The sequence below is a fragment of the Nocardia sp. FBN12 genome (assembly GCF_054031145.1).
Map to the genome: position 1 here is coordinate 447,610 of NZ_CM132926.1, position 55,354 is coordinate 502,963.

General features: G+C 65.5%; 59 protein-coding genes and 2 pseudogenes (2 of these 61 running past the window's edge). 35 read left to right on the forward strand and 26 right to left on the reverse strand.

Annotated elements, in window-relative coordinates; genetic code table 11:
* The 3 genes in view from ACWZHB_RS02370 to ACWZHB_RS02380 are tightly spaced (at most 19 nt apart) and all read left to right on the forward strand, a layout consistent with a single transcriptional unit that may run on beyond the window.
* Window positions 1-996, forward strand: the 3' portion of a protein-coding gene (locus ACWZHB_RS02370) for a serine/threonine-protein kinase (protein WP_427906292.1). It extends 630 nt beyond the left edge of the window; the window shows 996 of its 1,626 coding nt (coding positions 631-1,626); its start codon lies beyond the left edge, outside the window; the stop codon is at window positions 994-996.
* A 19-nt stretch (window positions 997-1,015) separates the two neighbouring features.
* Window positions 1,016-2,179, forward strand: coding sequence for a DUF7373 family lipoprotein (locus ACWZHB_RS02375; RefSeq protein WP_427906293.1), 1,164 nt, complete (start codon window positions 1,016-1,018; stop codon window positions 2,177-2,179).
* Window positions 2,176-3,813 (forward strand): serine/threonine-protein kinase, encoded by a 1,638-nt coding sequence (locus ACWZHB_RS02380; protein WP_427906294.1) that lies wholly within the window; start codon window positions 2,176-2,178, stop codon window positions 3,811-3,813. Before ACWZHB_RS02375 ends, ACWZHB_RS02380 begins: the two co-directional genes overlap by 4 nt.
* Before the next feature lies 1 nt (window position 3,814).
* On the opposite strand, the gene ACWZHB_RS02385 is transcribed toward ACWZHB_RS02380, so the two are convergent.
* Window positions 3,815-5,242, reverse strand: a complete 1,428-nt coding sequence (locus ACWZHB_RS02385; protein WP_427906295.1) for an amidase — start codon at window positions 5,240-5,242, stop codon at window positions 3,815-3,817.
* Between the two features lie 142 nt (window positions 5,243-5,384).
* On the opposite strand from ACWZHB_RS02385, the gene ACWZHB_RS02390 reads away from it, so the two are divergent.
* The 5 genes from ACWZHB_RS02390 to ACWZHB_RS02410 all read left to right on the forward strand — a co-directional run bounded on the left by ACWZHB_RS02390 (window position 5,385) and on the right by ACWZHB_RS02410 (window position 9,063).
* On the forward strand, window positions 5,385-6,251 hold the full coding sequence (locus tag ACWZHB_RS02390) for an alpha/beta fold hydrolase (protein WP_427906296.1): 867 nt from the start codon (window positions 5,385-5,387) through the stop codon (window positions 6,249-6,251).
* On the forward strand, window positions 6,238-6,837 hold the full coding sequence (locus ACWZHB_RS02395; RefSeq protein WP_427906297.1) for a TetR/AcrR family transcriptional regulator: 600 nt from the start codon (window positions 6,238-6,240) through the stop codon (window positions 6,835-6,837). The genes ACWZHB_RS02390 and ACWZHB_RS02395 overlap by 14 nt, the downstream gene beginning before the upstream one ends.
* A 47-nt stretch (window positions 6,838-6,884) precedes the next feature.
* Entirely contained in the window at window positions 6,885-7,664 is a 780-nt protein-coding gene (recO, locus tag ACWZHB_RS02400; protein WP_427906298.1) for a DNA repair protein RecO, read from the forward strand.
* A gap of 146 nt (window positions 7,665-7,810) precedes the next feature.
* Window positions 7,811-8,626 (forward strand): isoprenyl transferase, encoded by an 816-nt coding sequence (locus ACWZHB_RS02405; RefSeq protein WP_378637531.1) that lies wholly within the window; start codon window positions 7,811-7,813, stop codon window positions 8,624-8,626.
* Between the two features lie 83 nt (window positions 8,627-8,709).
* Window positions 8,710-9,063, forward strand: coding sequence for a YbjN domain-containing protein (locus tag ACWZHB_RS02410; RefSeq protein WP_235569852.1), 354 nt, complete (start codon window positions 8,710-8,712; stop codon window positions 9,061-9,063).
* A 4-nt stretch (window positions 9,064-9,067) separates the two neighbouring features.
* On the opposite strand, the gene ACWZHB_RS02415 is transcribed toward ACWZHB_RS02410, so the two are convergent.
* Together ACWZHB_RS02415 and ACWZHB_RS02420 are read right to left on the reverse strand one after the other, a co-directional pair.
* Window positions 9,068-9,814 carry an LGFP repeat-containing protein gene (locus ACWZHB_RS02415; protein ID WP_427906299.1) on the reverse strand — a complete coding sequence of 249 codons (747 nt, stop codon included), beginning with the start codon at window positions 9,812-9,814 and terminating at the stop codon, window positions 9,068-9,070.
* A 109-nt stretch (window positions 9,815-9,923) separates the two neighbouring features.
* Entirely contained in the window at window positions 9,924-10,535 is a 612-nt protein-coding gene (locus tag ACWZHB_RS02420; RefSeq protein ID WP_427906300.1) for a TetR/AcrR family transcriptional regulator, read from the reverse strand.
* 105 nt (window positions 10,536-10,640) lie between these two features.
* On the opposite strand from ACWZHB_RS02420, the gene ACWZHB_RS02425 reads away from it, so the two are divergent.
* Complete coding sequence (locus tag ACWZHB_RS02425; protein ID WP_427906301.1) at window positions 10,641-11,615, forward strand: hypothetical protein; 975 nt, start codon at window positions 10,641-10,643, stop codon at window positions 11,613-11,615.
* Window positions 11,616-11,683: 68 nt separating this feature from the next.
* On the opposite strand, the gene ACWZHB_RS02430 is transcribed toward ACWZHB_RS02425, so the two are convergent.
* Both ACWZHB_RS02430 and ACWZHB_RS02435 read right to left on the reverse strand, forming a co-directional pair.
* Window positions 11,684-12,082, reverse strand: a complete 399-nt coding sequence (locus tag ACWZHB_RS02430) for a PIN domain-containing protein (RefSeq protein ID WP_427906302.1) — start codon at window positions 12,080-12,082, stop codon at window positions 11,684-11,686.
* A complete protein-coding gene (locus ACWZHB_RS02435; protein ID WP_427906303.1) occupies window positions 12,067-12,330 on the reverse strand; it encodes a type II toxin-antitoxin system Phd/YefM family antitoxin in 264 nt (87 codons plus the stop codon). The genes ACWZHB_RS02430 and ACWZHB_RS02435 overlap by 16 nt, the downstream gene beginning before the upstream one ends.
* A gap of 157 nt (window positions 12,331-12,487) precedes the next feature.
* Between ACWZHB_RS02435 and ACWZHB_RS02440 the strand changes: the two genes are divergently transcribed.
* The 5 genes from ACWZHB_RS02440 to ACWZHB_RS02460 all read left to right on the forward strand — a co-directional run bounded on the left by ACWZHB_RS02440 (window position 12,488) and on the right by ACWZHB_RS02460 (window position 19,316).
* Complete coding sequence (locus ACWZHB_RS02440) at window positions 12,488-12,889, forward strand: SseB family protein (protein ID WP_427906304.1); 402 nt, start codon at window positions 12,488-12,490, stop codon at window positions 12,887-12,889.
* The gene (locus tag ACWZHB_RS02445) at window positions 12,889-13,653 is read left to right on the forward strand and encodes a hypothetical protein (RefSeq protein ID WP_427906305.1); all 765 of its coding nucleotides are present in this window, start codon (window positions 12,889-12,891) and stop codon (window positions 13,651-13,653) included. Before ACWZHB_RS02440 ends, ACWZHB_RS02445 begins: the two co-directional genes overlap by 1 nt.
* Window positions 13,556-17,656, forward strand: a complete 4,101-nt coding sequence (locus ACWZHB_RS02450; RefSeq protein ID WP_427909056.1) for a putative T7SS-secreted protein — start codon at window positions 13,556-13,558, stop codon at window positions 17,654-17,656. Before ACWZHB_RS02445 ends, ACWZHB_RS02450 begins: the two co-directional genes overlap by 98 nt.
* A gap of 197 nt (window positions 17,657-17,853) precedes the next feature.
* Window positions 17,854-18,948 (forward strand): RHS repeat-associated core domain-containing protein, encoded by a 1,095-nt coding sequence (locus ACWZHB_RS02455; RefSeq protein ID WP_427906306.1) that lies wholly within the window; start codon window positions 17,854-17,856, stop codon window positions 18,946-18,948.
* The gene (locus tag ACWZHB_RS02460; protein WP_427906307.1) at window positions 18,948-19,316 is read left to right on the forward strand and encodes a hypothetical protein; all 369 of its coding nucleotides are present in this window, start codon (window positions 18,948-18,950) and stop codon (window positions 19,314-19,316) included. Before ACWZHB_RS02455 ends, ACWZHB_RS02460 begins: the two co-directional genes overlap by 1 nt.
* Window positions 19,317-19,454: 138 nt before the next feature.
* Here the strand turns inward: ACWZHB_RS02460 and ACWZHB_RS02465 are convergent, their stop codons facing one another.
* The 12 genes from ACWZHB_RS02465 to ACWZHB_RS02520 all read right to left on the reverse strand — a co-directional run bounded on the left by ACWZHB_RS02465 (window position 19,455) and on the right by ACWZHB_RS02520 (window position 27,289).
* Entirely contained in the window at window positions 19,455-19,871 is a 417-nt protein-coding gene (locus ACWZHB_RS02465) for a DUF4172 domain-containing protein (RefSeq protein WP_427906308.1), read from the reverse strand.
* Between the two features lie 69 nt (window positions 19,872-19,940).
* Window positions 19,941-20,405, reverse strand: a complete 465-nt coding sequence (locus tag ACWZHB_RS02470; protein WP_427906309.1) for a PIN domain-containing protein — start codon at window positions 20,403-20,405, stop codon at window positions 19,941-19,943.
* The gene (locus ACWZHB_RS02475; protein WP_427906310.1) at window positions 20,308-20,568 is read right to left on the reverse strand and encodes a type II toxin-antitoxin system CcdA family antitoxin; all 261 of its coding nucleotides are present in this window, start codon (window positions 20,566-20,568) and stop codon (window positions 20,308-20,310) included. The genes ACWZHB_RS02470 and ACWZHB_RS02475 overlap by 98 nt, the downstream gene beginning before the upstream one ends.
* A 42-nt stretch (window positions 20,569-20,610) precedes the next feature.
* Window positions 20,611-21,363 (reverse strand): ESX secretion-associated protein EspG, encoded by a 753-nt coding sequence (locus tag ACWZHB_RS02480; protein WP_427906311.1) that lies wholly within the window; start codon window positions 21,361-21,363, stop codon window positions 20,611-20,613.
* Window positions 21,350-22,675, reverse strand: a complete 1,326-nt coding sequence (locus tag ACWZHB_RS02485) for a hypothetical protein (RefSeq protein ID WP_427906312.1) — start codon at window positions 22,673-22,675, stop codon at window positions 21,350-21,352. Before ACWZHB_RS02485 ends, ACWZHB_RS02480 begins: the two co-directional genes overlap by 14 nt.
* Window positions 22,672-23,052, reverse strand: a complete 381-nt coding sequence (locus ACWZHB_RS02490) for a hypothetical protein (protein WP_427906313.1) — start codon at window positions 23,050-23,052, stop codon at window positions 22,672-22,674. Before ACWZHB_RS02490 ends, ACWZHB_RS02485 begins: the two co-directional genes overlap by 4 nt.
* 10 nt (window positions 23,053-23,062) lie before the next feature.
* Complete coding sequence (locus ACWZHB_RS02495; RefSeq protein ID WP_427909057.1) at window positions 23,063-23,674, reverse strand: DUF3558 domain-containing protein; 612 nt, start codon at window positions 23,672-23,674, stop codon at window positions 23,063-23,065.
* Window positions 23,675-23,731: 57 nt separating this feature from the next.
* Window positions 23,732-24,229 (reverse strand): hypothetical protein, encoded by a 498-nt coding sequence (locus ACWZHB_RS02500; protein WP_427906314.1) that lies wholly within the window; start codon window positions 24,227-24,229, stop codon window positions 23,732-23,734.
* A 5-nt stretch (window positions 24,230-24,234) separates the two neighbouring features.
* Window positions 24,235-26,094, reverse strand: coding sequence for an alpha/beta hydrolase family protein (locus ACWZHB_RS02505; protein WP_427906315.1), 1,860 nt, complete (start codon window positions 26,092-26,094; stop codon window positions 24,235-24,237).
* Window positions 26,094-26,387, reverse strand: coding sequence for a type VII secretion target (locus ACWZHB_RS02510; protein WP_427906316.1), 294 nt, complete (start codon window positions 26,385-26,387; stop codon window positions 26,094-26,096). The genes ACWZHB_RS02505 and ACWZHB_RS02510 overlap by 1 nt, the downstream gene beginning before the upstream one ends.
* 106 nt (window positions 26,388-26,493) lie before the next feature.
* Window positions 26,494-26,934 (reverse strand): Fur family transcriptional regulator, encoded by a 441-nt coding sequence (locus ACWZHB_RS02515; protein ID WP_427906317.1) that lies wholly within the window; start codon window positions 26,932-26,934, stop codon window positions 26,494-26,496.
* 4 nt (window positions 26,935-26,938) lie between these two features.
* A complete protein-coding gene (locus ACWZHB_RS02520; RefSeq protein WP_067456316.1) occupies window positions 26,939-27,289 on the reverse strand; it encodes an ArsR/SmtB family transcription factor in 351 nt (116 codons plus the stop codon).
* Between the two features lie 189 nt (window positions 27,290-27,478).
* Here ACWZHB_RS02520 and ACWZHB_RS02525 point away from each other — a divergent pair, with 189 nt between their 5' ends.
* Both ACWZHB_RS02525 and ACWZHB_RS02530 read left to right on the forward strand, forming a co-directional pair.
* A complete protein-coding gene (locus tag ACWZHB_RS02525; RefSeq protein ID WP_427909058.1) occupies window positions 27,479-28,879 on the forward strand; it encodes a glycine--tRNA ligase in 1,401 nt (466 codons plus the stop codon).
* A gap of 157 nt (window positions 28,880-29,036) precedes the next feature.
* The gene (locus tag ACWZHB_RS02530; RefSeq protein ID WP_427906318.1) at window positions 29,037-30,308 is read left to right on the forward strand and encodes a phthiocerol/phthiodiolone dimycocerosyl transferase family protein; all 1,272 of its coding nucleotides are present in this window, start codon (window positions 29,037-29,039) and stop codon (window positions 30,306-30,308) included.
* A gap of 76 nt (window positions 30,309-30,384) precedes the next feature.
* Here ACWZHB_RS02530 and ACWZHB_RS02535 read toward each other — a convergent pair whose 3' ends face one another.
* Entirely contained in the window at window positions 30,385-31,203 is an 819-nt protein-coding gene (locus ACWZHB_RS02535; protein ID WP_427906319.1) for a MerR family transcriptional regulator, read from the reverse strand.
* Window positions 31,204-31,248: 45 nt separating this feature from the next.
* A complete protein-coding gene (locus ACWZHB_RS02540; RefSeq protein WP_427906320.1) occupies window positions 31,249-33,219 on the reverse strand; it encodes a TPM domain-containing protein in 1,971 nt (656 codons plus the stop codon).
* A 68-nt stretch (window positions 33,220-33,287) separates the two neighbouring features.
* Between ACWZHB_RS02540 and ACWZHB_RS02545 the strand changes: the two genes are divergently transcribed.
* On the forward strand, window positions 33,288-33,965 hold the full coding sequence (locus ACWZHB_RS02545) for an MBL fold metallo-hydrolase (protein WP_427906321.1): 678 nt from the start codon (window positions 33,288-33,290) through the stop codon (window positions 33,963-33,965).
* Here the strand turns inward: ACWZHB_RS02545 and ACWZHB_RS02550 are convergent.
* Complete coding sequence (locus ACWZHB_RS02550) at window positions 33,937-34,614, reverse strand: TetR/AcrR family transcriptional regulator (protein ID WP_427906322.1); 678 nt, start codon at window positions 34,612-34,614, stop codon at window positions 33,937-33,939. The two genes, ACWZHB_RS02545 and ACWZHB_RS02550, sit on opposite strands and share 29 nt — an antisense overlap.
* Window positions 34,615-36,357, reverse strand: coding sequence for an N-acyl-D-amino-acid deacylase family protein (locus ACWZHB_RS02555; RefSeq protein WP_427906323.1), 1,743 nt, complete (start codon window positions 36,355-36,357; stop codon window positions 34,615-34,617).
* 44 nt (window positions 36,358-36,401) lie between these two features.
* Here ACWZHB_RS02555 and ACWZHB_RS02560 point away from each other — a divergent pair.
* From ACWZHB_RS02560 to dnaG, 5 genes and pseudogenes are all read left to right on the forward strand, one after another.
* Window positions 36,402-36,506 (forward strand): annotated as a pseudogene (locus ACWZHB_RS02560) (MBL fold metallo-hydrolase); the annotation flags it as partial.
* Window positions 36,507-36,578: 72 nt separating this feature from the next.
* Complete coding sequence (locus ACWZHB_RS02565; protein WP_427906324.1) at window positions 36,579-36,857, forward strand: type 2 periplasmic-binding domain-containing protein; 279 nt, start codon at window positions 36,579-36,581, stop codon at window positions 36,855-36,857.
* A gap of 119 nt (window positions 36,858-36,976) precedes the next feature.
* Window positions 36,977-37,555: a YdcF family protein gene (locus ACWZHB_RS02570; protein ID WP_427909059.1), complete on the forward strand. Its 579-nt coding sequence runs from the start codon at window positions 36,977-36,979 to the stop codon at window positions 37,553-37,555.
* A 1-nt stretch (window position 37,556) separates the two neighbouring features.
* The gene (locus tag ACWZHB_RS02575; RefSeq protein WP_427906325.1) at window positions 37,557-38,810 is read left to right on the forward strand and encodes a deoxyguanosinetriphosphate triphosphohydrolase; all 1,254 of its coding nucleotides are present in this window, start codon (window positions 37,557-37,559) and stop codon (window positions 38,808-38,810) included.
* Window positions 38,811-38,835: 25 nt separating this feature from the next.
* Entirely contained in the window at window positions 38,836-40,761 is a 1,926-nt protein-coding gene (dnaG, locus tag ACWZHB_RS02580) for a DNA primase (RefSeq protein WP_427906326.1), read from the forward strand.
* A gap of 7 nt (window positions 40,762-40,768) precedes the next feature.
* On the opposite strand, the gene ACWZHB_RS02585 is transcribed toward dnaG, so the two are convergent.
* Window positions 40,769-41,524 carry a class I SAM-dependent methyltransferase gene (locus tag ACWZHB_RS02585; RefSeq protein ID WP_427906327.1) on the reverse strand — a complete coding sequence of 252 codons (756 nt, stop codon included), beginning with the start codon at window positions 41,522-41,524 and terminating at the stop codon, window positions 40,769-40,771.
* 537 nt (window positions 41,525-42,061) lie between these two features.
* Between ACWZHB_RS02585 and ACWZHB_RS02590 the strand changes: the two genes are divergently transcribed.
* The 13 genes and pseudogenes from ACWZHB_RS02590 to ACWZHB_RS02650 all read left to right on the forward strand — a co-directional run bounded on the left by ACWZHB_RS02590 (window position 42,062) and on the right by ACWZHB_RS02650 (window position 51,307).
* On the forward strand, window positions 42,062-43,177 hold the full coding sequence (locus tag ACWZHB_RS02590) for a hypothetical protein (protein WP_427906328.1): 1,116 nt from the start codon (window positions 42,062-42,064) through the stop codon (window positions 43,175-43,177).
* On the forward strand, window positions 43,161-43,811 hold the full coding sequence (locus tag ACWZHB_RS02595) for a hypothetical protein (protein WP_427906329.1): 651 nt from the start codon (window positions 43,161-43,163) through the stop codon (window positions 43,809-43,811). Before ACWZHB_RS02590 ends, ACWZHB_RS02595 begins: the two co-directional genes overlap by 17 nt.
* The gene (locus ACWZHB_RS02600) at window positions 43,793-44,236 is read left to right on the forward strand and encodes a hypothetical protein (RefSeq protein ID WP_427906330.1); all 444 of its coding nucleotides are present in this window, start codon (window positions 43,793-43,795) and stop codon (window positions 44,234-44,236) included. Before ACWZHB_RS02595 ends, ACWZHB_RS02600 begins: the two co-directional genes overlap by 19 nt.
* A 1,100-nt stretch (window positions 44,237-45,336) precedes the next feature.
* Window positions 45,337-45,612 (forward strand): hypothetical protein, encoded by a 276-nt coding sequence (locus ACWZHB_RS02605; protein WP_427906331.1) that lies wholly within the window; start codon window positions 45,337-45,339, stop codon window positions 45,610-45,612.
* A gap of 119 nt (window positions 45,613-45,731) precedes the next feature.
* A complete protein-coding gene (locus tag ACWZHB_RS02610; protein WP_427906332.1) occupies window positions 45,732-46,055 on the forward strand; it encodes a WXG100 family type VII secretion target in 324 nt (107 codons plus the stop codon).
* Window positions 46,055-46,357 (forward strand): WXG100 family type VII secretion target, encoded by a 303-nt coding sequence (locus tag ACWZHB_RS02615; RefSeq protein ID WP_427909060.1) that lies wholly within the window; start codon window positions 46,055-46,057, stop codon window positions 46,355-46,357. Before ACWZHB_RS02610 ends, ACWZHB_RS02615 begins: the two co-directional genes overlap by 1 nt.
* Window positions 46,358-46,359: 2 nt before the next feature.
* The gene (locus ACWZHB_RS02620; protein WP_427906333.1) at window positions 46,360-47,667 is read left to right on the forward strand and encodes a putative toxin; all 1,308 of its coding nucleotides are present in this window, start codon (window positions 46,360-46,362) and stop codon (window positions 47,665-47,667) included.
* On the forward strand, window positions 47,654-48,697 hold the full coding sequence (locus tag ACWZHB_RS02625) for a HEAT repeat domain-containing protein (RefSeq protein WP_427906334.1): 1,044 nt from the start codon (window positions 47,654-47,656) through the stop codon (window positions 48,695-48,697). Before ACWZHB_RS02620 ends, ACWZHB_RS02625 begins: the two co-directional genes overlap by 14 nt.
* Before the next feature lie 75 nt (window positions 48,698-48,772).
* Window positions 48,773-49,288, forward strand: coding sequence for a DUF3558 domain-containing protein (locus ACWZHB_RS02630; RefSeq protein WP_427906335.1), 516 nt, complete (start codon window positions 48,773-48,775; stop codon window positions 49,286-49,288).
* 342 nt (window positions 49,289-49,630) lie between these two features.
* Window positions 49,631-49,864, forward strand: coding sequence for a DUF433 domain-containing protein (locus tag ACWZHB_RS02635; RefSeq protein ID WP_427906336.1), 234 nt, complete (start codon window positions 49,631-49,633; stop codon window positions 49,862-49,864).
* Window positions 49,861-50,235: a DUF5615 family PIN-like protein gene (locus ACWZHB_RS02640; protein WP_427906337.1), complete on the forward strand. Its 375-nt coding sequence runs from the start codon at window positions 49,861-49,863 to the stop codon at window positions 50,233-50,235. The genes ACWZHB_RS02635 and ACWZHB_RS02640 overlap by 4 nt, the downstream gene beginning before the upstream one ends.
* Before the next feature lie 422 nt (window positions 50,236-50,657).
* A pseudogene (locus tag ACWZHB_RS02645) lies at window positions 50,658-50,897 on the forward strand (type II toxin-antitoxin system RelE/ParE family toxin); the annotation flags it as partial.
* Complete coding sequence (locus tag ACWZHB_RS02650; protein WP_427906338.1) at window positions 50,894-51,307, forward strand: helix-turn-helix domain-containing protein; 414 nt, start codon at window positions 50,894-50,896, stop codon at window positions 51,305-51,307. The pseudogene ACWZHB_RS02645 and the gene ACWZHB_RS02650, both read left to right, overlap by 4 nt.
* A 253-nt stretch (window positions 51,308-51,560) precedes the next feature.
* On the opposite strand, the gene ACWZHB_RS02655 is transcribed toward ACWZHB_RS02650, so the two are convergent.
* The 4 genes in view from ACWZHB_RS02655 to ACWZHB_RS02670 are tightly spaced (at most 28 nt apart) and all read right to left on the reverse strand, a layout consistent with a single transcriptional unit that may run on beyond the window.
* On the reverse strand, window positions 51,561-52,802 hold the full coding sequence (locus tag ACWZHB_RS02655) for an allantoate amidohydrolase (protein ID WP_427906339.1): 1,242 nt from the start codon (window positions 52,800-52,802) through the stop codon (window positions 51,561-51,563).
* An 11-nt stretch (window positions 52,803-52,813) separates the two neighbouring features.
* Complete coding sequence (locus tag ACWZHB_RS02660; protein WP_427906340.1) at window positions 52,814-54,127, reverse strand: FMN-binding glutamate synthase family protein; 1,314 nt, start codon at window positions 54,125-54,127, stop codon at window positions 52,814-52,816.
* A 28-nt stretch (window positions 54,128-54,155) separates the two neighbouring features.
* The gene (locus tag ACWZHB_RS02665; protein WP_427906341.1) at window positions 54,156-54,854 is read right to left on the reverse strand and encodes a GltB/FmdC/FwdC-like GXGXG domain-containing protein; all 699 of its coding nucleotides are present in this window, start codon (window positions 54,852-54,854) and stop codon (window positions 54,156-54,158) included.
* Window positions 54,839-55,354, reverse strand: partial view of a class II glutamine amidotransferase gene (locus ACWZHB_RS02670; RefSeq protein WP_427906342.1) — the 3' portion only. It continues 384 nt past the right edge of the window; the window shows 516 of its 900 coding nt (coding positions 385-900); the start codon falls outside the window, past its right edge; it ends in the stop codon at window positions 54,839-54,841. Before ACWZHB_RS02670 ends, ACWZHB_RS02665 begins: the two co-directional genes overlap by 16 nt.

Below are 55,354 nucleotides of genomic sequence, written 5' to 3' on the forward strand. Positions count from 1 at the left end.
CTCACCGGCACAGTCCCGTTCCCGCGTCAGACGGCGGCGGCGGTGATGTATGCCCACCTGCACGAGGTGCCACCCCAGCCGTCGACGCTGCGACCGGGCCTGCCGGTGGCCTTCGATGCCGTCATCGCCAAGGCCTTGGCGAAGGACCCCGCGCAGCGTTTCGCCTCGTGCGGTGAACTGGCAGCGGCGTCGCGCGATGCGCTGGCCGGGCAAGACGGCACGCCGGTCGACCCAAACCAGCCCGGCGCGGCCGGTTCGTTGTCCTCGGCGGGCGCCCCGGAGCCCCGGCCCGCGGGCGACGCCGGCCGTCCGAACTATCCTGTCCAGCAACTGCTGGACGCCGATCCGTTCGCCGCTGTGTTGTTGCCGCGCCGCACCCCGTTCGCGAAGTTGATCCGCCGCCGAGGCGTGCGGCTGGCAGCCGCGGCGGTGCTGGTCGTCGCCATCGTGACGGCGGCCGCGCTCGGCGCCACCAGATCCGGCGACACCGCTTCGGGCGCGCAGGTGACCACCTCACCGCCACCACTGCCGCCCGCCACCGCGTGGGGCGCGTACAACTTCATCGCCGACGCGTTCGCCGACCTGTTGCCCCGCAACCCGTACGGCATCGGCTATCAGGAGATGACCGCCTGCTACATGGTCGACGAGCGAATCGAACACATTCCCACCGACAAGATCGCCGGCCCGCGGGCGCGCATGCACTGCGTCGGAAATCGTGACCCCGTCCTGTCGCTGAACATCATCTGCAATACCGATCGCTCGCTGATGCTGATCCCGCCGAGCTCCGACCAGGTCGAGGGCAGCGAGCAGTGGCAGCGCGCCTCGGGGACCGGAAACCTGCACTGGGGCAACAATATCGGGCAGGACAAGGTGGTCACCGGATTCCTGTACGTCTATTTCGACGGTCCCGCCCGATCGTTCTGCCGGATCGATGTCACCGGTGGCACCGACGGTGCGGACCTGCGTGAGAAGTGGTGGACCCATGCGCCGCTGTGATGCCCGCAAGGTGGGTGGCGTGATCATCGCGACCCTGGCTGTTGTCGTCGCCGGTTGTACGGTGCCCGGCACCGCCGAACCGGTTCAGGTCGACCTCGCACAACTGGATTACGGCGAATACCAGCATATTCCGTTGTCCGTGCCACCCGGCACCGAGTACACGGGTCGCATCATCGAGTCGATGCGGCTCGCCGAGATCATGGTCAATCCGGCTCGCGCCGATCCCGCGCTCGCGCTGCCGACCAAGGAGAAGCCGATCGCGCCGTTGCCGACCCCCGCCAAGGTCTCGGGCGTGTTGTCGGAGCAGGCCCGCGCGGTGCTCACCGAGCACGGCATGCTGTCGGGAGTTGTTGTCTCCGGCGCTGATTCGGCCGCGGCGAGGAAGCTGATGCTGGTGGCCTTGCGCATGCCGGACCAGGCGGCCGCCACCGCCGCCGCCGCGGCGATCGATGCCACCGACGCCGCGGTGAGCACCGAGAATGTCGCCATCGGTATTCCGAATTATCCTGCCGCCCACGCGCATTGGCGGCCCACCGTGGCGAGCATGGCGGCCACCATCGCCCGCGGTACCTTCGTGCTGAGCGTGCTGGCCGAACACACCACCCCCGACCCAGTGGCGCTGACCACGCTGATCAGCAAGGCATTCGAGGCGCAGCTCCCCGGACTCGACCACGCTGTGCTCACCCCGCCGGAGCAGTTCGCGAGCCTGCCGATCGATCCCGAGAACATGCTGAGCCGGATGGTGCCGGAGAAGCCGGGGCGATGGTCGATGCCCGCCGTCGTCCTGATCGACCCCGACATGATCGCGGGCGCCAAGGCGATGGTGCACGTCAGCGGGGTGGTGTACGGGCCACACGCGGGATTTCTCTTCGGTTCGCGTCAGCGGGGTTCGACCGACGTGTTGGCGATGATCGGCTTCGACGGGTTGCAGCGATTCCCCGACGCGACCGAGGCGCGCCGAGCGCTCCAGCGCACCGACCCGATGTACGACGCGATGCGAGCCGTGTCCGGTCCGGCGGGTCTCACCGACGTCCGCTGTGGCGAGCAGGGTGACAACCCAGCGGTGCGGTATGTCTGCCGCGTGCCGTACGGGCGCTACGTCGCCACGGTCTTCTCCGCAGAGGAACAGCAGATCAGGCAGAAGGCCGCCGCCCAATACAGCCTGCTGGTGCGTGCCGAATGACCGCCGGGCTGCGGCCGGGCTCCGTGTTCGCCGGATACGTGATCGACCGGGTGCTCGGCAGTGGCGGCATGGGCACCGTCTACGCTGCGCGCCATCCGCGCCTGCCACGTCTGGACGCGCTCAAGGTCTTGGGCGAGATCCACAGTGGCTCACCGGAATTCCGTGCCAGGTTCATTCGCGAAGCCGAACTCGCGGCCCGCATCGACCACCCGAACGTGGTGGCGGTCCACGATCGTGGCATGGCCGACGGTGCGTTGTGGATCGCGATGCAGTACATCGCGGGCACCGACGCGGCCGCGGTGTTGCGCGCGGGCGTGCCGGATCCGCGCCACACGCTCCACATCGTCACCGGTGCCGCCGCGGGCCTCGACGCGGCCCACCGCGCCGGACTGCTGCACCGCGACGTGAAGCCCGCCAACCTGATGCTGGAAACGCGGCCGGGGGAACCGGATCGGGTCCTGGTCGCCGATTTCGGCATCGCCAAATCCGGCACCGACGGCACCGCGCTCACCGAAGCCGGCGCCTTCCTGGCCACGCTCGCCTACGCGGCGCCCGAGCTCATCCGGCTCGACGCCGTCGATCATCGCGCCGATCTGTACTCGCTGGGATGCACGCTGTTCGAGCTGCTCACCGGCCGCAAACCCTTTCCCCGCGAGACCGCGGCCGCGGTGCTCAACGCCCATCTCACCGAACCGCCACCACGGCCGACGGACCTGAACCCACGCCTGCCACCGGCGATCGACGCGGTGATCGCCAGGGCGCTGGCCAAGAACCCCGACGATCGATACTCGAGCTGCGGTGCGCTCGCCGCCGCCGCGGCGGCAGCGTTCGGGATGCCTGCCCCGCCCACGATGCGGGTCGGTCAGGCCGGGCTCACCGGCGTGCGGGCGGCTCCGTCGATTCCGGATGCGCGGCCCGGGCTCGCCGGTGTGCGGGCGACGCCGCCGCCACCGGATGCGCGGCCCGGCAGGCTGATCGGTGCTGTCGCGGCGCCGATCGAACCTGTCAACGGCCGGGGCGCGTCACCTCGTCCGCGCCGTCGGCGGTATCTGGTTGTCGGGTCGGTGGTCGCGCTCTTGGTCGCAGCGGTCGCGGGCGTCGCCGTGCTGACCCGCGGTGGGTCCACCCCCGAGGCGCCCATCGCGTCCTCGACGCCGACCACGACCACTGCCGAATCAGCCTGGAAATCCTACGAATACATCGTCCGAGCGTTTCCCGACCTGCTCCCGCGTACCCCGTTCGCCAGCGGATTCCAAGGCGCGCGCTGTGCGGCTGTCGATACCGAATATCAACCAGTTCCGCTCGACCGACACGACAACGTCGGCAGGCTCAGCTGCAATGGTGACAGCAATCCGGTGCGGCGAGTCACGGTGTCGTGCAACGGTAGTCGCTCGCCGAGCACTGTCGAGCCGTTCGTGGACGCGATCTCGACCAGGGAAGAGAACTGGGAACGGCCCTCGGGGCGCGGCCGGATCATCGTCCACGATCTGGTCGGCCGCACGCCCGGCACCGTGATGGGCGGGCTCAACATCCAATTCGACGATCCGGCCAGGAACTTCTGCCTGATCTTCGTCCTCGGCGGCACCAGCGGCGCGGAACTCTACGACGGCTGGTGGCTGAAAACGCCGCTGTGACTCACCACCAGCGCGCGGGCCGGTGGCTGTCCCAGCGCAGCACTGATTCCAGCTGGGCCGCAACGGAAATCAGCAGGGGTTCGCTGTCGGCGGGGCCCATCAGTTGCGCGCCGATCGGCAGCCCGGAATCGGTGAACCCCGCCGGCACGTTCACGCTCGGCCACCCGAGAACGTTCCACGGCCAGGTGTAGGGGCACGCGCCGGTGATCAGGTTGTTGGTCGCGCCGACACCGATGCCATCGATTTCCTCCACCCGAGGGGGAGGGGTTGCCGTGGTCGGCGCCAGCACGAGGTCGTAGTCGTCGAAGAACGAACCGATTCGTTTGTGCAGCAACGGTTCCGCGAGCCGCGCCGCGGTGAGAGCGGGTCCGCTGAGAACGCGGCCGATGCGCGAATTGGCCGTGGTCCGTGGGTCGACGACGGCACCCGGCATATCCCGGTGCACCCGGCTGACTCCCGCGAGCGACCTCGGCAGGAACGAGGCGCCGATCATCAACCCGTAGTGCAGGCCTGTCACCGTGACGGTATGGCCGAGCGTGCGCAGCGTGGCGGCCAGCGCGTGCGCACTCGCCGCGATCTGCGGATCGAGCGTGGTCTTGGTCGCGGTGTACGGAATGTTCAGGGAGAGCGCGATTCTGAGCTTGCCGGGATCGCGCCCGACCGCCGCGCTCGCCTCGATCGGCGCGGGTTTGTGCCGGTCGCCGTCGTGCGGCCCGGCGGCGATGTCGAGCAGTAGTGCCGCGTCGCGCACGGTGCGCGCGAGCGGCCCGTTGACGGTGAGCCCGTTGAACGCCTCCGCCAGCGGCCAGGTGGAGATGCGCCCACGCTGTGGCTTGATCCCGACCAGGTTCGTCCACGACGCCGGAATACGCACAGATCCCGCGCCGTCGGAACCCAGTGCGGCAGGGACCAATCCGGCCGCGACCGCCGCCGCGGACCCACCCGACGACCCACCCGGCGTGCGTGCGCGATCCCAAGGGTTGCGGGTGTGCCCGAACGCGTCACCGCTGGTGAACGGCAACTGTCCCAGCTCGCAGGTATTGGCCTTGCCGACGATCACCGCACCCGCCGCGCGCAACCGGCGCACCGATTCGGCGTCGGCGGTCTTCGGCGTGAACTCCCCACCGCAGCCGAATGCGGTGATCTCACCACTGATGTCGGTGTCGTCCTTCACCGCGATCGGCACGCCCAACAGCGGCAGCCGCACCCCCGCGGCCACCCGCGCATCGGCCTCGGCCGCTTCCCGCAGCGCGGCCGCGCGACGCACGACCCGAAACGCGTTGAGCGTCGGCTGGGACGCCTCGATCCGATCGAGCGCGTCGGTGACGGCCGCGACCGAGGACACGGCGCCCTCGGCGATGGCCGTTGACAGTTCGGTGAGGCCGAGATCGGCCGGGGAATTCGGCGCGACGTGGTCGGGCGCGGACATGTGAGCTCCGTCTCTCCAGGTAGTTGGCTCGACCGTAACGCGAACCTGGTCACTCGTCCACATCCCCTAGGGTGGGTATAGACATACATACCGAATGTATGTAACAGTGGACTGGCCCAGCATTCGACCAGGGGAGGACCCCATGGGAATCAGCTCAGCACTCGGCCCGGCGCACGAGATCGCCCTGTCATCCGGCCGCATCCGCTATCACGACACCGGCACCGGATCGCCGGTGGTGTTCGTCCACGGACTGCTCGTCAACGCCGATCTGTGGCGCGGCGTGGTGCCCGGCCTCGCCGCCGCCGGACACCGCTGTCTCACGCCCGACTGGCCGCTCGGTTCGCATTCGATCCCGGTGCCCGCCGCCGACCTCTCGCCCACCGGCCTCGCGGATCTCATCGCCGAGTTCCTCGACGCGCTCGACCTCACCGACGTCACGATCGTCGCCAACGACACCGGCGGCGCGCTCACCCAGATCCTGATGACGCGCAGACCCGAACGGATCGGCCGCGTCGTCCTGGCCGCCGTCGACTGCTACGAAACGTTCCCGCCGCGGCCCTTCGCGGATCTGCTGAAGGTGGCGAAGGTTCCCGGCGTGATCCGCCCGCTGCTGGCGCCGATGCGGTTCAGGTTCATCCAGCGCCTGCCACTCGGATTCGGGTTGGTCACCAAACACGATCTGCCGCAAGACATCGCGCAGTCCTATCTGCGACCCGCCCGGCGCAGCGCCGCCATCCGCGACGATCTGCGCAGGTTCGCGGCCGGCGTCGACAAGCGATTCACCTCGGCCGCCGCCGCACGCTTCGCCGAGGTCGACCTGCCGGTGCTCGTCGTCTGGTCGACCGAGGACAAACTGTTCCCGATGACGCTGGCCGAACGCCTGGTCACCGACCTACCCCGGGCGACCCTGCGCACCATCGACAATTCCTACACCTTCATCCCCGAGGACCGGCCGGAGTTGCTCACCGAACTGATCGTGGAGTTCACTCGGCTCCATGCAGCGCCGTAGCCAGGAGGATCGCTCCCGCACCACCCGAGCCGCGCTCGAGCGGGCAGGCCGTAGCCTGTTCGCCGAGCGCGGCTTCGCCGGTACCTCGGCCGAACAGCTGGTGGCCGCCGCCGGTGTCACCCGCGGCGCCCTGCACCATCACTACGGCGACAAGCGCGGACTGTTCCTCGCTGTGCTCGAACAGATCGAGACCGAGGCCACCGCGGAGATCGAGACCGCCGTCGCCGCTGTCGACCGCGCCGACGTCATCGGTGGCATGACCGCTGGTCTGGCGCGGTTCCTCGATATCTGCGCCCGCCCGGAAATGCTGCGCATCGTGCTGATGGACGCCCCCACCGTCCTTGGCTGGCCCGCCTTCCGCGAATTCGAGGCGCGCCACGGACTCGGCCTCATCACCGCCGAACTACAACGCGCCACCGACGCGGGCCTGATCCCGGTCACTCCGGTCCCGGTACTCGCGCAACTACTGCTCAGCGCCATCACCGAAGCCTCGCTCATCGTCGCCCACGCCGACGACCCCGACCGCGCCCGCGTCGAAACCCAGCAGTCGCTGCTGCTGCTCATCGCCGGTCTGCTCCAGTCCTGATCCGTGTCCGTGACCGTGGTGTCGGGCCCGCATGGAAGACTGGGCGCGTGCGGTTGTATCGGGATGAGGCAGTGGTGGTTCGCCAGCACAAGCTGGGCGAGGCCGATCGCATTGTCACGCTCCTGACCAGGCAGCATGGACTCGTCCGGGCGGTGGCGAAGGGGGTGCGGCGCACCAAGTCGAAGTTCGGGGCGCGGCTCGAGCCGTTCTCCTACATCGACGTGCAATTGCACCCGGGCCGCACACTCGACATCGTCACCCAGGTGATCACCGTGGAGGCCTTCGCCGCCGACATCATCGACGACTACGGCCGCTACACCACCGCGTGCGCGATCCTCGAAACCGCCGAACGCCTCGCGGGCGAAGAACGCGCGCCCGCCCCGAAACTGCACGTCCTCACCGCGGGTGCCCTGCGCGCGATCGCCGCCAAGCAGCGCCCCCACGAACTGATCCTTGACGCATACCTGTTGCGCGCCATGGGTTTCGCCGGTTGGGCACCCGCGCTCGACGAATGCGCCCGCTGCGCCACCCCGGGCCCGCACCGCGCCTTCCACGTGGCAGCGGGCGGCGCGGTCTGTGTGCACTGTCGCCCGCCGGGTGCGAGCACGCCGGTCACCGGGGTGCTCGATCTGCTCGTCGCCCTGTTGAAGGGGGAGTGGGCCTACATCGACAGCGTCCCCGACAATGTCCGCCGCCAGGCCAGCGGTCTCGTCGCCGCCCATCTGCAGTGGCATCTGGAACGTCAGCTGCGCACGCTGCCGTTGATCGAGCGGTCCCGCATCGCAGCGGATCGGTCCGACGACGCTGTCGTCGGCCGGGTCGGCTGACCAGGCCGAAGGCCCCACCCAGCGCTCACCTCCGCGAGCCGGTCGCAGCGCGCGCGGCCCACTCGATGCCCACGAGTAGCTCGACCGGCGACCGGTCCGCCGGTCAACCCGGAGCCCGTGCAACCCGCACCCGGCGATCAGGCAGGATGGATGCCGTGATCCTGCGTCGTGACTCTTCTCCCGCGAGCAAGGACGGCACCCGCACCGTGCGCCCGCCGTCCCAGCATCCCTCCGGCGCGCGCCCGCCCGCGATCCCGCCGGAGCTCGTGCCCAACCATGTCGCGCTGGTGATGGACGGCAACGGTCGCTGGGCCCAGGAGCGTGGCCTGCCGCGCACCGCCGGGCACGAACGCGGCGAGGCCGTGCTCATGGACTCCGTGGAAGGCTGCATCGAGATCGGCGTCAAGTGGCTGTCGGCCTACGCCTTCTCCACCGAGAACTGGCGCCGCAGCCCCGACGAGGTGCGCTTCCTGATGGGCTTCAACCGCGACGTGATCCGCCGCCGCCGCGACGAGATGCACGAGATGGGTGTGCGCGTGCGCTGGGCAGGCCGCCGGCCTCGCCTGTGGCGCAGCGTGATCAAGGAACTCGAGGTGGCCGAAGAGCTCACCAAGGACAACGACGTGATGACGCTGACCATGTGCGTCAACTACGGCGGCCGGGCCGAAATCGCTGACGCCGCAAGGGAAATCGCGCGCCGGGTGGCCGCGGGCGAGATCGACCCGGAGAAGGTCGACGAAGCCACCGTCGCGAAATACCTCGACGAACCCGATATGCCCGATGTCGACCTGTTCCTTCGCCCCTCCGGCGAGTTCCGCAGCTCGAACTTCCTGATCTGGCAGGCCGCCTACGCCGAATTCGTCTACCAGGACACGCTTTTCCCCGACTTCGACCGGCGTAACCTGTGGGACGCGTGCCTGGAATACGCCAAGCGCGACCGTCGCTTCGGTGGCGCCAAATGAGCGACAGTCACGACGGAGCCGACATGGATGCGCTACTCACCCCCGAACTCGACCTGCAGGCCCGCGCCGGCGCCTGCCTGCAGATGCAGGACATCGAAGTCCGCGTCGACGCCGACCGGTCGCTGGGTTTCGAATACGACGGCGCCCTGTGCTCGATCCGCGCCGTCACCCTCGCCCCCGGCCTCACCGTGCTGTCGCTGACCAGCGTGCTGGCCTGGGATCGTCCGCTCAAGGCTGCCCTGCACAAGCGCGTCGCCGAGCGCAACAACGAGATCCAGTTCGGTTCGGTCACCCTGATCGCCCGTGGCCAGCTGGGCGACGTGATCCTGCGCTACACCTTCCCCGCCGAAGGCCTGGACGACGGCGCCCTCACCACCATGCTGCTGCTGGCCCTGTCCGGCGCGAGCCGAGCCCGTCAGGGCTTGCTCGCGCCGTAGCGCGTCAGTTGCTGGGCTTCCAGGTGATCTTGCCGCCCTGGAAATCCTGGGCCTTGCCGCCCTGGTAGTCGTATTCGTCGCTGGTCGGGTAGCCGTAGCGGCCGCCCTCGGCGCCCGCGCGGATCCAGTCGGCCTGGATGCTGCCCCACACCGCGTGCGCGCCGGTCTTCGACGTCCAGTAGATGGCGCCGGTCGGGAACATCGTGAACTGGCCGTCGCCCTTGCCCGCCGCGGAGACATCGGTGAGCGGGAACCCGAGTGGGCTCGACTCCCAGCCAAGCGCTGCCCACTTGTCGCGAATCGGGCCGCTGATCTGGTGCGCGCCGGTGCCGATGGACCAGTAGATCGAGCCCTTCTGGAAGTGGTTGAAGCGACCGCCCACCGCGGACTCTTCGCGGGTGACCGGGTAGCCGAGCTGGCCTGACTCGTTGCCGACCTGGGCGAATTTGTCGCGGATCTGGCCGGCGACGGTGTTGGCGTTGGTGTCGGGGTGCCAGTAGATGGCCGCGTTGTTGGCGAAGGTCTGGTACTTGCCGCCCGCCGCCGCATCGGCTTCCGGGGACGTGGGGTCGCCCAGCGCCGGGCCGCCCGCCTGGTCGTACTCGATCTCGATCGCGCCGCCCACCTCGAATCCACCGATCATCCTGGCCTGCGCGGAGCCTGCCATGGCGGCGGGCAGCGCGGCCGCCACGGTGACGGTCGCCAAGGCGGCCAGACCGCGCGATCGAAGGTTTCGACGGTGAATTGTCACAGGTAACTCCCTGGTCGGATCGATATTCAACGATGTCCGGCGCTCGGGACCCCCTCCGGTGCCGCACCCGAACCTACCCGTTGGACGCCGGTGGCAACAGTGTCATTGCTCACCCTGGGTGGTGGTGTGGCGGTCCCGGCAGCATGATCGCGAGACCGCGGGCGAAATCGTCCGGCTCGACGTCCCCGAGCAGCAGATGCTGCAGGATGAACCCGGGCAGCAAGCCGATGAGCGTCTTGGCGATCGCATCGGAATCAGTACCCGGCGGCAGCCAGCCGGATTCGCACAACCGGTCCGCGTACTCGAACCACAGCTCACGCATCGACGCTATGGCGTGGCGGACCGGGACCGCGGTCTCGTCCGAGACCAATGCCAGTGCCCATGCCTGCGGGGCGAGCCGCAGCGGTCCGTCGGGCCCACTGCGCCTGACGATCTCGGTGGTCAGCAGCCGGATGACTTCCGCTGGGGGAGGGGGTGTTTCGCTGCGGACGATCTCGGCGAGCCGCACGCGCAACGGTCCCATCGTGCGGTGCACGAGCGCGCCGATGATCTCGTTCTTGCTGGTGAAGTATCGGTAGACCGCGCCCGCCGACATCTGCGATTCGGCGAACACGTCCTGCATCGAGGTCTCGTGAAAGCCCTTCCGGGCGAAGCACAGCTGCGCGGCGTCGAGGATCTGCTGCCTGCGGCGTTCCAGGTGTTCTTCGCTGACTCGGGGCATGGGTCAAAAGTAAAACGAATGTCCGTTCTTGACAAGCGGCGGTGGGTGGTGTCACGGTAGAAACGTCAAAAAGAACGAACATTCGCTTTAAGGGGAGAAACCGCCATGACGATCACCCGCCGAGCAGTAGCTCTGGGGCTCGCGGCCACCGCGATCCAGGCGCTGATGCTGATCGCCTTCGCCTGGCCTACCGTCAATATCGCCCCGCGCGACCTGCCGATCGCCGTCGCGGGACCCGCCTCTGCCCAGGTCGCCCAGCAACTGCAGCAGCGCGATCCCGGCGCCTTCGAGATCACCACCGTCGCCGATGCGACCGCGGCGCGAAATGCGCTGGCCGACAGGGAAATCTACGGCGCCATCGTCACCGGCAACGGCGCACCACAGGTCATGGTCGCCTCTGCCGCGGCACCCGCCGTCGCCCAGCAACTCACCGCCGTCGCCCAACAGCTCAGCGGCCTCCCCGCCGCCGCGGTCCAAGACGTGATCGCCACCGACCCCGACGACCCCCGCGGCGCAGGCTTCGGTTCGATGGTCCTCCCGCTGGTCATGTCCGGCATCGCCGCAGGCGTCCTGCTCACCCTCCTGATCCCAGTCTTCGGCGCCCGCCTCGCGGGCCTGACCACCTTCGCCATCGCAGGCGGCCTCCTGAGCACCCTGGTCTTCCACACCTGGCTCTCGATCCTCCCCGGCTCCTACCTTGAACTAGCCGCCATCGCCGGCCTCGCCTCCTTCGCCGTCTCCGCCACCGTCGTCGGCCTCGCCGCCGCCATCGGCCGCCCCGGCATCGGCCTCGGCGCCCTCACCATGCTCCTGATCGGCAACCCCTTCTCCGCCGCCACCTCAGCCCCCGAACTCCTGCCCCAGCCCTGGGGAACCCTCGGCCAACTCCTCCCACCCGGCGCCGCCGCATCCCTACTCCGCTCGGTCGCCTACTTCGACGGTGCAGGTGCCATCGCCCCGCTGACGGTCCTGATCGCTTGGGGTGCAGGTGGTCTCGCCCTCCTCGGCCTCGGTGCGGTGCGCTCCCGCCAGGTGGCCACACCTATCGCAGCTAATGAACCAGTGGGCGTTCCCGCCTGACTCTCGACGCAAAGATGCTCCGCACGACCGCCTGTCGTGCGGAGCATCTTTGTCGGCCCGGTCGGACCCTACGGGGTGATCGCGGTGACGCCAGGCAGGTCGGCGAACTTGGCTTTCGTATCCAGGGATACGACCGTGCGACCCGATTCCGCCGCGTGCGCCGCGATGATCAGATCGTGGGCGCCGCGCGGCTTCCCGGATCGGCGGACATGCGCGAGTAGCTGTGCGTGGCGAGTGGCAGTCTGGTCGGTGTACTCGAGAATGTCGATGTCGTCGAGGAGAACGGCAAGGCGCCGCGAACGCTGTGCCGCACGCTCCGCCGTATCGGCGAGTTCGATGCCGACGCGGAACTCAGCGACTGTCACTGCCGCTATCGCCAATTCGTCGTTGTCATAAGCTGCGCGATCGATGGTCCCACGTTCATAAGCGATCAACACTCCGGTGTCGAGGATCAGTCGTCGCCCCATGGGTCCTCCAGCTCATCGGTAACCATGGCGAGCGCCTCGTTGATGTCGGTAGCGAAATCGTCGTCGAAGGGCGGTGTGTCGGACTCCTCCAGCGCGCGCCGAAGGGTCAGACCGGTCTTCTTGATCGGCGGAGAGACGGTCGCAACCGTCCGCCCATGGCGGACGATACGGATCGTCTCACCGTGTTCGGCGCGGCTCAGAACGGCCGAGAAGTTTCTGGATGCCTCGGCGGCAGACATCGTGGTCATTAATTCAGATTATCTGAATTTGTCTGATCCGGCTAGGTCAACTATCGCGGGCAGGGTCGTGAGAGTTATGTGAAATCTCATTCTCAACCTTGGAACGTCATCGCTGGTTCGTTACGGTGGCTACGGAATGGTGTCCGAGGGGAGGGTGTCAGCGGACATGTCTGTTGTCGTTGTCGATTCTGCGCGGTTGAAGTCGGAGATCGCGGCGTTCTACGCGGGGTTCGGAGTGCCCAGCGAGTTGACGGCGGCGTTCGAGTCGTCGGCGTTGTTGGTGCCGTTGGTCGGCCCGGAGGACCGGGTGTTCACGGTGGAGTCCGCCGGTATGGCGTGGTTGTGCGTGTTCACCGGGGTCGAGGAGTACGCGCGATTCATGACCGCCCGCGGTGTCCTCGCCGACCAGTCCTACCGCTTTCATACCTTCCTGGGACGTCGTCTGCGTGAGTTCGCCGCAGCACAACCTGACCCGACCGGTGTTGCCGTCGACATGCTGAGTGCGGCGCCGATGTCGTTCCCGCCGGAATTGTCCGAGGAGCCGTCGGCTGACGGTGGGCGTGGCTGATGGCGGATTTGAATATCGATCCTGCCCTGTTGACTCAGGCGGCGACCGGTATCAACGGCATCATCAGCGAGCTGTCTGAGCTCGGTGTCGGTGAGACCGGTGCGGTCGGGCGCGGATTCGCCCAGCTGACGATGTCGGCGATGGAGGCGGGGAAGGTCAACGTTCAAACCTGCTTCGAGACCTTCACCGAACGCTGGTCGTGGGGTGTGCGGGCGCTGGTTCAGTCGGGCAACGAGATCGCCCAGGTCCTGGACCTGTCGGCGGGCCGCTACCACGAGATGGACGAGCAGTTCTCGAACACGTTCAAGCAGATGTTCACCCATCTGGCGGGCAACCCGCACCTGAGCAAGGCCGATATCGAGGCGATGGACTGGGGCCAGGTCTGGGACAACAGCAACTTCAACACGGTCACGAACCCGCAGTACAGCGCGGAATCATTCGGTGACGCTTTCTCTCATATGCGCGACAACGTGTCGATGTTGGGCCAGGTCGGACAGTACTTGGCCTCCGATGACGTCCCGGAACAAGACAGCCTCGGTGACATGTTCCTGGCCGATACGGGCGCGGCAGCGAAGGCTGCCGAGATCCAACAAGCACAACAAGCAGCTCGTGGGGGGGAAATAGTTCGTGGGTATCGGGGACTTCGTCAACAGCCTCGGCGACAAGATCGAAGACGGGCTCGAGACGGCCACCGAGAAGGTCGGCCAGGCCTACAACACTGTTCTCGACGCCGAGTCCAAGGTCGCGAAAGCTGTTGGCGCTGACGGGCTATCGAACTGGCTCGACGATCTCGGCGACAAGGTCGTCGACGCGACCGGTGGCGCGGTGCCGGAGAAGGAACTCGGCGAAACCACCGATCCGAAAGAGCTGATCCGAGGCGACCCCGCCAAGATCACCGAGGTCGCCGGGCATCTGGGCAAGATCGGAACCGGAATCGACCAAACCGGTGACGCGTTGCGCAAGATCGACGTCGCGGATTGGTCCGGTGACGCGTCGTCGGCATTCCATGAGGAGTTCGCGAAACAGCCGAAGCTGTGGTGGGACGGCGCCGACGCGATGGGCAAAGCCAAAACCGCGTTGGACGCCTGGTTCCACGAGGTCACCGCAGCCCAAGCCAAAGCCTCGGACGCGATCGCGAAATGGGAGGCCGCTGACCGCGAGGAGCGCGACCGCAAGAACGGCTGGAACGCTCAAACCGACGACCAGCGCAAAGGTAAGAACCTCACGGATACGTGGACCGATATCCGCAACGAGGCACGCGCGATCCTCAATGGTGCTCGCACCCAACGCGATAACGCCGCCAACACCGCAGTGTCGGCAATCACCGCGGCGACCGAAACCGCGCCGACGGAACCACCGTTCCTGTCGCGGTGGGGCAGTAACTTCGACGACTTGAACGCCGCGCTGGAGCATGCGCAAACCAACTTCGTGTCCGGGTTGCTGACCTCGCTGACGGGCATGGTGCAGTTCGTGCGGTCGATCAGCCCGGTCGATGCTTACAACATCACCCATCCGGCCGAGTACCTGTCGAAGATGTCGGACCTGAGCACCGGGATGGTGCTCGCCGCGGCGGACCCGAAAGCGACCGCATCGGCGATGCTCGCGGGGTTCAAAACCAACCCATCCGAAGCGTTGGGCGCGCTGACCGGTGATGCGCTGACCACGCTGGCCACCGGCGGGGCTGGTGGCGCGGCGAAAGCTGCCGCTACTGTGGCGAATCGGGCCGACGATGTCATCGGAGCAGGCAATACCGGGCGCACCGTTCTCGACAATGCCGCGGGTGCCGCGGGCAGAAATGCGCCTGAGTCGCCCAGCGCCCCGACCTCGCCTACCCAGCCTGCGAGCGTGCCGGACAGTCCGTCGTCGCCGGGCACGAATCCCGCAGGGAACACTGGTGATTCGCCCGCGCCGAATCCGCCGGCCGCCACACCCGATGTGCCGGCGAACCCGGGCGGGAACGGGGGAGAGGCATCGCCGACCAACCCGGCCGCTACCCCGTCGGACACGCCTAACCCGAATCCCGAATCGGCGCCCGAGACCCCGCGAAATCCGGACACCGATTCCGCGGCCCCGAGCAACGGTTCACCAGAGTCGCCGGAGAACACGCCGTCGCCGAACGGCACCGATGATTCATCGGGCAAGCCTGCCCCCGATACCGATGGTGGCAGCCCGAGTCCGAGCCCGGACTCTCCGTCACCGGACGGCGACAACTCCACCCCTGACCAGCATGACGGCACGCCGACCCACCACGACGGTGACAACGGACCAGCCGACCCAGAATCCGGGAAACCGACACCCGACCCGGACAACAGCGGCAACCCTGAAGGGGACGGAACCAGCCCAGGCGCCCACGATAGCGACCCCGCTACACCCGATCAGAACGCTGCTCCCGAACCCCGCGCTCAAACCGACAGCGGGGCAAACGGCCAGGACAGTGTCGGCGACACCGCCCAGCAGGATCCACCGAAGACCGATTCCACCCGGGACCAAACCGAGGAGGGCGGCGATCCGGTCAACCTCGCCACCGGCGAATTCCTACTACCGCTAACCGATCTCGACCTGCCAGGCATCCTCCGCCTGGCTCTGAAGCGGGCCCACCACTCCAACTATCGGTTCGGCCGTTGGTTCGGGCCCTCTTGGTCAGCCACCCTCGACATGCGCGTTGTCGTCGAAGCTGACTGCGTGACAGTCGTTTTCGAAGACGGCATGCTGTTGGCCTACCCGCACGCCGAAGTCGGCGTAGGGGTCGAGCCAATCGCCGGAGGTCAACGGTGGAAGCTGACGCGGACTGAAGTCGGTGGCTACCGGCTCTGGGATCCCGACCGAGAACTGGTGTGGCACTTCGCCCCCGAACCAGTCCTCGACGGCCTGGACGCGCTGCTGGGCAATTTCGCGATCTCTGCGATTGCCGACCGCCACCACAACCGGATCAGGTTCCACTACAACACCAACGGCGACCCGACCGAGGTCACCCACTCCGGTGGCTACCGTGTTGTGCTCGACTCGGCCAACGGCCGCGTGACCGCGATCTCGGTCGCGGGCGAAGCAAATGGCTTCGAAACCCTCACCCGCGTCCGTGAATTCGGCTACGAGCACGGCGAGCTGACCACCGTGGTCAACGGCGTCGGCGGCACCACTCGGTTCGCCTACGACGAACACCACCGCATGCTGTCGTGGACCGATTCCAACGGCACCTGGGTCGCCAACACCTACGACGAATCCGGGCGCGTCATCGCCCAACGCGGCCTCGACGGGGTAATGAACGCCGACTTCGAATACCTCGAACTAGGCAACGGCACCGGCCGCCTCACCCGACTCACCAATTCCCGCGGCGGCGTCACCGGCTACGGCTTCGACAACGACCTTCGCCTGCGCGACTTCCGCAACGCCGACGGCGGCCACCGCCACATTGACTACAACGCAGCACGCAAACCACTCGCCGTGACCGAACCTGATGGCGCGGTCACCCGGTACACGTACACCGAAGACGGTGATGTCGCGACGATCACCCGTCCCGACGGCAGCGACATCCGCATTGAATACGCGTACAGCAACCGGCCCACCACGATCACCAATCCTGATGGCACAACCGCGATTCGGGAATGGGACAAGGCGGGCGACCTCGTCGCTGTCACCGACCCCGGAGGCGCGCGAACCGAATACACCCACGACGCGTGCGGCGCAGTCATCGAAGTCCGTGATCCTGACGGTGCCGTCACCCACGTCGGCGTCGATCCCGCCGGTCTCCCCGTCACGGTGACCGACCCCTACGGTGCGACTACGACCATCCGCCGAGACCAGTTCGGCCGTCCTGCTGAGGTCACCGACGCGCTCGGGCACACCACCCGCTACGAGTGGAACCCCGAAGGACGACCAGCTCGTCGAGTCGACCCCGACGGCTTCGCTGAATCCTGGACCTACGACGGCGAAAACAACCTCCTCACCCACACCAACCGCATCGGTGGCGTCACCACCTACACCTACGGCATTTTCGACAAGGTCGCTACTCGGACCGAACCCGACGGCTCGACTACCCGCTACCTGTACAACACCGAACGCCAACTGACAGCGGTCATCAACCCGCTCGGCCAGCGCTGGACCTACGACTATGACCTCGCCGGTCGTTTGGTCTCGGAAACTGATTACACCGGCGCCACAACCACATATACCCACGCTGTCACGGGACGCATCGCCACCGTCACCCCCGCAACCGGGATCACCCGCCACCACCGCCACGACATCCTCGGCAACCTCACCTCCATCACCGCCGACTCCGGCGAATACCTCGCCTATACCCACGACCCGCCGGACGCATCCTCACCGCGATCAACGGCACTGATGAAACCCTCACCCACACTCTCAAATTCACCTACACCCCCACCGGGCAAGTCGCCACCCAAACGCTCGACGACCAACCTCCGATGGTCAACGACTACGATCACCGCGGTCGACGAGTGCGCCGAACCACCCCTTCAGGTGCGGTCACTACCTGGCGCCACAACGTACTCGGCCAAGTTACGGCGTTGGACGCCGATGGCGCCGACATCTCGTTCAACCACGACCGCGCAGGTCGCCTCATTGGTTGGCGCATCGGCGAAGTCCAAATCGACCGAGCCTTCACCAGCAACGGCAACATCGCCACGCAGGAAGTCACTGGATTCCCTACCGCGACCTTCTCTCTCGACTTCGGCGACACTCCGATCGCGCGGCCTGATCCGTTCACGATCCGCCGCGACGACTACACATACCGCCCCGACGGCTATCTAACCGACCACATCACAACCCGCCCCGACACTGGCCAATCCCGCGCCACGTACGCCCTCGACCCCATCGGTCGTGCCAACACCATCACCCGTGATGCTGAGGTCGCCGAAGCCTATGAATACGACCCCCTCTCCAACATCACCGCCAGCCTCCCCTCTCCGACCAGGAACCCACCGCCCGCGCAATCCCAGCGGGTGTCCATGGAAGGCCGCGAGTACCACAACAATCTCCTCGTTCGAGATGGCCGCAACCACTACTACTACGACCCTGCTGGCTGGCTCATCCGAAAAGTCACGACACGAATCTCCCGTAAACCAGCAGTCTGGCACTATCGGTACAACGCGTTCGATCAGCTGACCGATGTGTACACGCCCGAAGGTGAATGGTGGTGCTACAACTACGATGCTCATGCGCGCAGGGTGGGCAAAGCGCGACTGGACACCACCACGCAGGAAGTAATTCAGCAGACGTCCTATGTGTATGAGGCGACTTGTCTAATTGAGGAGTCTCAAAAGGACTCGGTGACCTGCTGGCACTATATTCCTGGGACGCTGACCCCTGCGGCCCAGTCTGTGAAGCAGATGTCGGTGGCTGTATCTTCCATTGTCGTTACCGACCTCACCGGATGCCCAGATGAACTAATTAACCCGCACACTGCTGAACGTCAAGGAATGTCCAAGCGAACCCTCTGGGGGCGCAACCTCTGGACTGGTGCAACAAGTACACCTCTTCGGTATCATGGACAATACGAGGATGCCGAATCGAGTTTACATCATAACAGTTTTCGAACGTACGACCCGGAAACAGGCAGATTTCTCACTGCCGACCCACTTGGACTCGCTCCAGCTCCAAATCCTCACTCCTACCCACACAACCCAACAAAGTGGTCGGACCCGCTGGGGCTTACTCCAGAATATCGTGAATTTGCACACGGAACGTCCCTGGACAACGCGAACAATATCGTAAACAACGGGCTCGATGCCAATGCCGGGCAAGCAGCTACACATGGAGGATTAATGAGCCGACCAGGATCATTCTTTACACATGAAGTCGCAGGTGGAGACTCTCCCGGATTTCAGTCAGCATACGAATGGGGCCTTCGCGTGGACCCCAATTCCCCCTCTACCGTAATCGTGGGAAGGATTCCTGAAAACGTCTACCAGCAACTGCTCGAAAGAGGGCACGTCGAGGTGCGAGCAGTAGGTGAAGGGGTTCCTGATGAGACGATATTCCATCCGCGATCGTTTGAAACACTGAACGCGACGTTGGAATGGATTGCAAAGGTGACGCCATAATGTCTTCCAAGAGCTACGAGTACTCCGCCTCCAACATCAAAAAGACAACCTGGGGAAGCGTCAGGGACATGGGCGATGGTTGCTGGGAGACTGTTTGGCAGCTCACCTTTAAGGCGGCACACCCGCTTGGCGACGTGGACGTTTTTCGCAGTAGTGACGGCAGTTTTTCTGCCGAGCTTCGTATGGTTGGCAGTGCAAACGGGGAACTTCGGGTGACTACCAACAACGACGCAATGGACGCAGAGAACTACCCGCATACATACACATGCTTTAGAATTATCAATGACGAATACGGCGAAATTGAAACAATAGAGACTCACCCAAAAGAATGGTATCCACCTTTCAGGAACCGAGGTAATACGGGTTAGGTCCTGTCTCTCGATCGGATTTCCAGGTCAAGACGGTTATAAACTGTCGGGACGGTCATCGTATTCGCAGTGGAGGAGACTGCCGGTGATCGGCATCAGGTTCTGGCGGATAGCCAGTGAGAACTTCTGAAGCTGCTGTTACCAATATTCTATGTTCAAATTCTGTGATAGACCGGCGTGCCAGCCGAAAAGGCGCTCCGCTGTTACTGGTTGGTCGTGATGGCGTGTGGCATCCAGGATCATGTCGACGACACCGTCGACTCTGCGATCAGAGGGGGTTGTTGCGCCGATGTCGACGCCGAGTCGGCGGGCGATGGACGATCTGACCGATGCCACATCGAGCAACTCGCCCTCGACGGCGCTCGATTGCACGACGTCGGTGGTGAGCGCGTCCAACTCGACCTTGTCTTGCGTGGCATCGTCGGCGTCCATGAGGCGGCCGTGCAGGCGGCCCTGTGCGAGCGCGACGGCCTCGGTGGGCTTGGCGAGCAGGGCGGCATCGTAGGTGTAGTGCGGCCAGTCGGCGGACTCCCAGATATACCTACGGCTCGTCATGCAGTGAAAGTAGCGTCTATTCGCTGCAGAATCTGAAGCGAATAATCCGAATGTCGGTCAGAATCCGGTTCAGTCAGGGCTTCGGGAGATGATTCGAGCTGATGGAACGGCTGCGGCGAGTTGGCGGATGTCGTCGGGATCCGAGGTGATCACCAGTCCGCCGCCGTAACGAGCGCACAGTGCGACGACGTGGGCGTCGGCGAGGTACCGGCTGCCGACCTGTGCGCCGTGCAATATCGCGCCGACGAGTCGGGCCATGTCGAAGTCGGTGGGCACGATGGCCACGGGTCGTTGCCATGGGTGGTCATGGGGTTTGCGGGAAACCAGCGTCTCGACCCGGCGAGTTCGGGCAACACCCCGGCATACTTCCGCGCAGATGACGGCGGGCACAAGCACCTCACAGTGCTGACAGCCCATCCGAATCGAGAACGACTGGTCACGAGGTCTCGCGCCGTTCGCTCGCTGCGTCGAGCTCATCGAATGCCGCTGCGGCGTCTCGCATATCCGCGTCGGAAACAGGACCGGACTCGTCATCCCACCCGTCGAGGAGATCGCCCAGGGCGGCGTTGTGTGTAATCCGTTCGACGTGCTCGGTCAATGCGGCGTTGACCACCGCGGACACATGCGCGTCGCCGAGTTTGCGCGCCTGCTCGACCACCTCTTGATCAACGGTCACTGTGATCTTACTTTTGGCCATATAAGTATCGTGCCCGTCTGGTCGGCTGGATGGCATCGAACTTCAGGCGGGGAATTCCTGGTGGTAGCGCTGGGCTCGGGTGAGCATTCGGTGGATGCCGGCGATCATGCGGTCGGTGGGGAGGGGTTCGGCGATGATGGGGTCGCCGGTTTTCACGTAGTAGCGGCCGTCGGGGTAGTCCATCCACCAGAAGGTGCGGGTGGGGGTGGGGCGGGCGTCGAGGGCTGGGCCGGAGAGGGCGGAGATTTCGCCGAAGGCTTGGCGGGGGCGGTGGAAGATGCGGTTGAGTTGTTCGGCGGAGCTGAGGCGGCTCGCGCGGTATTCGAAGTGGTCTTCTTCGGCGGCCAGCTGTTCGCGGCTTACCTCGACCGGGGGCTTCTTGCCGGGTTTGGTGCGGGGGAGGGCGGCGACCGTCAGGGCTGCTACCTGGATGGGGGTGCAGTAGGTCAGGGTGACATTGGCGCCCGTGTCCTCGGCGGTGCCCGGCGCTTGTTGCAGGGTGGCGCCGACTTCGCCGCGGATCGCACCGTGGAAACGGATGATGGCCGAATCATCCTGTCCGACATAGCCTTTGGACTCGACTCTGGCTTCGGGGTCGAGCAGGACGGTGATGGCGCGTTCGATCGCGGGATCGTACTTGCCGAGCAGGCTCTCCACGGCTGCCTCGCGATGCCGCTTCAGTTCGTCGAATTCGACGATGTCGGTGCGGTATTGGAGGGGGTAGGGGAGACGGTCGCGGCCGTAGCCGGACCAGAGGATGTCGAATTCGGTGCCGGTGAATTCAGCTCGGTGCACTGTCGTTGTCTCCGCCGATCACTGGGGGTACGGTCCGGATCTCGTTCGTGCCGAGCAGGAGCTCGCCGTTCTCCTGGGTGATCAGGTAGTCGGGGATGCCTTTGGTGCGTTCGTCGTCCGAGCTGCCGCGCGCGCCGGGCGCGCCCATGCCGCCCATTCCCGCGGCACCGCGACCACCGGCCGCGGGCGTGCCCGCGCGAGTGCCCGCCGCGGCGGCCGCGGCTGCGGCGGGACTGCCCGGCGTGGTCTTTCCCGGGGTGACAGGGCCGCCCGCGGAGCCGCCGCGCCCGCCGGTGGCGCCGGCCCCACCGCCGGTGGAGCCGCCTCGGCCGGCCGCGGACCCGCCGCCGGGTCGACCCGTGCTCGGGGTGCCAACGCCGGGCGTGGATGTCGCCGGAGTACCTGTGGTGGGAGTCGAGGTGGTCGGTGTGCTGGATTGTGGTGCGGCAGTGGAGCTTTGCGGGGTGGTCGAGGCAGCCTCGGTGGATTGCGGGGTGGTGGAGCCCGGTTCGGAGTTCGGTTCCTCAGTGGTTGTGTCGTCTCCTGGGGTGCCGGTCGACGGGTTCCCGGTCGTCGTGCCGCCGTTCGAACCAACTTGGGAGCCACCGGTATTCGTATCGCCGTTGGTACCAGGGCCGCCGCTGTCGCCACTGGCGATCGTCGGTGCGGTGGGCAGGAAGGGGACGCCGACGTCGGTTTGGCCCGCGACCTGGCTGTAGACCGACCGCAGGATCCGGCGCGCCTCCTGGGTGGCCTCTTCGCGGTTGTGGTCGTCGACCTTCATCACGCCGTCGGCGGGCAAGGACTTGCCGGTGACGTTGGCGCGTTCGGTGAGACCAGGCATCAAGGCTTGGGTCTGTTCGAGTCCGGTGCGCATCTCGTTCAGCTTCAGGCTGATCGCGGTTGCGGCCTGGGAGAGTGGAATCGATTGCTGCGCATAGTTGTTCACGGCGGCAACCGCTGCGGAAGCGGCCGCGCCTGTCCACCCACTGTGGCCGCCGGCCCCGGTGACTGTGCGTGCGAACTGCTGGTTGAATCCGGTGAACGTGCCCATCAGCGCGCCGCCGATATTCGCCCATGCCGTGACCGCATCATCGACCATCTGCGGTTTCATCGCCGCCACCGCCGCCTGCATCTGCTCGAGCGACATGCTGTCGTAGTTGTCGGGGGTGGTGATGTGCGGAGGTTGGGTATCGCCGTCGAAAATCGTGGAGTAGTTGCCCGATCGCTGCCGGTCGTAGATCTTGGCCCGCTCGGTATTCCACTGCTCCTGCGCGGCGATCACCTTGCTCTTGTAATCCTCGTAGGTCACACATGTTCTCCTGTCGCGGAGATCTTGGCGCCGGTCGCTTGATCCTGGGCGACGAAGTTCGCAATCGCCTTGGCAACAACCTCTTTCGCCGTCTGGACGGACTCGATGTGCTTCTTGAGGACCTCGTCCAGTGGGCGATCGCCGCCTGATGCTGTCAGCGAGAATTTCCGTTCCAGCGTCTGGCTCGAGTTGAACGAGCCGAAGCCGGCGATATTGCGGACCTGAAGAACCTGGGCAAAGACCTCTTCCAGTCGCTCCAAGTGGTCATCGCAAACTCTGTCGAGATCCTTGCCGATTTCGGGATCGAGCGAAAGTTGACCGGCTTCAGCTTGGACCAACAGCTGACTCCACTCGCCAGGGTCGATGCTCAACAGCATTACTCGCCCCTCAGATCGCGGGAAGGTGTTGGGCGAAGCTGTCGGTGAGTTTGCGCGCCTCCTGGCATGGCGCTGGTGGCGAGGACGCGCTGACGCGGTTCAGCAGGCTGAACATAACCGACCCGTTCGGGACCTCTACGACGAGAGTGCAACTCAGGTCGTAGGTGGCTCCGGTCGGACGTAGCTGGAGCGCTGTGTGCGAGCCCACAGTGGTCTCGGTGAAGTCGGTGAAATCTGTCCGTGTCCGGGATTCGGCCAGCGTGTGTTCCGACGACATGATCGAAAACGTGTACTGCTTGGCCGAGTCCTGCCAGCTGCACGTCTTCCACCCAGTGAAGTCGACCCCAGCAACCTCGTTCTTCCGGGTGCCCGCGTTCAGTCCAACCCCGCTGACTGCCGAGTCCGGTATTGAACACGGATCCCACACCTTCGCCTCGGGATCTACCGAAGTGGGACTCGCCGCCACACTCACAGCACTCGACTGAGGACCAGCCGTCCCCTGCTCATCGCTCCCGCACCCCGCGACAGCCAACCCCACCGCCACGAGCACACCGATCACCCGAATCGCGCTACCTCGAACTGCCATGCCTTCGTCCCTCCCACAGAACCGGTGCTCGTTCATGGTCTCCCCGCTTCCGAGATCGTAGTCACGCCGATGCGCATCGCGAAAGGTCACGCCCTACTCCGCCGCGCAAGGTGAGGTCGCGGTCATCGAGAACCGCACTTCCTTCTTCGGCCCAACGTCGGTGTCGAGGGACGATGAGACGGTGTAGCCGCGTGGATCACGGTAGTACCGATCCGCGGGGACGGCGTCCGGTCGCTTGCTCGGTTCGAGAATGAATCCCCGTGCGGTCATCGATTCGAGGTTGGCCAGCGCACGGTCGATGAACTCCTGGGACGGGTTCACCTCCTCCTTTGTGATGCGCAGGTACCACGGCGGCCCTTCCGACATCATCGAGTCGTTGGTCCGGCAGCCGACGCCGGAATATGGCAGCGGGCCGCGTTTGATCGTCACCTGTTCCGGCCAGACGAGTTCGAGATTGCGCTCGACAATCGGACTCGCCTCGTCGACGGTCAGCCCCGTTGTGTCTTTGATCTCCTGGTTGGTCGGACCTCTGTCGATGAAGCCGCCGCACCCGGTCAGAGTCGTGGTGGCAAGTACCGCGAATGCGGTCATCATCCTCATTTGATGTCGATCTTTTCGCCGAGTTGCGGGTGGTCGGTGACGTGCGGGTTCGCGTATGGGTCGAGGTTCGGGTTGCCGAACGCATCCGCGAGTGCCGCGGCAGCGGCGGCCTTCGCGGCGTCGAAGCCTTCCTTGCCGCCATCACCGTTGTCGCCCAAACCGATGTCGACATACCGTGTTTCGATCCCACGTTCGACATAGGCTGTCGCGTTCGAGCCGTTGATGACGCCGACGATGTTCTCGAACGCTGTCGAGTTCCGATCGTCCCAGTAATCGCCGTGCCCGTCGCTTCCGAAGACGAGGTCGTTGCGGTGGTCCTTGGACTCGTCGCTGTAATAGCCGGTATCCAGGCGGGTCACGCCGGGTACTTCATCAGGATCGCCACCGAGAACGTCCGAAGCGTGCGGATTGCCGGGAAGATGAATCCCGCCGGGAGTGGTCAGCCCACCATCCGGATAGGACTGCACGACACCGATCAGATCGCCGGGCGCGGTCATCGAGTAGCGCTGAACATTCGGGTTCGGATTGTTCCAACCACCTTCGAACACACCGGTTCCCGCCGATGACGCATGGAGCACGCGGTCGGCGCGTAGGCCCAACTGTTCGGCCGATCCGACGATCGAGCCGCCATAGGAGTGGCCCACATAGGAAACCGGTGTTCCCGGTGCGGACGTTGCGACCTCTCTGTCGATTTCGCGACCGAAGTCGACCAGTCGGGGTGCCATATCCGCCGCGAATCGCGGACTCGGCGCACCGTCGGACAGACTTGTCAGACTCTGTGGGAAGTCACCTTCCATATAGAGGAATACCGGGCTCCCGGATTTGTCTGCGAGGTTCCAGGCGGCTACATGATTGGAACCGGAACCGTTCAGGTTCGTGCTGGTGCCGGGCACGTAGACACCGACACCAGGCGCACCCGACTTCATATCGCCGATCATCTCGATCATCCGACCGTTGCCCTCGGTGCTGAACATCACGAATTTGCGGTCGACCATGCCCAGCTGCGGTGTCGCGTCTTTGCCGGTCGCGGTGGCCGTATCCGTGTGAGCGTCCGCGACTTCCGGATTCGGGATGGGCGCCAGCATCGCTTCCAGTTGCTTGACCCGGGATTCGTCCCGATTCGGCTTGGCCTTCTCCTGGGTCAGCGCATTCCGGACGTTGATCTCGTTGGCCTCGATCCGCATCACGAACGGCACCCCGTTCAGGTTGCCCAGTTTCTCCGGAGCCGCGATCACCAGCTGACGTTGCGCTTCGGGACTCAACCCGGCCAGGAACGTCGCCCGATCATCCGGCGACATCGAGGCCAACTGAATGGCCACGGCGTCCGGATCCTGGACCGAACCGTCCGCGAGGGTGACGTCGGGTTGACCGTCGCGTATCGCGCCGAGGTCGCCCACCGACTCGCGCAGCCGCGCACCGAACAGATTGTCGAGGCGTTCGATCTCATCCAGCCCGCTCAACAGATTGAGCTGGAAAACCCCTGCGTCGCCTTCCTTTTCGGGATCGGGATGAGTCACCCGTCCGTCGGAAGCCACCGCGAAACCCTGCGCCGTCGCGAGGTTCTTCTGTTCCAGCACATAGGTTGTGGAGTGCTTCAAGCCCTGGTAGGCGTCATCGGCATCGTCAGCCACCCGCAGCAGTACGGTGCGCACCTCGTACCCGTGATCGACTTCCTCATCGATCCGCCGCGAGGCCGCGTCCTTGGTCTGTCCGTGCCAGCTGCCCGCCGCGGAGATCGCACGCGAGCAGTCGTCGACCGAGGTCGAGAGCACGTCGGCGTTGGCGCGGGCGGCTTCGGCGGCGCGGTGCAGGCCCTCGAGATTCCAGGTGTCGAGTTGGGGGATCGTGGGGCGCATCAGCGGGTACCGAGTTTCCCGATCTCGCCCGCGGTCTCGGCGTCGCGAGCCTGGATGTCGGCCGAGAACTTGTCGACGAGGTCGGCCAGCGTCGTGTAGCGGGTCGCGATCGAGTCCATCGCCTGCGATGCCGGGTCGGGCAGTCCGCGCACGGCGGCGAGCACATCGCTGCCGTCACCGGTCGCCTCGCCCGAAGTCGCCCAGTTCAGCGCGTCGACCTCGGCTGCCTCCCGGCGCCAGGCCGTCGCCATGGTCTTCAACTGATCGGGCTCGACGCCCAGGGTTCCACTCACGATGTCCCCTCCTTCGTCACCGAAGGACTACGCGTCCGGGTGGACCGGTCCCTTCGTGAAGGTTGGACGGAGCACGCGTAGTGAAGGTTCCATTATGTGATGTGAGTCACACCGAAGCGGTCTCGGCGGCGGCCCGGATGTGCACGCATTCGCGGCAGGTACCGAAGATCTCGAGAGTGTGGCTCACCTCGGTGAAGCCGTGATCGCTCGCGATCGCTTCCGCCCATGCTTCGACCGTCGGGCCCTCGACCTCGACGGTGCGCCCGCATCGGCGGCAGACCAGGTGGTGATGGTGGCCGCTCGAGCACTGGCGATAGACGGATTCGCCGGTGTCGGTGCGCAGCACGTCGACCATGCTCGCGTCGGCGAGCGACTGCAGGGTGCGGTAGACGGTGGTCAGGCCGATGTTCTCGCCGCGTTTGCGGAGCTCGTCGTGCAGTTCCTGGGCCGAACGGAACTCGTCGATATCGCTGAGCAGGGCCGAGATGGCGCTGCGCTGACGGGTGCTGCGAACACCGACCTGCTTCGCGGAGATGTTGTCTGCCAACGGTTTACCCTTCTTCGGCATGGGCGACGGCATCGACCACGATATGGGCCAGATGGTCGTCGACGAGTTCGTAGAGCACCTCGCGGCCCGAGCGTTCGCCGTGCACGACGCCCGCCGATTTGAGAATGCGCAGATGCTGGCTGACCAGCGGCTGGGTGACACCGAGGGCGTCGACCAGCTCGTGCACGCAGCGCGGCGACTCACGCAGTTGCAGCACGATGGCGATGCGGACCGGCGCGGCCAGTGCCCGCAGCAGCTCGCCCGCGTCCTCGAGTACCGTGCGCGACGGCACGGCGGCGGGGGCGGGGGAGTGGTACGGGTTGTGCGGGTGCGCGGGCGCGGCCTCGGTGGTCATGAACCAACTCCTTAATGGAAACAGATTCCATTTTGATATGCATAATTGCGCATGTCAAATGACGCGCCGCGCGGACACCTCGGCTGCTGCAAACCCACTGGACGCGTCCCGATACGCTGGACCCACTTACGTACGGTAGGCCGGATCGAACACCGGTACGGCATGCCGAACAATTCCGACTCGCAGTGGATGGAGAAATCTCGCGTGGCACCCAAGTCGAAGGTGGACACCGTTGCCAACCTCGCCAAGCGCCGGGGTCTGGTCTACCCGTGCGGTGAGATCTACGGAGGCACCAAGTCGGCGTGGGACTACGGTCCACTCGGCGTGGAACTGAAGGACAACATCAAGCGGCAGTGGTGGCGGACCATGGTCACCAGCCGCGACGACGTCGTCGGCCTCGATTCCTCGGTGATTCTGCCGCGTCAGGTCTGGGAGGCCTCGGGCCACGTGGCCACCTTCTCCGATCCGCTGGTCGAGTCGCTGCACACGCACAAGCGTTACCGCGCCGACCATCTCATCGAGGCCTACGAGGCCAAGCACGGCCACCCGCCCGCCAACGGCCTGGCCGACATCAACGATCCCGACACCGGCCAGCCCGGCAAGTGGACCGAGCCGCGCAACTTCTCCGGCCTGCTCAAGACCTACCTCGGCCCGGTGGACGACGAAGAGGGCATGCACTACCTGCGACCCGAGACCGCGCAGGGCATCTTCGTCAACTTCAAGAACGTGCAGGAGACCGCGCGCAAGAAGCCGCCGTTCGGCATCGCCCAGATCGGCAAGAGCTTCCGCAACGAGATCACGCCGGGCAACTTCATCTTCCGCACGCGCGAGTTCGAGCAGATGGAGATGGAGTTCTTCGTCAAGCCCGGCGAAGACGTCGAGTGGCACAAGTACTGGATCGACACCCGGCTGGCGTGGTACACCGATCTCGGTATCGACCCGGATAACCTGCGCCTGTTCGAGCACCCGAAGGAAAAGCTGTCGCACTACTCGGCGGGCACCACCGACATCGAGTACCGCTTCCGCTTCCAGGGCGGCGAATGGGGCGAGCTCGAGGGCATCGCCAACCGGACCGACTACGACCTCAAGACGCACTCGGAACACTCGAATGTCGACCTGAGCTACCGCGACCAGGCCACCGGTGACCGCTACACGCCGTACGTCATCGAGCCGGCCGCCGGTCTGACCCGTTCGCTGATGGCGTTCCTGGTCGACGCCTACACCGTCGACCAGGTGCCGACCGCGAAGGGCACCACCGAGGAGCGCATCAGCCTGCGTCTCGATCCGCGCCTCGCGCCGGTCAAGGCCGCGGTGCTGCCGCTCTCGCGCAACGCCGACCTGACCCCCAAGGCCAAGGACCTCGCCGCCCAGCTGCGCCGCAACTGGAACGTCGACTTCGACGACGCGGGTGCCATCGGCCGCCGCTACCGTCGTCAGGACGAGATCGGCACGCCGTTCTGCATCACGGTCGACTTCGACACCATCGACGACCAGGCAGTGACGATCCGCGAGCGCGACTCGATGGCCCAGGAGCGCATCGCCCTGGACAAGGTCGAGGCCTACCTCGCAGCCCGCCTCATCGGCGCCTGATTCGCCAGCCGTAAGGACCCGCACCGGATGTTCGGTGCGGGTCCTTACGCGTCCGCGCCCTGGACGGTTGATCGTGATGATCTCGAGCGAGCTGCGTTGATCACACTGTGTAGCTGACGGTTTGCGTTGGGGAGTCGTGTGCCTCACGATTTCCGGTGTGCTGTGGGAACCGGAAGACGTGGTGCGGGTGCTCGATCCGTCGGAGCAGCGATTCGTGCGGCATGCGACCTACACGGGGCGGTCGGTCACCGTGCTCGGCGAACTCGAGGCGGCCGCGCTCGGGGCGGCGTTCGCTGCCTTGCAGCAGGCGTATCCGATCCTGGTGTGCCGGATCGTCGAGGACGCCGACGAGAACGGAATCCTGTTGCGGCCCGGGCACATCGAGGCTGTCGGTGCGTGGGTGAGTTTCGGCGAGCCCGACGAGGTCAGGATCCCGACCGAGCCGATGGATCCCGGTGCTCAGCTGGCGTATCTGGATGTGGTTCTGGCAGAAGAGGATCGGGCCCGGGTCACGTTGTTCGTCCATCACGGTGTCGCCGATGCGGCGCATTGCGTCGAACTGTTCGCGCGGTTGTGGAGCTACTACACCGGCTATGTCGAGACCGGCGCGATCACCGTCGACGCCCACGAATACCCGGTGTCGCTGGAATCGCTGCTGGCGCACCGGGGCATCGAGCGCGGCCCACGATCGGGACTCGAGCTGGTGACGCGTCCGCTGGTGGTGGCCGATGCGGTGGGTGTCGTCGAACCGTCCCCGCCGTCGAGTCCGGCGCTGGCCAGACCCGCCCGCGTGCACCTCGATCCGGCCGAGACCGCGCGGGTGCTCGAGCTGGCGCGGGCTCAGGCGGTGAGTGTCAACGGGCTGGTCACGGCGGCGGCGGTGCGTGCGTTCGCCGCGGTGTACGGGGTGGCGTGGGTGGGATGTGTGTACCCGGTCGATCTGCGCAGGCGGCTCGACCCGCCGGTCGCCGCGGCCGGGGGAACCAACCTGTCGGGGCTGGCTGGCTTTGCCACCGGGTCGGCGGATACCGACGACCTCGTCGGACTGGCTCGGCGCATCGGCACGAGTCTGCACGACGATCTCGGCGCTGGTGTGATCGAACAGTCGGTGCTGCACTTTCCGGACTTCTTCGGCCCCGGCCGAATCCGTTCCACCGCAGGCCATATCGCCCTCACCAATACCGGAACGGTGCCCACCTTCCACGCCCCCGCCGGGCTGATCCTCGACGACTACGAGATCGTCTACCTCTCCGCACACCCCCGCCCGTCGACGGGGGCGTCCGCGGCCGTCACATTCCTCGTCTACACCTACCTCGGTCGACTGACCATCGGGCGGTTGGGCGGCGGCGCGCTCGCCGCCGAACTTCTGGATGCCATGGCATCGGAGCTGTCCTGGCCACCCGCCAGTCAGGAAGCCGCGACCGCCTGAGTTCGGCGGACCTGATTCGATCTGCGTCCGCAGCCGCCGGTGACGCGGCTCTCGCTCGCCGAGGGCCGGCGCGGCATCATCGCGGAGCGAGCGGCTCCTGCAGCTCGGTGACCCAGCTATCGGGGTCAGGTGTCCATTCCAGGGTGACCTCGCGACAGGGTGCGGAGGTGCGGTACCCGTTGTCCTCGACCCAGCGGCCGAAGGCCTGCCACGCCGCGCCGATTCCGCTCACATTCCCGCGATGGATCGTGCTCGCCACCTGTTCGAGCGCGGGCAGGTCGACGATCGTGAAGTCCGGCGCCGCATCGGGTTCCACAGTCACCGGCATGCACGCGTGCACGCCGACCGTGCCGTCGTCTCGCGGATCGTAATAGGCGATCGCGGGCCCCGCGATCGCGATCCCGGCTTCCGCCAGCCTGCCCGCCAGTTCGTCGAAGAGCGGCCCGATCACCGGGCCGATCGCCTCGGGTCCGAATCCCGATGCGCAGCTGGATGATTCGGCCACTCGCACCGCGGGCACCGACTTGATCACTACATCCTGATCGGGCATGACGCCCTCCTTCTCGATGATTCGGAGTCTCGATTCGATTTCGGTCAATCGCGAGCGGTCCGCCGCGATCCGCTGTTCCAACTCGGCTCGGCGCAAGGTGAGCATGCCGCGCAGTTCTGCCGCGTCGGGCCCCGGCTCGAGCATCCGGCCTACCTGTTCGAGAGTGAACCCGAGCTCTTTGAGCGCGACGAGCCGGTTGAGCCGAGCCAGTTGCGCCGCGGTATAGAACCGGTAGCCGGTGGCCGCGTCGACCCTGGCGGGCGGTAACAAACCCACTGCGTCGTAGTGGCGCAGCATGCGTACCGACACCTGACCGTGTCTGGCGAAATCTCCGATGCTGAACATGACGCCTTTCGGTGTACGTCCTCACACAGTGAGAGAGTCAAGTGCTCAGAATCTGCCGCCTCGGCTCACTCGTCGCGATCCCGACGAGCCGCCGTAGGATCCTGGCCGATACCCACCGCCGCCATAGCCTCCGCGCCGGGAACCGCCGCTCATCGCACCGCGGAGAAGCTCGTTCAGGAGGATTCCGCCTAGAACCGCGCCGGTCTGCGAGCCGCCGCCCGACATCGGCTGACGCGTCTCCCATGCCTGCACGCTGGCCTGTGCCTGCTGCATGGCCCGGCCGCCGAGGTCGGCCGCGGTCTGCGCGCTCACGAGTGCGCGTTCGGGGTCGCTACCCGCGAGCGCGCGGGCTTCGGCGAGGTGGCGTTGGGCTTCGGAGAGCCGGGTGCGCGCCTCCGCGTCGACGCCGCCACGCCGGGTGGTGATGAACGACGATGCCGCATCGATGCGCGCGGCCGCGTCGGTGAGGGTGCGATCGAGTCGGCGTCGTAGATCCTCCACGGCCAGTTTGCGGTCCGAGGCCGCGGCGATCGCCCGGTCCAGTTCGGCGTCGGCGGTGACCGCGTTGTGGAAAGCGCCGAGGGGGTCGGTGTCGGCGTTCGGAGCGTGGAGGGCCGCGGTTGCGGAGGTGACCGCGGCAGCCAGGTCGGCGCCGCCGAACTCGGTGAGACTCTCGGCGGAGCTCAGGTCCGCGCGTAGCTCGTCGAGAGCGGCGGGCAGACCATCTCGTGCCTGCTGAATATTCGTCGCGGCCTGGTCGACGGCGTCGAGCAGGGTCCTGGCCTGCCCGATCGCACCTTCGGCCGCGCGGATCGCCGCGACCGCACCGCCCTGCTGCCCGACGGGCCGCGTGAGTGCGGCGCGGGCGTTGTCGATGTTGGTCTGGGCGAAGGTGATTCGTTCGAGCGCCATACGCACGTTGTCGTGGATCGGCGCGATGACCGAGGGCGGGTAGGTCGAATCGAGCCGGACGAGTTCGGTTTCGGAGCCCGGCACGCGTGCGGTGAGGTCCACGATGTCGCGGGTGAGGCCGTCCAGCCGGGCGGGCGCGTCGATGAGCAGGTCGCGCATGGCGTCGAAATCGGTTACCTGCGCGTCGAGTTCGCGATCGGCCTTGCCCGCGGTGGCGAGGAGTTCGATGAGCATGGCGCGCTGCTGATCGGGGGTCTCCGGGATGGCGTCGTCGAGTTGCTGGCGCAGGGTGAAGGCCTTCACGGTGGCCGCATGGGCGGCGTCGAGCGCTGAGCGGAACGGGGTCACCGCGGTATCGCCGAATTCGCTGGTGGCCAAGGTCAATTCCTCGGCGCTCGTTCGCACGGCATCGTCGATCTCGACCAGTCGCTCGCGGGAGAGGGTATGCAAGGTCGGCAGCGACAGTTTCGCCAGCGCGGCCGAGTCGGTCGGGTCCACCTCGCGCGCGGTGGCTAGCTCGGCCCGGTCGCGGTCGCGACGACGCTTGCGCGAGAACAACATCAGACCACCGGCCACCACGACCACGGCCAGCACAAGGAGGATCAGCACACCCCACGGCACCCCACCACCACGCATCGCCGATCCGATCCTCTCGGCGGTGTCGACCGCTGCCTGCGCCCACTTCTGGTCGCGCAGAGCGGGTTCCACCGAACCCGCCAGAAGTGCGTCCAGCTCGGAGTCGCTCACGCCCTCGGGGAGGGTGCCGTGGAGCCAGTAGCCGCGGTCGTCGACGGCCACCGCGAACAGCAGGTCCCGATCGCTGAAGCCGGAGAGGGTGGCGGTGCGGTCGGCCCAGTCCTGCGGGGCCATCGACGCGAAGTCGCGCACGTAGATGACCCACAGCTTCACCTGGTGATCGCGGTACAACGTGTCGACCGCGTCGAGCACCTGGCTCTCGTCGGCCGCGCTCAGCACGCCGGCGGAGTCGACCAGCTGCGGACCCATCCGCGACGGCGGCTCCGCGACGGCTCCCGGCGCGCACAGGACGACGAGCGCGGCGATCATCGCCCCGATCATGGCCGAACTCTTCCTCGACAGCGGCATGTGTCGAATCTAACGCTCGAGACCGACACGGACACGACAGCGCGACGCGTGGCTTCTACGATCGGTGCATGGTCTCAGTCGATCGTCAGTACACCGGCCACGTCTCCGCGGGCGCGCACGCCCAGCAGCGCGATGTCCCCGGCGCCCGGATCGTGAAGATGTCCGTCGGCCCGATGGACAACAACACCTACCTGATCCAGAGCACCACCACCGGCGCCGCCGTGCTGATCGACGCCGCCAACGATGCCGAGCGCATCATCGAACTCACCACGCTCGAGACCCCCGGCCAGGTCGAACAGATCGTTACGACCCACCGCCACCCCGATCACTGGCAGGCACTGACCGAGGTAGCCAAATCCCTCGACGCCCCCACCGCCGCCCACGCCCTCGACGCCGACCACATCCCGGTCCGCCCCGACCGCCTCCTGGAAGACGGCGGCACCCTCGAAATCGGCGACCTCGCCCTGCGCATCATCCACCTGCGCGGTCACACCCCCGGCTCGATTGCCCTGGCCCTCACCGACGACGCAGGCCACACCCACCTCTTCACCGGCGATTCCCTGTTTCCGGGGGGTCTTGGGCGGACCACAAATCCCACCGACTTCGCTACCCTGTTCAGCGACGTGACCAGCAAGATCTTCGATCGTTGGCCTGATGACACCGTCGTCTACCCCGGCCACGGTGATGACACGACTCTAGGTGCTGAACGTCCCCACCTCACGGTCTGGCGTGACCGAGGCTGGTGACGTGGTCGAGTTTCGAATCGCCGCGGTGGTGAGCTGAACTGGGGCCTGTAGGACCCGTCAGCGCCCGGAACGCGGCGGCGACGTGGTCGATGCGCGCGTCCTCGAGTTCCGGGCGCGGATAGGTGGTGCGCAGAATCGCCTCGCCGTCCAACATGTGGATCAGCGAGGTGGCCAGCAGCCGGGCCGCCTCGGGCGCGACGTCGGGGGTCAGCACGCTGACCGCGAGCTCCTCCAATTCATCGTAGAGCTCCCGCAGCACCGGCGCGATCCGGAGCCGGAGCTCGGGCTCGGTGCGGGCGGCGACCAGCAGTTCCAGCCAGACGGTGTTGATGTCGCTGCGAATCTGCTTGCGCATCAAGTGCATCAGCGCAGCGAGGTCGACCGGGTGCGTGATGCTCTCCGGGATGCGCAGCTCGGCGACGACGGCCAGGTGCCGACGGCTGACCTCGCCCGCCGCCGCCACCACCAGGTCCATGCGCGAGTCGAAGTGCCGGAAGACGGCCGCCTTGGAAACCCCCGCACGACTGCTGATCTCACCGAGCGAGGTGCTGTGATAGCCCACCTGCTCGATCGCCTCGATGGTGGCCTCGACCAGTTTGGCGATGGTGGCGGCGCTGCGCTCGGCCTGTGTTCGTCGCGCGTTGGTCACTTACCCTCCGGCTCGCAGGAAACGACCGGTGCGCCGGACGCCGAGCGCCTCGGCGGGTTGCCCCTCGCCGAACACATACTGACCACCGACGAACACGGCCGAAACGGCTCTGTCGTTCCTGTTGACCATACGAGCCAGGTTGCCGTACATCGCGACGGGGGACTCGGCGTACGCGTCGAGCGAGTCGTCCAGGCCCGCCGGATCGACCACGACCAGGTCGGCGCGGTCGCCCGGGCGCAGATGCCCGGCTGCCACGCCGTACCAATCCGCGAGTTCGCCGGTGAGCCGATGCACCGCCTGTTCCAGGGTCATGAACGGACTCCCGGCCTGCTCGGCGCGGTGGACGCGGCGCAGGAAACGCAGCCCGAAGTTGTAGAAGGCCATGTTCCGCAGGTGCGCGCCTGCGTCCGAGAAGCCCAGCTGCACACCGGGATCGACGCTGAGCCGGTTCAGGATCTCGGGCCGGTGATTGGAGATCGTGGTGCGCCAGCGCATCTTGGTGCCGTGCTCGACCACCAGGTCAAGGAAGCCGTCGACCGGATGCACGCCGCCCCGGTCCACGCCGACCTCGCCGAAGGTCTTGCCGACGACACTTTCGTCCGGGCAGGCCACGATCTCGGCGTCGAAGAAATCCCGGTGCCAGACCCGGATGCCGAACTTGGCGTCGTAGTCCTTGCGGAAGCGGCGGCGATAGGCCTCGTCGCGCATCAGCGCGTTGCGCTCGACCTGGTCGGCCAGGTGCAGTGCGGCCGCCCCGGACCCGAACTCCTCGAAGATGACCAGGTCTATGCCGTCGGCGTAGACCTCGAAGGGCACCGGCAGATGCTGCCAGCGGAAATCACCGTTGAGCGCGTTCACCGCGCGGGCGAGGCCGCTCATCAGGTAGACGATGAGCGGGCTGGCCTTGAGGTCGGCGGCCGAGATCAGCGTGGTCTTGAGCCGTTTGCGGAACAGGCCAGCGCTGGCGAAGATCATCGCGGCCAGCCGCGGCGGATTCTTGATGTCGGGCCCGCCCTGCAGCAGTCGGCCGCGCCGGCGCAGAATCGCGTTGAGCCGCCGCCGTTCCCGCCAACCGGCATAGGTCGAGGGCAGCGTCCGAGAGCGCGCGACCTCGCCGTCGAGCTTGTCGAACAGCAGCTGCTGCGCCGACATGCCGACGAACCCGGCGTCCAGCGCCTCGGTCAGCCAGGCCTCCATCCGCGCCTGTTCGGCGCGCGTCGGCCGCACGTCCTTGCGGGTCGCGCGGTCCAGGCCCATGGCGGCGGCCCGGATATCCGAATGTCCGATCATGGCAGCCAGATTCGGCCCCAGCGGCAGGCCCTCGAGGGCTTCGGCGTATTCGCGCGCCGAGCTCCAGGACTTGACCTCCTCGACGGTGCCGATGACGTGCGGTCGCGGAATCGCCTCGACGCGGCCGAACAGATCACCAGCGTCGGTGGGCTCGACGTGCACCGTCGACAGTGAGCAGGACCCGAGCACGATGGTGGTCATGCCGTGCCGCACGGATTCGGCCAGCGCCGGCTCTTTCAGCACCTCGACGTCGTAGTGCGTGTGGATGTCCAGCATGCCGGGCAGCACCCATTTACCTTCGGCGGCAACGACATTCGGGCAACCCGTTTCGTCCAGCGGGTCCGCCGAGACCGTGACGACACGATCTTCCCGCAGGCCGAGGTGGCGAATGGCGGACGGGGAACCGGCGCCGTCGAACCAGCGGCCGCCTCTGATGATCGTGTCATAGCTCACAGATAACATTGCAACCGATCGGTCACAAAGTGTCAAGAGGTGGCAAACTCCTCGACCGCTACACCGTCGTCTACCCGGGCCACGGCGACGACACCATCCTCGGCGCCGACCGCGCGAACCTGCCCGAATGGTGTGCGCGGGGCTGGTGAATCAGCGCAGGGTTCCAGCTGACCATCGCGCGAGCGGCAGCGTCCAAGACCGATCCGGATACCGGCCCGGTGGTGCGCACCGTCCACGAATGTCAGCAGGCGGTCCTGTGGAATGGCACCGTCGGGCTGACGCCGGTCGGCCATCCGGTACCGGACGGGCTCGTGGTGGTTCCGCTCGTCGACAAACCGCCGAGCAGTCTCGTGCTGGCCTGGAACAACGACAGCCCGCTGATCCGCTCGTTCATCGATATCGCCGCGACGATCTCGTTGGCACCGGCCGGTAGTTCACCGGAACGGAATCCGGTGGTGACCGCTGACCCCGCGGCGCGTCGGACCGACCTGGCAGACTGACGAAGGTGAAATCGGGTTTCTCGCGAACGGCCGCGCCCGCCCCGGATGTCAGGCATCCGCGCGGGCTGGTGTCGACGGTCTCGGTGTGGTTCGTCCGGTTGATCGTCGGGGCGGTCCTGATGGGGGTGGTGCTGGTCGCCGGGACCGCGTTCCGGGTGTGGCAAGTCGCGCGGATCGACGACTACACCCCGGCGAACGCGATCGTGGTGCTCGGCGCGGCGCAGTATTCGGGGACGCCGTCGTCGGTTTTCGAGGCGCGGTTGTATCAGGCGTGGCGGCTCTACGAAGCCGGGGTGGCACCCACGGTGATCACCGTCGGCGGCAAGCAGGAGGGCGACCTCTACACCGAAGCCGCCTCGGGCAAACAGTATTTGGAGGACAAGGGCGTCCCGAGCGAGAACATCCTCGCGGTGGAGACCGGGTCCGACACGCTGCGCAGCATCGAGGCGGTGGCGGCGGCGATGGGGGAGCGCGACATGTCATCGGCCGTACTCGTGAGCGATCCGTGGCATTCACTGCGAACCAGGACGATGGCTCGCGACGCCGGTCTGGAAGCGTGGACCGCACCCACCCGCACCGGTCCGGCCGTCTACACGAGGGAGTCGCAGTTCCACGGCATCGCCCGCGAAACCGGCGCGCTGCTCTGGTACCAGCTCACTCATTTCTCGGCAGACTTCTCTTATGAGGCGGGACAGTGAGATGACAGAGACCTATACCCCGCACGACCAGGAACGCATGGTCCACGAGCCGGGTAAGACCGCATGGCCCGGCGCCGCGGACAAGGGTCATCGCAGTGAGTTCTCCCGCGATCGCGCCCGCGTGCTGCATTCCGCCGCGTTGCGTCGTCTCGCCGACAAGACCCAGGTCATGGGCCCGCGCGAAGGCGATACCCCGCGCACCCGCCTCACTCACTCCCTCGAAGTGGCCCAGATCGGGCGCAGCATCGCCGACGGCGTCGGCGCCGACCCCGACCTCGTCGACCTGGCAGGCCTCGCCCACGACATCGGCCACCCGCCCTACGGTCACAACGGCGAGCGCGCGCTCGACGAATTCGCCGACGCCTACGGCGGTTTCGAAGGTAATGCCCAGAACCTGCGCATCCTCACCCGCCTCGAGCCCAAGGTCCTCGACGCAGACGGCGAAAGCTTCGGGCTCAACCTGACTCGCGCGGCGCTGGACGCGACCCTCAAGTACCCGTGGGGCAGAAGCGGTTCCGGCACCAAGTTCGGCGCCTACGACGACGATCTAGAGCGCCTGGCCTGGGTGCGCAAAGACGCGCCCGACCGCAAACAGAGCCTGGAATGCCAGATCATGGACTGGTCCGACGACGTCGCCTACTCGGTGCACGACGTGGAGGACGGCGTGATCGTCGGCCGCATCGACCTGCGCGCCCTCGCCGACCCGGCCGAACAGGCCGCGCTCGCCGAACAGGGCCACGGCCAGCACCCCGACCAGTCGATCGAGGCACTCGCCGCCGCCGCGCAACGGCTCTCCGAACTCGACATCGTGGCCGACGCCGCCACCTATGACGGCAGCTTCACCAGCTCGGTGGCCCTGAAACGACTCACCAGCGAGCTGGTCGGCCGCTTCGCCACCGCCGCGATCTCGGCCACCCACGCGCGCTACGGCGAAGGCCCGCTCAGCCGCTACGAGGCCGACCTGATCGTGCCGCCGATCGTGGCCGCCGAGGTCGCCGTCCTCAAGACCGTGGCGCTGCGCTACGTGCGCTCCGACCCCGGCCACCTCGCCCGCCAGCAGACCCAGCGCGACCGCGTGCAGGCCGTCGCCGACCGCCTGCTCACCACCGCGCCCGCCCACCTCGACGATCAGCTGCTGCCCTGGTTCAACGCCGCCACCACCGAGGTCGCCCGGGTGCGGGTGGTGATCGACCAGATCGCCTCCTACACCGAGAGCCGCTTCGAACGCGTCGCCGCCTCGCTGGACTGCCGCTGAGCGGACCCGACTAGACTCGTTCACCGTGGCCGGACGAATCCCAGATCGCGATATCGCGGCGATCCGTGAACGTGTCCGGATCGAAGATGTAGTCGGTGAGTACGTGGCGCTCAAGCGCGCGGGCGCCGACTCGATCAAAGGTCTGTGCCCGTTCCACGACGAGAAATCACCCTCGTTCCATGTGCGGCCCAACCACGGGTTGTTCCACTGCTTCGGTTGCGGCGAGGGCGGCGACGTCTACAAGTTCCTGCAGCAGATGGAACACATCGGTTTCGTCGAGGCCGTCGAGCAGATGGCCGACCGCATCGGCTACCAGATCAACTACGAGGGTGGCGGCACCTCGGTGCAGCGCGATCGCGGCACCCGTTCGCGGCTGGTCGCGGCCAATGCCGCCGCGCACGAGTACTACGTGGGATTGCTGCACGAACCCGAGGCCGAGGCCGCGCGCAAGTATCTGACCGACCGCAACTTCGACAAGGCAGCGTGGCAGCAGTTCGGCTGCGGTTACGCGCCCGCGGGCTGGGACGGCCTGACAAAACACTTGCAGCGCTTGGGTTTCGAATTCAAGGAGCTGGAAGCGGCCGGGCTGTCCAAGCAGGGCAAGCGCGGTCCGATCGACCGGTTCCATCGGCGCCTGCTGTGGCCGATCCGCAACCTCGGTGGCGAGGTGATCGGGTTCGGCGCGCGCAAGCTGTTCGACGACGACACCATGCCCGGCAAGTACGTGAACACCCCGGAGACGTTGCTGTACAAGAAGTCTCAGGTGCTGTTCGGTCTCGACCACGCCAAGCGCGACATCTCCAAGGGGCATCAGGCCGTGGTCGTCGAGGGCTACACCGACGTCATGGCCATGCACCTGGCCGGCGTGAAAACGGCAGTCGCGTCCTGCGGCACCGCATTCGGCGAAGAGCACCTGCAGGTACTGCGCAGGCTGCTGATGGACGACAACTTCTGGCGCGGCGAGATCATCTACACCTTCGACGGTGACGCGGCCGGGCAGGCCGCGGCGTTGAAGGCGTTCAGCGGCGACCAGCGGCTGGCCGGGCAGACCTATATCGCTGTCGCGCCCGACGGCCAGGATCCGTGTGAGCTGCGTCAGCACTCCGGTGACAGTGCCGTCCGTGATCTGGTGGCGCGGCGAACTCCCCTGTACGAGTTCGTGATTCGCGGATTGCTCGCCGAACACAATCTCGACGATGTCGAGGGCCGGGTCGAGGCGTTGCGCCGTACGGTGCCCGTGGTGGCGCAGATCAAGGACAACGCCACCCGCAAGGGGTACGCCACCAAGCTGGCCGGTTGGGTCGGCTGGGACGACATCCAGCTGGTCGTGCGCCGGGTCGGTGAAGAGGCGAAGAAGAACCGGATGGGCGGCAACGCCACCCCGGCGTTGAAGCAGGGCGCTGCGGCGATTCCCGCGCCACGCGTCGAGGAGAGCTCCTCGGTGCGACCTGCCCCCAACGATCCGGTCCTCTACGCCCAACGCCAATCCCTCAGCGCCGCACTGCAATATCCCGGCATCGCGGGCGTGTCCTTCGACGCCATCGACGCCGCCGCCTTCACCCACCCCGCCTACGTGGCCGTACGCATCATGATCGCCCAGGCGGGCGGCACGGCAGCGGGTCTCAGCGGCGCCGAATGGGTCGCCGCCGTCGCCGACCACACCGACGACCTGATGATCCGCGCCCTGGTCTCCGAACTGGCCAACGAGCAGCTCCCGGTCCGCTCACAGAACGACACCCCCCGCTTCGTCACCGCCATCCTCGCCCGCACCCAGGAGGCCTGGGTCGGCCGCCAGATCGCCGAGCTCAAATCGAAGCTGCAGCGACTGTCCGCCAGCGAGGAACCCGACACCTACATGACGCTGTTCGGCGACCTGGTGGCGCTGGAGCAGTACCGCAAGAGCCTCGCGGCCCAGGCGATGGGCAGCGAGGGTTACGCAGCCGGGGCCTGACAACGGGTCACACTTTGGTGGCTTCGGTGAGAGTGCGGCTGGAGTACGCGACGAACGGCCCCTCCTGCTCGATTCGATCGTGCAGCCGTCGCAATTGATCGCGGTAGGCATCGACGGTGAACCCGGGCACCATCCAGATCACCTTGCGCAGGAAATACACCACCGCGCCGATGTCGTCGAACTCGATCCGCAGGCGCTCGGTCCGCTGGTCGGTGATCTCCAGCCCCGCAGCTCGCGCGGCAGCGGCTTCATCGTCGGGATGGCGCGCGCGCCGCGCTTCCGGTTGCGGACCGTGGAAATACTCGACCAGCTCGAACACACTGGCCGGCCCGACGTGCTGCGCGAAATACGTTCCACCCGACTGGAGTACGCGGGCGATCTCGGCCCACCAGATCGTGGCCGGATGCCGACTGGTGACCAGATCGAACGCCTCATCGGCAAACGGCAACGGCGGCTCGTCGGGCGCGGCGACGACGACCACGCCGCGCGGGTGCAGCAATCTGGTCGCCTTGGCAACGTTGGGAGCCCATGACTCGGTGGCAACCATGGTCCGCGGAAACAACTCTGCCCCGGCCAGAACTTCGCCCCCACCGGTCTGAATATCCAGCGCGGCGGAAGCGTTCTTCAGCCGACCACTCATCAGCCGCTGATACCCCCACGAAGGCCGCGCTTCACCGGCTCGCCCATCGAGCCAAGAGAAATCCCACCCCTCCACAGAAGCCGTGGTCGCCTCGTCAATCAGATCCTCGAATGTCCGTCCCATGTGAAATCACTATGCCAGCGACGGGTGGTCGACAATTTCGTCGAGATGCGGGTGAATGCCTGTCCCGACGGGTCGTCGCAGGTTCGCGCCCTCCTTGGGAACGCGGGTGATCTGACCGGATCCGCTTGTGACGGCTGAGCCTGTCGATCGCCGCGGCTCCTGTACGGCCTAGGTATGTGACGGACTGTAGAGGGGCCAGACAACCAGAGACGGTGAGCAGGGCTGCGGACCTGTAGCGCGCCGAAACATGTTGGTGCGCTGCCACTTCCGGCAGTGGAGTTAGCCGGAAGCTCCGCTCGGGACATGGTGGATCCTCGGCCGATCCGGTACTGTCCGATCGTAATCTCGGCGATCGGACGAGCGATCCACATCCTCTACGACCGCGAGCCGCACGGCGACAGCTCATCACGCTCGCTGCCGGGCTGACGTACCATCCAGCGGGCAGTTGCCCTACCAGGGGGATCGACTTCGAATGGGAATATTGCGACTTCGGGGGCAGCGTACAACCTTCCAAACAATCACTTCGCGGGACCGATCGTGACCGAACTCTCGGTCGAGGCGGCTCGGCTCTACGGGTTCAGGTTGGATCTACTGGACGTCGGAGCGAACCTTTCCTCCAATGCCTCGCGTCTGATGCCCGAGATCAGATTGCCAGAAGGATCATCGGGACTTCTCGCTGAGCTAACGCCGCCACTGGCAAGATTTCATTCCTCGGTCGAGGCTGGGCAGCGTGCAGACCTCACTGCGATTCAAGGTCTCGCTGATGGGCTGTCGACGGCGGCATCTGGATTCCAAACGACAGACCAGGAATACGCAAACGATCTAGCTGACATCGGCGGGCAAACCCGCCCCGCTGGTCAGTCGGCCGACATCGAACCCGTTCGATATACCTCCCTGCAGCTGCCGGTACTCACCAACACCGAACCAGTTCAGTACTCGGTCCGTCAAACAGTAACTGCGGCTATTGATTCGATCTCGTGTTATGACGACGCGATCATGGCTGCGGTCGGTGTCAAGCCGGCAGCGGACTACCTGTCTCCGCTCGAAGCCGACTGGGAGTCTTTGAAGGCTGTCGGCAAGCAAGTACGGCTCCTCGGGATCAACGACTTTGTCGCATCCGAGAACCTATCCGGCGGTACGAGGTGGCTCCGGACTGACTGGTCCGGCGATGCTGCGCTGGCGTTCGAGTCGGGTGCGGGCACCTCCTCGAAGTCGTTGACCGAGCGCAGCGACGATATGGAGGCCGTCGGTCAGATTCTCGAGGCAGCTGCAGCCCTGCTGGAGCGTCTCGTATTCAACCAGGCCGCGGGACTCAGCGGCGGTCTGGCTGCATCGATCACGCTGCTCGATTTTACGTTTCCCTTGGGGACTTGGGCTCGAGCGCTGGCTGAACCGATCGAGGAGTCGCTGCGTTCGAAGATCTCATCCGAACTCGATGCCCTCCTCGCGGCCGCTAAGTCTCGCCAGGACCAAATCCGGACAGCGATCGGGCAGGTATCCCAGGCGTTGGAATATACGCCAGGTCGCGCAGCTCCTGTATTTTCATCCAGCGATTTCATCGCCCCGGCCCGCGCCGTCGCGGATATGAGAGTTCGTCGATACGGTTACAGCAACAACGTATGGTGGGAGAACAGCCTTGCATCCGCCGCCTGATCCGCCGAAGAAGAACCAGGCCGCCTATGGCTCACGTACGGGCATTACGGACAAGATTGAGGCCAGAACCTACAAGGTTGTTGACGCCTTTATCGCTATGCAGTATTTCGAGAAGGCTGGATACTCCTTTTCGGCGGACCTCCTGAAGTTCTACCTGTCCAACCCTGGTCCGAATTCGGACTTCACGATCAAATCGGAGCACTTTCAGAAGGCGGTAAATACCGAGAATGTCAAGTACTTCGTTTCGCGGTGTCTCGACAATATAATTGACCAGGCAAGGCTGGACCCGCAGGTGGGGATCGTTCGTGAGCTCACCTCTGGCTGGGAAGGTGCCGGTCCGACAGAGGATTCGGATGTCAAGTTCGGGATCGGGCATTTCGATGTTTCAGTCGGAAGCGACACAGTTGTACGTTCCGCGGACGATGGCCTGCGCGCCGAAGTGAGCTATAAGGTATACATTTGGGACTACTACAACTTCGAAGCGGAGACCTGGATGCCGTTCGGCAACGTCAAGGAGAATATTGCGAACGATATCGGATCACATATGCGTGAGCTCGAGGAATTCGGATGGGCGCGAAGTTATGTGGCACGCGGACAGTCCGAGACCGTCCAGACATGGGTCCAGATGCTGTGAAGCGAAAGACTGATGGGGTAGTTGTTGCTACTGTGGTCGTACTGTATGCATGCGTGACGGGGGGCTGCGCGAGCCAAGATTCAGATCTCCGTGCTCTTGAATCGTGTGGCTCCTTGCGGTTTCCGGCGGGCACCGAACTCGCGGAGTATGAAAACCAGACGGCCTTTGGGGACGAGGTCATGGTTGCGGTCGTTGAAGTTCCTGCGAGTGAATTTAATGAGTTCAAAATAGGCTCAAATATCGACCGATTCAATCCCGGTGTGCCGGAATCTTGGAAATATTACTGGCGTAACACAGAGAATTTTCCTGCGCTCGGATCGCAGCGTGCTGAACACGTCGATGAAGGGGGTGTTTCTCAGACTCGATGGGTTGCACATTCGAGCGAGGGCGCATCCGATCTGGTCTTTATCCGGGCCGCCTGTTGACCTCGATCTATTTCGCGACCGGTGTTCTGGTCTGATCGGGTTCGGGCGTCGTCTGGATAAGCACCCAGACTCGACGCCGACGCGACCGCTATCCTGCTTACTTCTCGACTCGATCGCCGTCACGTCCACAGGCGACAATCTTGCTGCAATCGCCGAACTCTATGCACCTGCCGAACTTATGGTGCCTTCCGAACTCGTCTGATAGCGCATCGGACTGTGCTCGGTCAGTCAGTAGAGAGCGCATTCTCATGGCTTGAGGGCTGCTTGCCCTTTGAGAGCCTCCTCGCCGTCGAGTTCGAGGTCGTTGACGCGGGACGAAAGTACGGGTTAGCACGAAGAAGGCCTCTGACCATTTTACCTGGTCAGAGGCCTCCCTTAGGCTCCCGATCTGGACTCGAACCAGAAACCTGACGTTTGAATTCCGTTGTGCCCCAATATTTCTCATCGATCCCCAATAGACCCGATCATTTGCGGATTCGTCGTTGAAGGTGTTCCCGCTGTATCCCAACCGTTCCCGCTACTACCCGTTGAATCCGTGTTGTTTCCGTGTTGTGGGTCGAGTCAGCCTGTGTCGAACAGCCATGTCGAGTGGCGCACCTGCGAGCCTCGAGCCAGGGCAGCCAACCTGACACCTACTCGTGAAGCAGCCCGTCCTCGAGTCACCGACCTGTGGTCCAGGACTAGATCAAGACAAGACAAGACAAGGGAACTGACACTTGGATTCCTGGCCGAGTCGCGCGACGCTGTCTTTCGCGGCGCGCATCCGACGCGAAACAGCGAGCTTCGGCCGCTGGCACGGGCCGATGGCCGGTCTAAATACATTCTTTCCGTCTGCGCGGCGGCCATCGAAGGGCCTGTCGCTCCAGCTGCGGACCCCTGTGTCAGGCAGTTAGGCCGCGCTTTGAAGTCCATTACCTGAATGCGGTGGCGCTGGCGGAGCCCAATCTAGATGTGCGGCTGTTCGTCTAGAGACGTAGGCCCCAGATACGCCGCTGGCCTTGCGCTGCCCTGATCCGGCTTGTGTCCAGTGCGATACTGCCGTCTGGGGACAATGTGTAGGGAACGAGCAGGTCGATGGCGATTCCGTCGCGGTGTTCGATGTGAACCTCGACGGCATCCTCGCCGTTAGCGGGGATGCCTACATCCATGGTGACCGCGAACGCGCGCAGATGCATATCGTCGCGATCGAAGGTGAGAGCATCGTGGACGGCGTCCTTCGACGGGGTTGCGCTATCGGTCATCCGCGCGGTGCGCTGGCCGTCGTGATCGATGACGAATGCGAACGGGGCGAACGATCTGTGCTGTCGCAGCTCGGTCTGCGCGAAGTCCAGGCTGTCTGCGAACAGGTCGTCGACGTCGTCCTGTGCCAGTTGTGAGGCATTGTCCCGCCACTGCATCAGCGCCCTTCCCGGTCATTCCTACCTCGACTACTGTGTGCGTCAACGATACGCACGGTATCGGCTAAACGCTGATATCGGGGACGGGGAAGGTCGAGATGGGGGACGAGTTAGCGATCTCGCCTGACCAGGTTCGTGCCACGGCGGCACGTCTGGCGAGTCTGCACGGAACGCTGGCGGCAGCGGCCCGCGACATCGACACCAAGAACTCGAGTCTGTATGGCAGCTGGACCGGAAGCGCCGCGGAGTCGATGAAGCAGATCTGGCAGCGCGACTTCGGCGAGCTCAGGATGTTCATCGATGAGCTGACCGACTTGGCGGAGAAGCTGACAACTGTGGCTGATCAGATCGAGCAGACCGACAGCGCCAACAGCAACGCGATTACCCAGGTCCAGATCCCAGGCAATGAGCAGGGTGCGTGATGACCCCGTTCGGCTACAATCTCGATGATCTGGCCACGTTTTCCAAAGCGTTGGATGCCTTCCTGCGTGCGGTAACTGACGAGATGTCCGGGGCGACGGCAATTGTCGCCGAGCTTCGCGCCGCAGGATTCAGCGGTGACGCCGCCGCCGCATTCGAGCAAGCTCACGCAACCTGGCAGTCCAAAGGCGCGCGACTGGTCGGGCAGCTGGCCGACCACCGGCTCGAGATCGACAATGCCCACCACAATTACGCGCAAGTGCGGCAAGTCAATGCGCAGATCCTCGGTCGGTCTGCAGGATAGTCGTGGCCGATATCGATCCCGCCGCGTACTACGCGGCGGCAGCTAGAATTGCCCAGTCCAGCCGCGACATCGAGGCGACCTTACGGACCCTGGACGGCAATCTTGACGTCGCACGATCGGCGGGGGTCCACGAGGCTGGGGTTCGCTGGTCGACCAGCTATGACCAGTCCGCTTCGGACGTCTTCGAGCTCGCTTCGCTCAGCGCCATCGCCGCTGGCGAACTCGCACGTCAGGTCCATCAACTCGGCGTAAACCACGAAACCAATGAATCGGCGACCGACCCCAATCAGTCGGGTGCCAACCCGCCGGCGGCCCCGAGCGCTGCCCAGATCGCAGACTCCCTGCATCCGAAGCAGATCTCGGCAGGAGGGACCGGCGACAGCCCCGCGCATTGGGACAAGATCGCCGACAAGGTCACCAAGAAATGGCCGGACTGCGACTTCACGCGAATCAAGAACGCTGGCGAGAAGTTCCAGGAATTCGGCCAGCACGCCGAAGACGATGCGACCAAGATGTTCAATGAGGTGAAAACCCATCTCTACGACCAGACCGAAACCGACGTCGACGGAATTCTCGAAGAAATGGTTTTGCTCGCGACGGCATACCGAGACGCTGGCACCTTTGCCAAGGCTCTCCGACCCGCCTGTACGGAAGTCAGCGAGAAGTCCGATACCGAACGCCAGCAGGTGCAGGCGATTCTGAACAGCCTGGTCACCGCGCTGGTCTCCTTGGATGTGGCCGGGGCGGCCCCGGCAGGTAAGGCGGGTGACGCCGGATACGACGCGGCGAAAGACGCCCTCATCCGTCAGGCGGCGGCCGATTTCGACACACTCATGGTCGAACTGGATGGCTTCGTCGCGACTGCTATCAACTCGAACACCGCGATCTACACCAACGCCACCGCTTCTGCGCGGCTGTTGACAGGGATCATGGAACGAACACCCCGCAACACCGACCCGATCCACAACGGCGACACCCGTGAGAGCGGCGAAACCGGACAGCAAGGCGAAGATCGTGCCGGCGTCCCGCGCGGCCCGAAAGAGGAGGTCGTCGTCAATGGCCGGGTCAGGATCCCCGACCACATCGATGATCAGTTGGGCCAGGTCACCGAGGTCAAGAACAAGAACAAACTCGACAAGGGCGACACCGAGCAGATCACGGACATGGTCGACTACGCCAACAGTCAGGGCTACTCACCGATCCTGGTCACCGACCACCGCACCACACTCACACCGGACGTGCAGAAGCTGGTCGACGAGGGCAAGATCACGCTGATCCGAAAGGAGCTCGATGACAATGCCGACCTCTGATTCACCGAGCGAGCAGGACCTTGCCCGTCTCATCGACGAACTCGATCGGTTCATCGATACCCTGCAGACCAGCATCGCCGAAGCGAGAGCGGAGCCCTTGGACTCGATTGGGCCGCCCGCTCACAGCGCTGCCGCCGACCTCGAAGCCTGGAGCCGCCGCGGAGATCAAGTACTCGCCAGCCTCCGGCAGTACCGAAAGCGCCTCGCGGCAATACACATTCATCACCTCGCCATCACGAAGACCAGCACGGGAACCGCCGCGGCGCGCAACGAACCCAGCGATCTACCGGAAGCAGCCGACTCCCTTCCCGTCACGCGAGCGGCCTTCAACTATCCAGGAATGCCACACGGCGACGACTGGCTCGACAACCCGCCTGCCTGGTTCCACGATGGCCGCAATGGCTACGACATTCGGCTGGTACGCGATCTCGCCGCTGTCGGCGTGCGTAGCTACGGGCTCAGTGAGCTCGCGAAACTCCGTACGATCCCGCCCGCCATCCCGGTCTTTCTCGATTGGCTCGAACACCTCGACGACAAGATCCCCGGACCTGAGGAATGGGGCCGCTTCAACAGCGCCGAGCATCACAAGGCATGCATCCGCAGTGATCTTATTCGCAACCTCAACGACCCCGCCGCCAAAGGCAATCGCAAAGCCATCGACCTACTCGTCGGACAGTTGCGTCGGCAACCCGCACTGACCGACGAAGTACGTTTCCGGGCAGGTTCGGCCCTGGCCACAATCGCAGAACGAGGCGACTTCGACTTGGTCGTCACCCTGATCTCCGAACAACCGCTCGGCCACCCCGTCATCGCCGCCCTTCTTCGCTTCATCGGCCGCCAAAAAACATTACGAGCCAAGGACATCGCGCTCGCACACCTCGAGCACCCACACACCCGCAACTTCGCGATCGACGCCCTCGGACAGATGAAGGCAACCGGCGTCCGAGCCGTTATCGAGTCCTATCTCGACGACCCCGACCCCTACACACGTAACCAAGCAAGGAAGGCGCTCGCGAGACTGTCCGAGTAGGGCCAGTCGGGTCTATCGACTCGCGCACCGACCGGCTCGGTCCCTGCGTGCCCGCACCTGCAGACAGGAGAGTACGTGCGAACAAGATCGGCCCCGATACTCATTGCAGCGCTGGCCCTTTCCGCCGGCGCGTGCGCATCCACACCCGACCAGCCGGAGGAGCGACCGGAAGTCACCGCACCCGCCACCGCGGCGCTGTGGGACCCCTGTACAGAGGTCGCGCCCGATCTCGTTCGACAGATGGGCGTCGATCCAGACACCAAGACCTCCACGGCGACTGCGCAACCCAACTCGAAGTACTGCACCTGGCACGACTCGAAGGCTGTCTGGGCATACCACTTAGGCATTCTCTCCACGAGTTTCCCACTCGAGGCCATCAGACGAACCAAACCCGCAGCCATCGAGACCGCAGTCGGCGGGCGCGCCGGAATCCAGGACCGCCCAGCCGACCGACAGTGCGAGATCGTCCTCGCTGTCGGAACAGGCACGGTATATATCCAAGCCTCCGACAACCCCGCAGCTCGGAACCCACCCGATCCGTGCACCCGTGCGCTGGACGTCGCAAACGCTCTGGCGCCCAGCCTTCCCTGATGAACTCGATCAGTTGACTGCCTCGAGAATCCGGATTCAGCGAGGCTGAGGTGGCGATCGATTTGTGGGTTTCGCGGGCGGTGGCCAGCGCGTAAAAGGCTCTGACCAGGGGCAGAACCTTTCTTTCGCATTGAGCCCCCTGTCAGGATTGAGCTGACGACCTTCGCTACAGGACGAGTGCTCTACCACTGAGCTAAGTGGATGCCAGACTCGCCCCCTACCGATCCCAACTTTCAGCACGAAACCACAGACCGCGGACCAGTCGGGGTCCAGACCGGGCCGCGGCCCCTATCAGCGATGATTGCTGGCAGAGATCTCATCGCCAAGGCTACGATGGTCCCTATGTCCCGCCTCGATCGCATCACCTCTGATCCGCAGATCTGCCATGGTCAGCCGGTAGTGCGCGGCCTTCGGATCCCTGTGCAGAACATCCTGGAGATGATGGCTTCGGGCATGAGCACCGAGGAAATCCTCGATGACTACCCAGACCTGGAATCCGACGACCTGCTCGCTGCGCTGGAGTTCGGTGCTCTCGCGGCAGGCGGACACACCGTCGTCTCTGTCAGCGCAGCGTGAAGTTCCTGGTCGACGCGCAACTCCCGGCACGGCTCGCACGGTTCCTGCTCGATGCTGGGCACGATGCGAGGCACACAGCGCAGTTGCCCGCAGGAAACCGCACCGCCGACGACCAGGTAGCCAAGGTCGCCGACACGGAGGGCCGTGTAGTGGTCTCCAAGGACGCCGACTTCCGGATCTCACACCAACTACACGGCCAGCCCCGTCGACTTCTGGTCGTAGCTATGGGCAACATCAGCAACAACGATCTGCTTGCCGTGTTCGAGACACACCTAGCCGCCATCGTGGCAGCGTTCGACCATGCCGACCGAGTCGAGGTCCGACCCACGCAGATTGTGGCCTGGCAGCGAAAGACGCCGGAACAGGACTAGGGACAAGCGGGACGCCCGGCGAATCCGTGCTCGACGATCCGGATCAATACACGGCAACCGGGTTACGGTCGAGTGCGTTCATGGTCAGCCAAAATGCCCAAGAACAGGTGCAGGAACGTCACGGGCGCTTCTTGTCGATGCCGAGAGCGGCAACGCGCAATCCAAAACGTGTTGATTCCGTGCTGCCCTTCGGGTCGAGTCGCGCAAAAGGCCAGGTGAGAGCGTTGCGTCCTCAGTGGAACACAAAAGAGATCCCAACACATGCGAATATTCGCCGGTCAGAATCTCTTTTTGACGTGCTCCCCCACCTGGACTCGAACCAGAAACCCCCCGATCGAAATACGCTGTGTCCCAACACTTTTTAATGTTCCCGACACCGCCCACACCTGCAGATGCGCCGCGCGTGGTGACCATTCGCCCGACACCTCGGTGACGGGGTACGCGAGCTACGCCCCACGCTGGACGGCGCCGCGATCCGCATCACCTACTGGCTCGCACCCGGACGCCGCGCAGTCTTGCTGACGGTGTTCCGCAAGACCAAGATGCGCGAAGACAGCGAAGTCAAACGCGCGAAATTGGCGCAACGAACCTGCCGAGCCGAACACGAACCCGCCCATCAAGAATTCTTGCGGGCGATCGAGAGAGGAGAACTGGACCGATGAGCCACACCCGCTGGAAGGCCCTCCGAGAACGCCAACTCACCGAACCCGCCGAGGTCACCGAGGCTCGCCGCGAGATCCGACTTTCCATGGCACTTGCCCAAGCCGTCTACGACCGCCGCACCGAACTCGGCCTCACCCAAGCCGAACTCGGCGAACGGGCAGGTCTGACCCAAGCCAAAATCTCACGGATCGAGGGCTCCGACACCGACCCCACCCTGCCCTTGCTAGCGAAACTCGCTGCAGCTCTCGACGCCACCCTCAACATCGCCCTCGATGCCGATGACACCCAGGTGAGCTTCACCAGTCGCCACACCAGCGCCACCCGAGCTCGGCCCTTCAGCAGCGATCTCGCATTGCCACAGATGCCAGAGGAATTCCCCAAATGCCAGGGCAGTCTCTCGGGCCATTGAGTCCTTGCTCCGCGATCCACCCAAATCCGTCAACTCGAACGACGGCCGATACGAAGCCAGGCTGAGCTGCCGCGACAAGTGACCGCCGGCTGCTGGATCGTCGAGCAAACCCTGGCCTTGCTGCATCAATTCCGGCGCTTGGCCGTCCGCTGCGAACGTCGATCGTTGCCTGCGCAGATATGGCCCGGTCAGGCTGTGCCCAGCAATATTGCACGCCGCTAATTGCCGGGTGTGATCACTGCAGGGCAGAGAGTCAGGCTGACGCCCAGTCCGCCATGACATCTGCGAGCGCCTGCACCCCGGCGTGACAGTCGTCGATTTCGGCGTGTTCGATGGGGGAGTGCGAGACCCCGGTGGGGTTGCGGACGAAGAGCATCGCGGTGGGGACCTTGGCCGAGAGGATGCCGGCATCGTGTCCCGCTGCGGTGGGTAGCACCGGGATTTCGCCCAGGTGGCCCAGTGCCGACTGCAGACGGTTGCGGGTATCCGCGGGGAATTCGACGATCGGCGTGATCGATTCGGCCTCGGTATGCAAGCCGATGCCGTCGGCGGCCGCGTGCCCGTGGATTTCGCGAGTGATGTGGTCGACGAGTTCGGTCAGTGTTGCTTCGTCGGCGGCGCGTGCGTCGAGCCACGCTTTGATTTCGGACGGAATGGCGTTGGCGCCGTTGGGGAGGACGCGCACCTTGCCGAAGGTGGCGACCGCGTCGTGCAGTGCGGCCGCGGCGCGGGCGGTGTGGACCGATGAGGCGAAGGTGAGCATGGGATCACGGCGGTCGACGAGTCGGGTGGCGCCCGCGTGATTGGCCTCGCCGGTGAAGGTGAACAGCCAGCGGCCGTGCGGCCAGATCGACGACGCGACCGCGATGGGTTGATCGACGAGGTCGAGTGCGCGTCCCTGCTCGACGTGGAGTTCGACGTAGACGCCGACGCGTTCGGTCAGGGTCGGATCGGCGCCGAGGTGCGCGGGGTTGCGGCCTGCGCCGGTGAGCGCTTCGGCCAGGGTGATGCCGTCGGCGTCGCGAAGCCGCAGCGCGCGTTCGGGTTTCAGTGCGCCGGAGGTCAATTGTGAACCGATGCAGGCGACTCCGAAGCGGGCGCCTTCCTCGTCGGTGAACGCGGTGACCGCCACCGGTCTGGTCGGCACGATGCCGCGTTCGCGCAGGACATCGACGGCGGCGAACGCCGAGACCACGCCCAGCGGTCCGTCGAAGGCGCCGCCGTCGGGCACGGAGTCCAGGTGTGACCCGGTGACGAAGGCATCGCGGGGTTCGCCGGTCCAGCCGATCGGCATCCACCAGGCCCAGAGGTTGCCGTTGCGGTCTTCTTCGACGGTCATGCCGCGTCGATCCGCTTCGCCGGTGAACCATTCGCGCAGGGTCATATCCGCGTCGTTCCACGCGAAGCGTCGATAGCCGCCGGTCGACGGTGCCCGACCGACCTCGAGGATCGACGCCCACATGGTGTCGAAGGAGTGCGGCACAGTGTCTTTCATGATGGCGCCTTTCATGGCCGGCCGGGGATCCAGGTGGTTCCGGCGAGCGGCACGCGGGCCATCGCCGACGATTCGACGGTCAGCGCCACCAGATCCTCCGGTTCGAGGTTGCGCAGGTGCGACTTGCCGCAGGCGCGGGCGAGGGTCTGCGCCTCCATGGTGAGCACGCGCAGATAGTTCGCGAGTCGGCGGCCGCCTTCGACCGGGTCGAGGTTCGCGGCGAGTTCGGGGTCCTGGGTGGTGATCCCGGCGGGATCGCGACCGGCCTGGAAGTCGTCGTAGAACCCGGCTTCGGAGCCGAGCTCGCGGTACTGGTCGGCGAAGCGAGGGCTGTTGTCGCCCAACGCGATCAGTGCCGCGGTGCCGATCGCGACCGCGTCGGCGCCCAGTGCCATCGCTTTGGCGACATCGGCGCCGCTGCGGATGCCACCGGAGACGATCAGCTGCACTGTGCGGTGCTGTCCCATTTCCTGCAAGGCTTGGACAGCCTGGGGGATAGCGGCGAGGGTGGGGATACCCACATGTTCGATGAACACGTCCTGGGTCGCGGCTGTGCCGCCTTGCATGCCGTCGACGACCACCACGTCGGCACCGGCCTTCACCGCCAGCTTGACGTCGTAATAGGTGCGGGTCGCGCCGACCTTGACATAGATCGGCTTTTCCCAATTGGTGATCTCGCGCAGTTCGATGATCTTGATAGCGAGGTCGTCGGGACCGGTCCAGTCGGGATGACGGCAGGCACTGCGCTGGTCGACGCCCTGGGGCAGGGTGCGCATGCCTGCGACTCGTTCGGTGATCTTCTGGCCGAGCAGCATGCCACCGCCGCCGGGTTTGGCGCCTTGGCCGAGCACGATCTCGATGGCATCGGCCTTGCGCAGATCGTCGGGATTCATTCCGTATCGCGACGGAAGATACTGGTACACCAGATTCTTCGACTGGCCACGTTCTTCGGGGGTCATGCCGCCGTCGCCCGTGGTTGTCGAGGTGCCGACTTCGCTGGCGCCACGGCCGAGCGCTTCCTTGGCCTGCCCGGACAACGCTCCGAAGCTCATTCCGGCGATGGTGATCGGAATGTCGAGGTGCAGGGGAAATTTGGCGTTGCGATCACCGAGCACCACGTCGGTATCGCAGCGTTCGCGATAGCCCTCCAGGGGATATCGCGACATCGACGCACCGAGGAACAGCAGGTCGTCGAAGTGCGGGAGCCGGCGTTTGGCGCCCCAGCCGCGGATGTCGTAGATGCCGGTCTCGGCGGCCCGCTGGATCTCGGCGATCACGGCGCGGTCGAAGGTCGCCGATTCGCGCAGCGTCGGGTTGAAGGTCATGGAAGTCGTCTCCTCGTTCGCGGCGACGTCAGTACGCCGAGGCGTTGTCGACGTGGAAGTTGTAGAGCTGCCTGGCCGAGCCGTAGCGGGTGAAATCTGCTGGGTCGGCGTCGATTCCGGCAGCGGTGAGCAGTTGGGCGAGCTCGGCGAGGTGCTCGGCGGCCATCTCCTTCTTGATGCAGTCCGCACCGAGCGACGCCACGGTGCCCCGCACGTAGATCCGGGCTTCGTAGATCGAGTCACCCAGTGCCTCGCCAGCATCGCCGCAGACGACGAGGCGACCGGCCTGCCCCATGAAGGCACTCATATGGCCGATATCGCCGCCGACGACAATATCGACGCCCTTCATCGAAATGCCGCAGCGCGCAGCGGCATTGCCCTCGATCACGAGCAGGCCCGCGTGCGCGGTGGCACCGGCGGATTGCGAGGCGTCGCCCTGCACGCGCACCGTGCCCGACATCATGTTCTCGGCCACCCCGACACCCGCGTTGCCCGCGATGGTGACCGATGCCTGCTGGTTCATGCCTGCGCAGTAGTAGCCGACATGACCGTCGATGGTGACGTCGATGTCGTTGTCGAGTCCGCACGCCAAGGCATGCGCGCCGCGCGGTGCGGTGATCACCGAGCGGGCGGGCGCGTCGGCGGACTGCAACGCCTGATTGGTACTGCGCACGGTGGTCGTGCGCAGATCGAAGGTCGTGGCGGTGTCGGTCACTGACGGTGCCATACGTACACCTTTTCTGGTTCGGGCTCGAAGATTCGGGCGGAGTCGACGCCCGGCAGATCTGCCAGGGCGCGGTATTCGGACGCCATCGCCACCCAGCGGTCCGTCTCGGCGATGACGGCAGGCTTGCACGAGATGGCGTCGCGGACCACGGCGAAGGAGTCCTTGTTGGAGACCAGCAGTGTGTAGAAGCCGTCGAATGTCTCGTTCAGCATCAGCAACGCCTTCTCGAGATCGACGCCGTCGGCCAGTTGCTTTGCGACGAAACGCGCACCGACCTCGGTGTCGTTCTCGCTGTCGAACACGATGCCTTCGCGTTCGAGGTTGTGCTTGATGCTCATGTGGTTCGAGAAGGACCCGTTATGTACGAGGCACTGGTCGGGGCCGACCGAGAAAGGGTGTGAGCCCTCGGCGGTGACGGCAGACTCGGTGGCCATTCTGGTGTGCGCGACGCCTTGCCACCCGGACGCGTTCGAAAGCCCGAAGCGGTGAGCCAGCTCGGT

Excerpts from the sequence above, each read along its gene's own strand:
- ACWZHB_RS02410 (WP_235569852.1), top strand. The coding sequence starts at position 8,710 with ATGCAGGACATCGAAGTCCGCGTCGACGCCGACCGGTCGCTGGGTTTC.
- ACWZHB_RS02525 (WP_427909058.1), top strand. The coding sequence starts at position 27,479 with ATGGAGAAATCTCGCGTGGCACCCAAGTCGAAGGTGGACACCGTTGCC.
- ACWZHB_RS02535 (WP_427906319.1), bottom strand. The coding sequence starts at position 31,203 with ATGTTCAGCATCGGAGATTTCGCCAGACACGGTCAGGTGTCGGTACGC.
- ACWZHB_RS02445 (WP_427906305.1), top strand. The coding sequence starts at position 12,889 with ATGGCGGATTTGAATATCGATCCTGCCCTGTTGACTCAGGCGGCGACC.
- ACWZHB_RS02635 (WP_427906336.1), top strand. The coding sequence starts at position 49,631 with ATGTCCCGCCTCGATCGCATCACCTCTGATCCGCAGATCTGCCATGGT.
- ACWZHB_RS02460 (WP_427906307.1), top strand. The coding sequence starts at position 18,948 with ATGTCTTCCAAGAGCTACGAGTACTCCGCCTCCAACATCAAAAAGACA.
- ACWZHB_RS02650 (WP_427906338.1), top strand. The coding sequence starts at position 50,894 with ATGAGCCACACCCGCTGGAAGGCCCTCCGAGAACGCCAACTCACCGAA.
- ACWZHB_RS02420 (WP_427906300.1), bottom strand. The coding sequence starts at position 10,535 with ATGCCCCGAGTCAGCGAAGAACACCTGGAACGCCGCAGGCAGCAGATC.
- ACWZHB_RS02440 (WP_427906304.1), top strand. The coding sequence starts at position 12,488 with ATGTCTGTTGTCGTTGTCGATTCTGCGCGGTTGAAGTCGGAGATCGCG.
- ACWZHB_RS02585 (WP_427906327.1), bottom strand. The coding sequence starts at position 41,524 with ATGGGACGGACATTCGAGGATCTGATTGACGAGGCGACCACGGCTTCT.
- ACWZHB_RS02570 (WP_427909059.1), top strand. The coding sequence starts at position 36,977 with ATGGGGGTGGTGCTGGTCGCCGGGACCGCGTTCCGGGTGTGGCAAGTC.
- ACWZHB_RS02540 (WP_427906320.1), bottom strand. The coding sequence starts at position 33,219 with ATGCCGCTGTCGAGGAAGAGTTCGGCCATGATCGGGGCGATGATCGCC.
- ACWZHB_RS02610 (WP_427906332.1), top strand. The coding sequence starts at position 45,732 with ATGGGGGACGAGTTAGCGATCTCGCCTGACCAGGTTCGTGCCACGGCG.
- ACWZHB_RS02575 (WP_427906325.1), top strand. The coding sequence starts at position 37,557 with ATGACAGAGACCTATACCCCGCACGACCAGGAACGCATGGTCCACGAG.
- ACWZHB_RS02505 (WP_427906315.1), bottom strand. The coding sequence starts at position 26,094 with ATGCGCCCCACGATCCCCCAACTCGACACCTGGAATCTCGAGGGCCTG.
- ACWZHB_RS02405 (WP_378637531.1), top strand. The coding sequence starts at position 7,811 with ATGGATGCCGTGATCCTGCGTCGTGACTCTTCTCCCGCGAGCAAGGAC.
- ACWZHB_RS02430 (WP_427906302.1), bottom strand. The coding sequence starts at position 12,082 with ATGGGGCGACGACTGATCCTCGACACCGGAGTGTTGATCGCTTATGAA.
- ACWZHB_RS02380 (WP_427906294.1), top strand. The coding sequence starts at position 2,176 with ATGACCGCCGGGCTGCGGCCGGGCTCCGTGTTCGCCGGATACGTGATC.
- ACWZHB_RS02625 (WP_427906334.1), top strand. The coding sequence starts at position 47,654 with ATGCCGACCTCTGATTCACCGAGCGAGCAGGACCTTGCCCGTCTCATC.
- ACWZHB_RS02615 (WP_427909060.1), top strand. The coding sequence starts at position 46,055 with ATGACCCCGTTCGGCTACAATCTCGATGATCTGGCCACGTTTTCCAAA.
- ACWZHB_RS02500 (WP_427906314.1), bottom strand. The coding sequence starts at position 24,229 with ATGACCGCATTCGCGGTACTTGCCACCACGACTCTGACCGGGTGCGGC.
- ACWZHB_RS02655 (WP_427906339.1), bottom strand. The coding sequence starts at position 52,802 with ATGAAAGACACTGTGCCGCACTCCTTCGACACCATGTGGGCGTCGATC.
- ACWZHB_RS02660 (WP_427906340.1), bottom strand. The coding sequence starts at position 54,127 with ATGACCTTCAACCCGACGCTGCGCGAATCGGCGACCTTCGACCGCGCC.
- ACWZHB_RS02390 (WP_427906296.1), top strand. The coding sequence starts at position 5,385 with ATGGGAATCAGCTCAGCACTCGGCCCGGCGCACGAGATCGCCCTGTCA.
- ACWZHB_RS02395 (WP_427906297.1), top strand. The coding sequence starts at position 6,238 with ATGCAGCGCCGTAGCCAGGAGGATCGCTCCCGCACCACCCGAGCCGCG.
- ACWZHB_RS02435 (WP_427906303.1), bottom strand. The coding sequence starts at position 12,330 with ATGACCACGATGTCTGCCGCCGAGGCATCCAGAAACTTCTCGGCCGTT.
- ACWZHB_RS02665 (WP_427906341.1), bottom strand. The coding sequence starts at position 54,854 with ATGGCACCGTCAGTGACCGACACCGCCACGACCTTCGATCTGCGCACG.
- ACWZHB_RS02520 (WP_067456316.1), bottom strand. The coding sequence starts at position 27,289 with ATGACCACCGAGGCCGCGCCCGCGCACCCGCACAACCCGTACCACTCC.
- ACWZHB_RS02545 (WP_427906321.1), top strand. The coding sequence starts at position 33,288 with ATGGTCTCAGTCGATCGTCAGTACACCGGCCACGTCTCCGCGGGCGCG.
- ACWZHB_RS02495 (WP_427909057.1), bottom strand. The coding sequence starts at position 23,674 with ATGAACGAGCACCGGTTCTGTGGGAGGGACGAAGGCATGGCAGTTCGA.
- ACWZHB_RS02490 (WP_427906313.1), bottom strand. The coding sequence starts at position 23,052 with ATGCTGTTGAGCATCGACCCTGGCGAGTGGAGTCAGCTGTTGGTCCAA.
- ACWZHB_RS02425 (WP_427906301.1), top strand. The coding sequence starts at position 10,641 with ATGACGATCACCCGCCGAGCAGTAGCTCTGGGGCTCGCGGCCACCGCG.
- ACWZHB_RS02600 (WP_427906330.1), top strand. The coding sequence starts at position 43,793 with ATGGGTCCAGATGCTGTGAAGCGAAAGACTGATGGGGTAGTTGTTGCT.
- ACWZHB_RS02385 (WP_427906295.1), bottom strand. The coding sequence starts at position 5,242 with ATGTCCGCGCCCGACCACGTCGCGCCGAATTCCCCGGCCGATCTCGGC.
- ACWZHB_RS02455 (WP_427906306.1), top strand. The coding sequence starts at position 17,854 with ATGGAAGGCCGCGAGTACCACAACAATCTCCTCGTTCGAGATGGCCGC.
- ACWZHB_RS02475 (WP_427906310.1), bottom strand. The coding sequence starts at position 20,568 with ATGGCCAAAAGTAAGATCACAGTGACCGTTGATCAAGAGGTGGTCGAG.
- ACWZHB_RS02465 (WP_427906308.1), bottom strand. The coding sequence starts at position 19,871 with ATGACGAGCCGTAGGTATATCTGGGAGTCCGCCGACTGGCCGCACTAC.
- ACWZHB_RS02470 (WP_427906309.1), bottom strand. The coding sequence starts at position 20,405 with ATGACGAGTCCGGTCCTGTTTCCGACGCGGATATGCGAGACGCCGCAG.